The 57,671-nt window shown below is 42.7% G+C and carries 50 protein-coding genes and 4 tRNA genes (2 of these 54 running past the window's edge); 29 read left to right on the top strand and 25 right to left on the bottom strand.

What is annotated here, in order from left to right; translation table 11 throughout:
- Window positions 1-1,156: the 5' portion of a glycerol-3-phosphate 1-O-acyltransferase PlsB gene (gene plsB, locus PSYCG_RS00735; RefSeq protein ID WP_020442521.1), read on the bottom strand. The gene continues 1,637 nt to the left of window position 1, outside the view; 1,156 of the gene's 2,793 nt are visible here — the first part of the coding sequence; its start codon is at window positions 1,154-1,156; the stop codon falls past the left edge of the window.
- 247 nt (window positions 1,157-1,403) lie between these two features.
- On the opposite strand from plsB, the gene ybaK reads away from it, so the two are divergent.
- Together ybaK and PSYCG_RS00745 are read left to right on the top strand one after the other, a co-directional pair.
- Window positions 1,404-1,892: a Cys-tRNA(Pro) deacylase gene (gene ybaK / locus PSYCG_RS00740; protein WP_020442522.1), complete on the top strand. Its 489-nt coding sequence runs from the start codon at window positions 1,404-1,406 to the stop codon at window positions 1,890-1,892.
- A gap of 81 nt (window positions 1,893-1,973) precedes the next feature.
- Complete coding sequence (locus PSYCG_RS00745) at window positions 1,974-2,348, top strand: 5-carboxymethyl-2-hydroxymuconate Delta-isomerase (protein ID WP_020442523.1); 375 nt, start codon at window positions 1,974-1,976, stop codon at window positions 2,346-2,348.
- Window positions 2,349-2,452: 104 nt separating this feature from the next.
- Here the strand turns inward: PSYCG_RS00745 and PSYCG_RS00750 are convergent, their stop codons facing one another.
- The gene (locus PSYCG_RS00750) at window positions 2,453-4,273 is read right to left on the bottom strand and encodes an acyl-CoA dehydrogenase C-terminal domain-containing protein (RefSeq protein ID WP_020442524.1); all 1,821 of its coding nucleotides are present in this window, start codon (window positions 4,271-4,273) and stop codon (window positions 2,453-2,455) included.
- 407 nt (window positions 4,274-4,680) lie between these two features.
- On the opposite strand from PSYCG_RS00750, the gene PSYCG_RS00755 reads away from it, so the two are divergent.
- Complete coding sequence (locus PSYCG_RS00755) at window positions 4,681-5,808, top strand: FUSC family protein (protein WP_020442525.1); 1,128 nt, start codon at window positions 4,681-4,683, stop codon at window positions 5,806-5,808.
- Between the two features lie 62 nt (window positions 5,809-5,870).
- Here the strand turns inward: PSYCG_RS00755 and aroE are convergent, their stop codons facing one another.
- Window positions 5,871-6,737, bottom strand: a complete 867-nt coding sequence (gene aroE, locus PSYCG_RS00760; protein ID WP_020442526.1) for a shikimate dehydrogenase — start codon at window positions 6,735-6,737, stop codon at window positions 5,871-5,873.
- Between the two features lie 428 nt (window positions 6,738-7,165).
- Between aroE and PSYCG_RS00765 the strand changes: the two genes are divergently transcribed.
- Window positions 7,166-7,831, top strand: a complete 666-nt coding sequence (locus PSYCG_RS00765) for a hypothetical protein (RefSeq protein ID WP_041772191.1) — start codon at window positions 7,166-7,168, stop codon at window positions 7,829-7,831.
- Window positions 7,832-7,834: 3 nt separating this feature from the next.
- A complete protein-coding gene (locus PSYCG_RS00770; RefSeq protein ID WP_020442528.1) occupies window positions 7,835-8,827 on the top strand; it encodes an aminotransferase class IV in 993 nt (330 codons plus the stop codon).
- A gap of 58 nt (window positions 8,828-8,885) precedes the next feature.
- Here the strand turns inward: PSYCG_RS00770 and PSYCG_RS00775 are convergent, their stop codons facing one another.
- Window positions 8,886-9,650 carry a DpnI domain-containing protein gene (locus PSYCG_RS00775; RefSeq protein ID WP_020442529.1) on the bottom strand — a complete coding sequence of 255 codons (765 nt, stop codon included), beginning with the start codon at window positions 9,648-9,650 and terminating at the stop codon, window positions 8,886-8,888.
- A 188-nt stretch (window positions 9,651-9,838) separates the two neighbouring features.
- Between PSYCG_RS00775 and mltG the strand changes: the two genes are divergently transcribed.
- Both mltG and tmk read left to right on the top strand, forming a co-directional pair.
- Complete coding sequence (mltG, locus tag PSYCG_RS00780; protein WP_020442530.1) at window positions 9,839-11,122, top strand: endolytic transglycosylase MltG; 1,284 nt, start codon at window positions 9,839-9,841, stop codon at window positions 11,120-11,122.
- 110 nt (window positions 11,123-11,232) lie between these two features.
- The gene (tmk, locus tag PSYCG_RS00785) at window positions 11,233-11,910 is read left to right on the top strand and encodes a dTMP kinase (RefSeq protein WP_020442531.1); all 678 of its coding nucleotides are present in this window, start codon (window positions 11,233-11,235) and stop codon (window positions 11,908-11,910) included.
- Between the two features lie 137 nt (window positions 11,911-12,047).
- Here the strand turns inward: tmk and PSYCG_RS00790 are convergent, their stop codons facing one another.
- Window positions 12,048-14,342, bottom strand: coding sequence for a cation:proton antiporter (locus PSYCG_RS00790; RefSeq protein WP_020442532.1), 2,295 nt, complete (start codon window positions 14,340-14,342; stop codon window positions 12,048-12,050).
- Between the two features lie 812 nt (window positions 14,343-15,154).
- Here PSYCG_RS00790 and PSYCG_RS00795 point away from each other — a divergent pair.
- The 4 genes from PSYCG_RS00795 to purC all read left to right on the top strand — a co-directional run bounded on the left by PSYCG_RS00795 (window position 15,155) and on the right by purC (window position 19,247).
- Window positions 15,155-16,612, top strand: a complete 1,458-nt coding sequence (locus tag PSYCG_RS00795; RefSeq protein ID WP_020442533.1) for a Do family serine endopeptidase — start codon at window positions 15,155-15,157, stop codon at window positions 16,610-16,612.
- Between the two features lie 536 nt (window positions 16,613-17,148).
- A complete protein-coding gene (dapA, locus tag PSYCG_RS00800; protein ID WP_020442534.1) occupies window positions 17,149-18,054 on the top strand; it encodes a 4-hydroxy-tetrahydrodipicolinate synthase in 906 nt (301 codons plus the stop codon).
- A gap of 14 nt (window positions 18,055-18,068) precedes the next feature.
- Window positions 18,069-18,404 (top strand): hypothetical protein, encoded by a 336-nt coding sequence (locus tag PSYCG_RS00805; RefSeq protein WP_020442535.1) that lies wholly within the window; start codon window positions 18,069-18,071, stop codon window positions 18,402-18,404.
- A 129-nt stretch (window positions 18,405-18,533) separates the two neighbouring features.
- A complete protein-coding gene (gene purC / locus PSYCG_RS00810) occupies window positions 18,534-19,247 on the top strand; it encodes a phosphoribosylaminoimidazolesuccinocarboxamide synthase (RefSeq protein ID WP_011512534.1) in 714 nt (237 codons plus the stop codon).
- Window positions 19,248-19,316: 69 nt separating this feature from the next.
- On the opposite strand, the gene PSYCG_RS13385 is transcribed toward purC, so the two are convergent.
- Complete coding sequence (locus PSYCG_RS13385; RefSeq protein WP_020442536.1) at window positions 19,317-19,748, bottom strand: hypothetical protein; 432 nt, start codon at window positions 19,746-19,748, stop codon at window positions 19,317-19,319.
- A 209-nt stretch (window positions 19,749-19,957) separates the two neighbouring features.
- Here PSYCG_RS13385 and PSYCG_RS00820 point away from each other — a divergent pair, with 209 nt between their 5' ends.
- Together PSYCG_RS00820 and PSYCG_RS00825 are read left to right on the top strand one after the other, a co-directional pair.
- Window positions 19,958-20,596: a DNA-3-methyladenine glycosylase gene (locus PSYCG_RS00820; RefSeq protein WP_020442537.1), complete on the top strand. Its 639-nt coding sequence runs from the start codon at window positions 19,958-19,960 to the stop codon at window positions 20,594-20,596.
- Window positions 20,597-20,681: 85 nt separating this feature from the next.
- Window positions 20,682-20,993, top strand: coding sequence for an NIF3 1 (locus PSYCG_RS00825; protein WP_011512537.1), 312 nt, complete (start codon window positions 20,682-20,684; stop codon window positions 20,991-20,993).
- Window positions 20,994-21,025: 32 nt separating this feature from the next.
- Here the strand turns inward: PSYCG_RS00825 and PSYCG_RS00830 are convergent, their stop codons facing one another.
- From PSYCG_RS00830 to PSYCG_RS00840, 3 genes are all read right to left on the bottom strand, one after another.
- On the bottom strand, window positions 21,026-21,397 hold the full coding sequence (locus tag PSYCG_RS00830) for a hypothetical protein (RefSeq protein ID WP_011512538.1): 372 nt from the start codon (window positions 21,395-21,397) through the stop codon (window positions 21,026-21,028).
- A 203-nt stretch (window positions 21,398-21,600) separates the two neighbouring features.
- Complete coding sequence (locus tag PSYCG_RS00835) at window positions 21,601-22,224, bottom strand: hypothetical protein (protein ID WP_020442538.1); 624 nt, start codon at window positions 22,222-22,224, stop codon at window positions 21,601-21,603.
- 903 nt (window positions 22,225-23,127) lie between these two features.
- The gene (locus PSYCG_RS00840; RefSeq protein ID WP_011512540.1) at window positions 23,128-23,331 is read right to left on the bottom strand and encodes a CsbD family protein; all 204 of its coding nucleotides are present in this window, start codon (window positions 23,329-23,331) and stop codon (window positions 23,128-23,130) included.
- A 499-nt stretch (window positions 23,332-23,830) separates the two neighbouring features.
- Here PSYCG_RS00840 and PSYCG_RS00845 point away from each other — a divergent pair, with 499 nt between their 5' ends.
- Complete coding sequence (locus PSYCG_RS00845; RefSeq protein ID WP_227500749.1) at window positions 23,831-26,071, top strand: molybdopterin oxidoreductase family protein; 2,241 nt, start codon at window positions 23,831-23,833, stop codon at window positions 26,069-26,071.
- 96 nt (window positions 26,072-26,167) lie between these two features.
- On the opposite strand, the gene PSYCG_RS00850 is transcribed toward PSYCG_RS00845, so the two are convergent.
- Both PSYCG_RS00850 and PSYCG_RS00855 read right to left on the bottom strand, forming a co-directional pair.
- Entirely contained in the window at window positions 26,168-27,487 is a 1,320-nt protein-coding gene (locus tag PSYCG_RS00850; protein WP_020442540.1) for a D-amino acid dehydrogenase, read from the bottom strand.
- Between the two features lie 52 nt (window positions 27,488-27,539).
- Window positions 27,540-28,307 (bottom strand): YgfZ/GcvT domain-containing protein, encoded by a 768-nt coding sequence (locus PSYCG_RS00855; RefSeq protein WP_020442541.1) that lies wholly within the window; start codon window positions 28,305-28,307, stop codon window positions 27,540-27,542.
- Between the two features lie 295 nt (window positions 28,308-28,602).
- Here PSYCG_RS00855 and PSYCG_RS00860 point away from each other — a divergent pair, with 295 nt between their 5' ends.
- Window positions 28,603-28,956, top strand: coding sequence for a zinc ribbon domain-containing protein YjdM (locus tag PSYCG_RS00860; RefSeq protein ID WP_011512544.1), 354 nt, complete (start codon window positions 28,603-28,605; stop codon window positions 28,954-28,956).
- 98 nt (window positions 28,957-29,054) lie between these two features.
- Entirely contained in the window at window positions 29,055-30,356 is a 1,302-nt protein-coding gene (gene hemL / locus PSYCG_RS00865; RefSeq protein WP_020442542.1) for a glutamate-1-semialdehyde 2,1-aminomutase, read from the top strand.
- An 86-nt stretch (window positions 30,357-30,442) separates the two neighbouring features.
- Here hemL and PSYCG_RS00870 read toward each other — a convergent pair whose 3' ends face one another.
- Window positions 30,443-30,847 carry a DUF962 domain-containing protein gene (locus tag PSYCG_RS00870; RefSeq protein WP_020442543.1) on the bottom strand — a complete coding sequence of 135 codons (405 nt, stop codon included), beginning with the start codon at window positions 30,845-30,847 and terminating at the stop codon, window positions 30,443-30,445.
- Window positions 30,848-31,252: 405 nt separating this feature from the next.
- Here PSYCG_RS00870 and ppx point away from each other — a divergent pair, with 405 nt between their 5' ends.
- The 3 genes from ppx (at window position 31,253) to tilS (ending at window position 35,554) form a co-directional block, all read left to right on the top strand.
- A complete protein-coding gene (gene ppx, locus PSYCG_RS00875) occupies window positions 31,253-32,779 on the top strand; it encodes an exopolyphosphatase (RefSeq protein WP_020442544.1) in 1,527 nt (508 codons plus the stop codon).
- Window positions 32,780-33,007: 228 nt separating this feature from the next.
- Window positions 33,008-33,811: an acetyl-CoA carboxylase carboxyltransferase subunit alpha gene (locus PSYCG_RS00880; RefSeq protein WP_011512548.1), complete on the top strand. Its 804-nt coding sequence runs from the start codon at window positions 33,008-33,010 to the stop codon at window positions 33,809-33,811.
- A gap of 138 nt (window positions 33,812-33,949) precedes the next feature.
- A complete protein-coding gene (tilS, locus tag PSYCG_RS00885; RefSeq protein ID WP_020442545.1) occupies window positions 33,950-35,554 on the top strand; it encodes a tRNA lysidine(34) synthetase TilS in 1,605 nt (534 codons plus the stop codon).
- A 6-nt stretch (window positions 35,555-35,560) separates the two neighbouring features.
- Here tilS and PSYCG_RS00890 read toward each other — a convergent pair whose 3' ends face one another.
- Complete coding sequence (locus PSYCG_RS00890) at window positions 35,561-36,085, bottom strand: GNAT family N-acetyltransferase (RefSeq protein WP_020442546.1); 525 nt, start codon at window positions 36,083-36,085, stop codon at window positions 35,561-35,563.
- 227 nt (window positions 36,086-36,312) lie between these two features.
- On the opposite strand from PSYCG_RS00890, the gene proC reads away from it, so the two are divergent.
- Both proC and PSYCG_RS00900 read left to right on the top strand, forming a co-directional pair.
- On the top strand, window positions 36,313-37,146 hold the full coding sequence (proC, locus tag PSYCG_RS00895; protein WP_020442547.1) for a pyrroline-5-carboxylate reductase: 834 nt from the start codon (window positions 36,313-36,315) through the stop codon (window positions 37,144-37,146).
- Between the two features lie 121 nt (window positions 37,147-37,267).
- A complete protein-coding gene (locus tag PSYCG_RS00900; RefSeq protein WP_011512552.1) occupies window positions 37,268-37,837 on the top strand; it encodes a YggT family protein in 570 nt (189 codons plus the stop codon).
- A 123-nt stretch (window positions 37,838-37,960) separates the two neighbouring features.
- Here PSYCG_RS00900 and PSYCG_RS00905 read toward each other — a convergent pair whose 3' ends face one another.
- Entirely contained in the window at window positions 37,961-38,755 is a 795-nt protein-coding gene (locus tag PSYCG_RS00905) for a hydroxymethylpyrimidine/phosphomethylpyrimidine kinase (protein ID WP_020442548.1), read from the bottom strand.
- A gap of 247 nt (window positions 38,756-39,002) precedes the next feature.
- On the opposite strand from PSYCG_RS00905, the gene PSYCG_RS00910 reads away from it, so the two are divergent.
- The 3 genes from PSYCG_RS00910 (at window position 39,003) to PSYCG_RS00920 (ending at window position 40,179) form a co-directional block, all read left to right on the top strand.
- A tRNA-Ser gene (locus tag PSYCG_RS00910) sits at window positions 39,003-39,092 on the top strand.
- Between the two features lie 182 nt (window positions 39,093-39,274).
- Window positions 39,275-39,351: transfer RNA gene (locus tag PSYCG_RS00915), tRNA-Arg, on the top strand.
- A 174-nt stretch (window positions 39,352-39,525) separates the two neighbouring features.
- Complete coding sequence (locus tag PSYCG_RS00920) at window positions 39,526-40,179, top strand: RDD family protein (protein WP_020442550.1); 654 nt, start codon at window positions 39,526-39,528, stop codon at window positions 40,177-40,179.
- A 42-nt stretch (window positions 40,180-40,221) separates the two neighbouring features.
- Here the strand turns inward: PSYCG_RS00920 and PSYCG_RS00925 are convergent, their stop codons facing one another.
- The 10 genes from PSYCG_RS00925 to PSYCG_RS00970 form a co-directional block, all read right to left on the bottom strand.
- Window positions 40,222-41,202: a calcium/sodium antiporter gene (locus PSYCG_RS00925; protein WP_020442551.1), complete on the bottom strand. Its 981-nt coding sequence runs from the start codon at window positions 41,200-41,202 to the stop codon at window positions 40,222-40,224.
- Window positions 41,203-41,413: 211 nt separating this feature from the next.
- The gene (gene panD / locus PSYCG_RS00930; protein ID WP_011279481.1) at window positions 41,414-41,794 is read right to left on the bottom strand and encodes an aspartate 1-decarboxylase; all 381 of its coding nucleotides are present in this window, start codon (window positions 41,792-41,794) and stop codon (window positions 41,414-41,416) included.
- Between the two features lie 99 nt (window positions 41,795-41,893).
- The gene (gene pth / locus PSYCG_RS00935; protein ID WP_020442552.1) at window positions 41,894-42,475 is read right to left on the bottom strand and encodes an aminoacyl-tRNA hydrolase; all 582 of its coding nucleotides are present in this window, start codon (window positions 42,473-42,475) and stop codon (window positions 41,894-41,896) included.
- Between the two features lie 158 nt (window positions 42,476-42,633).
- A complete protein-coding gene (locus PSYCG_RS00940) occupies window positions 42,634-43,308 on the bottom strand; it encodes a 50S ribosomal protein L25/general stress protein Ctc (protein ID WP_020442553.1) in 675 nt (224 codons plus the stop codon).
- 432 nt (window positions 43,309-43,740) lie between these two features.
- Window positions 43,741-44,688 carry a ribose-phosphate pyrophosphokinase gene (locus tag PSYCG_RS00945; protein ID WP_011512558.1) on the bottom strand — a complete coding sequence of 316 codons (948 nt, stop codon included), beginning with the start codon at window positions 44,686-44,688 and terminating at the stop codon, window positions 43,741-43,743.
- 110 nt (window positions 44,689-44,798) lie between these two features.
- Window positions 44,799-44,874, bottom strand: a tRNA-Gln gene (locus tag PSYCG_RS00950).
- A gap of 242 nt (window positions 44,875-45,116) precedes the next feature.
- A tRNA-Gln gene (locus PSYCG_RS00955) sits at window positions 45,117-45,192 on the bottom strand.
- Window positions 45,193-45,359: 167 nt separating this feature from the next.
- Window positions 45,360-46,328: a 4-(cytidine 5'-diphospho)-2-C-methyl-D-erythritol kinase gene (ispE, locus tag PSYCG_RS00960; RefSeq protein ID WP_020442554.1), complete on the bottom strand. Its 969-nt coding sequence runs from the start codon at window positions 46,326-46,328 to the stop codon at window positions 45,360-45,362.
- A gap of 96 nt (window positions 46,329-46,424) precedes the next feature.
- Window positions 46,425-47,063 (bottom strand): lipoprotein insertase outer membrane protein LolB, encoded by a 639-nt coding sequence (gene lolB, locus PSYCG_RS00965; RefSeq protein ID WP_020442555.1) that lies wholly within the window; start codon window positions 47,061-47,063, stop codon window positions 46,425-46,427.
- A 184-nt stretch (window positions 47,064-47,247) separates the two neighbouring features.
- Window positions 47,248-49,167 (bottom strand): tetratricopeptide repeat protein, encoded by a 1,920-nt coding sequence (locus PSYCG_RS00970; protein ID WP_020442556.1) that lies wholly within the window; start codon window positions 49,165-49,167, stop codon window positions 47,248-47,250.
- A 725-nt stretch (window positions 49,168-49,892) separates the two neighbouring features.
- Between PSYCG_RS00970 and hemA the strand changes: the two genes are divergently transcribed.
- From hemA to PSYCG_RS00990, 4 genes are all read left to right on the top strand, one after another.
- Window positions 49,893-51,287: a glutamyl-tRNA reductase gene (gene hemA / locus PSYCG_RS00975; protein ID WP_020442557.1), complete on the top strand. Its 1,395-nt coding sequence runs from the start codon at window positions 49,893-49,895 to the stop codon at window positions 51,285-51,287.
- 546 nt (window positions 51,288-51,833) lie between these two features.
- The gene (locus PSYCG_RS00980; protein ID WP_020442558.1) at window positions 51,834-52,970 is read left to right on the top strand and encodes an aminotransferase class V-fold PLP-dependent enzyme; all 1,137 of its coding nucleotides are present in this window, start codon (window positions 51,834-51,836) and stop codon (window positions 52,968-52,970) included.
- Window positions 52,971-53,235: 265 nt separating this feature from the next.
- On the top strand, window positions 53,236-53,673 hold the full coding sequence (locus tag PSYCG_RS00985) for a YeeE/YedE family protein (RefSeq protein ID WP_011512564.1): 438 nt from the start codon (window positions 53,236-53,238) through the stop codon (window positions 53,671-53,673).
- 72 nt (window positions 53,674-53,745) lie between these two features.
- On the top strand, window positions 53,746-54,168 hold the full coding sequence (locus PSYCG_RS00990) for a DUF6691 family protein (RefSeq protein ID WP_020442559.1): 423 nt from the start codon (window positions 53,746-53,748) through the stop codon (window positions 54,166-54,168).
- A 139-nt stretch (window positions 54,169-54,307) separates the two neighbouring features.
- Here the strand turns inward: PSYCG_RS00990 and PSYCG_RS00995 are convergent, their stop codons facing one another.
- The gene (locus tag PSYCG_RS00995) at window positions 54,308-55,972 is read right to left on the bottom strand and encodes an AMP-binding protein (RefSeq protein WP_020442560.1); all 1,665 of its coding nucleotides are present in this window, start codon (window positions 55,970-55,972) and stop codon (window positions 54,308-54,310) included.
- A gap of 348 nt (window positions 55,973-56,320) precedes the next feature.
- Here PSYCG_RS00995 and PSYCG_RS01000 point away from each other — a divergent pair, with 348 nt between their 5' ends.
- On the top strand, window positions 56,321-57,671 hold the 5' portion of the coding sequence (locus PSYCG_RS01000; RefSeq protein WP_020442561.1) for an NADPH-dependent 2,4-dienoyl-CoA reductase. Its footprint extends 785 nt past the window's final position; 1,351 of the gene's 2,136 nt are visible here — the first part of the coding sequence; the start codon lies at window positions 56,321-56,323; its stop codon lies off the right edge, out of view.

Raw genomic sequence — 57,671 nt, forward strand, 5'->3', positions numbered from 1 at the left:
CTGCTGCCAGTTCACGTACACGCTCGAAGTGATGGACTTCTACACCATCATACAGTTGCGTCCATAACCACGTTAAAAATTTATAAAAACCGCGGATGATGGCATGTGAGTAATCATTGACCATCTCATTAGCGTAGCTCTTTGCAAGTAGTCGCGCTTCTCGAGGGCTAGTACCGGTCTCTGCTGCTTCTGCCTCTATTGCATGTTTAATGGCAGGTGAGTAAACCAGCTTATCTACTAAGTTACGTCTGTCTGATAAGTCAGGACCGAGCATACTGGCGCGTTGTTTGTCCAAATAAATATTAAGCTGCTGCTGCAATGAGCGTACAAGCTCACGATTGCCATCAGCCGCAGCTACCACAGTATAATTTGGCGCTACACCGATTGTATTTTCAGTGGCGCTATCTGTAGCATCACTGGCATTCGTATCAAGAGTAGTAGATTCAAAGATAACGGAATTTAAGTCAGTAGGCTCATCATCATCGCCCTGAAGGCTGTTATTAATAAGGGTACGCAAATCTTGCGGAGGATGGAACTGTATAAAAGTATCGCGTCCCATCACGCCGATATTAAATAACTGTTTGGTAATGCTAGGATCTTGCCAGTTATCAGCCGTTAGCAGTTTAAATAAAGAATCCTCTTTTTCAGGCGCGCGTCCCCAGAGGATAGATACTGGTACCAAGCGTACTTTTAATTCTGGATACTGCAAAACAGCAGAGACCAGACGTGATAGGCGCGGTGATAGTTGGTTTTCTTTAGCATGGGGGTGATGTAAAAATATAATGGCAGCATTTTCTTTGATATTATGAGCACTGTCATTTACCCCAACCAATGCTGGCGGTAATTTATGTTCTTGCGTTTGCAGGTCAATCAAAATACTGTTGGAGCGCGAATAATCTTGCAGCACATAAAATCTTAACGTCTGATCATCCTGATCAAACTCTGGCAATTCGCCCAAAAGCTTTGGTTTTACCGCCACATCTAGCATCTGTCCCGAGATTTTACGGTACAATTGATTAATGGGGGCATTAGTATAAGGCGTGGGTACAATAGGGCTGCCATCAATTTTTGGCGTGTCTGACGGTTCAGTGGCTGGCGTATTGCCGCTGACCACTGGTGCTTTAAAAATCCGTTTTTTTAAGAACTTCGGTATCATAATCGGTATCAAAATTAGTCAAATATATTGCCCTTATAATGCCATAAAAGCCATCAAAGCGATATATAGTGTCTGTAGATACTACCAATATTAATAAGCTCTGGTTACTGTGCAGTAAGATACGCGCTGCGTAAGCTATTCAATGATTTGAAAAGTAAAGTATTTAGGGTAAAAATAGTTTTGAACAAGATATACTATCTTGTATTTCTGCTTACTCATTAACGTCACTTAATTCAGTGAGAATATTATGACGCCAGCTATCAATCTCGCCAAACAACGTGGTCTTGATTATCGATTACACGAGTATACTCATGACAGTAACGCTGCCTCTTTTGGGTTAGAAGCGGCCGAAAAGCTGAGTGTTGACGTGACACAGGTTTTTAAAACCTTGGTCGTATTGACCGATACAGATGTGCTCGCTGTTGCTATCTTGCCAGTGGATAAAACCTTAAACTTTAAAAAAATGGCTAAGGCGCTATCTGTTAATAAAATGCTGGCCTGCAAAAAAGTCCAAATGGCAGATCCCAAACAGGTCGAGCGTAGTACCGGCTACGTATTAGGCGGTGTCAGTCCATTGGGACAAAAAAAACGATTGCCAACTGTTATAGATGAGTCAGCGCAAACACATTCGACTATCTACATCAGTGGTGGTCGCCGTGGTCTAGAGATTGAACTGCCGCCAGCACAATTAGCGACGACACTTACGGCTCGCTTTGCCTCTATTACCGATGATTGAAAACAGCTGATTGTCAGATACATTAGCTTTGCGAAGCTATTCACTTTTCGTTTTTTACCCGTATTGTATAAGGATATAATCATGCCGCATTTAACCATTCAAGTGACACCCAATGTCAGTATTGCTCACGAAGAATCATTCCTCAAAGCGTTGAATAAAATCTTGTGGGACAGTGGACACTTTGGTAAAGCAACAGATATTAAAGCACGCATCATTCCTGTCGAAACGTTTTTAGTGGGCGTTGAAGATGATGAGCAAGTTAATGGCTTTATTTATGCACATCTAAAAATCATGAGCGGTCGTGATATAAGTATCCGTAATCAGCTTGCTGAGCAATTGATGACTACTATAGAGCAAACTCTGAGCGCTGAGCAATCAGGACGCGCATCGTTACAAGTATGCGTAGAGGTTGAAGAGATTAGCGCGGTGTATCATAAGAAAATGTTAAATGCGTAACTGAATTTATTAGTTACTTGCTAATACAGTATAAAAAAAGCGCCTAGTTATTCAACTAAGCGCTTTTTTATTTATAACAGTCTTAGGCTAGCTTTTAATCAATCCTAGTCTAAGAAAGCAAAGTTATCAATGTCCATTGCTGTCATGCTGCTGCTTGGTGCAACCATGCCTTCGGCGTGACCTGAAGTACGTGGTAACAGCTTATCAAAATAGAATTCTGCCGTTTGGATTTTGGCTTTGTAGAACTCTGGTGATTCTGTACCGCCATTTTCAAGCTTGTCATAAGCAACCGCTGCCATACGTGCCCAGTGGTAGCCCATCATCACATAACCTGAGTACATTAAGAAATCATCAGATGCTGCTGAGATGATTTCACGGTCTTTACGTGCCATCAGCATCAAGCGTACAGTCAGAGTGTTCCACTCAGCACACAGCTTGGTCAATGCCCAAACAAACTTGCGCATGTCTTTGTCTAAGGCATACTCGCCACACCATTTCATGATGCTTGAAGTGTAATCGCGAATGATTTTACCTTTAGACTGCAAGATCACTTTACGACCTAGTAGATCTAATGCTTGGATACCAGTCGTACCTTCGTACATAGTCGCGATACGAGCATCACGAGCGATAAGCTCCATACCCCATTCTTTGATATAACCGTGACCGCCATATACTTGCTGACCGTGTTTGGCTGCTTCAATACCAAGCTCAGTTAAGAAGCCTTTTAGGATTGGCGTATAGAAGCCAAGTTTATCATCCCATTTTTCAAACTCTTCATCATCGCCATTGATGATGCCTTGAACCATTTTATCTGCATAGCGTGCTGAATGATAAATCATCGAGCGACCGCCTTCAGCAAAGGCTTTTTGGGTAAGTAACATACGACGTACGTCAGCATGATGAATGATTGCATCAGCAACTTTTTCAGGATCTTTTATACCTGATAAAGTGCGCATTGAGCGACGATCTTTGGCATATGGTAGGGCGTTTTGGAATGACAATTCAGTGTGCGCCAGACCTTGGATACCAGTACCGATACGGGCAGTGTTCATAAAGGTGAACATGGCTTTTAGACCTTTGTTCGGCTCACCAATCAAGTAACCAACCGCATCATCAAAGTTTAGGACACAAGTCGCTGATGAGCTGATGCCCATTTTGTGTTCAATAGAACCACAAGAGACGCCATTACGCTCGCCAATTTCGCCTTCAGTATTTGGCAAAAATTTCGGTACGATAAACAATGAAATACCGCGCGTGCCTTCTGGCGCATCCGGTAGGCGTGCTAAAACGATATGGATAATGTTTTCAGTTAAGTCATGCTCACCACTTGAGATGAAAATCTTAGTACCGCTAAGCTTATAGCTGCCGTCCTCTTGCGGAATAGCTTTTGATTTTACTTGACCCAAGTCTGTACCGCACTGTGGCTCAGTCAGACACATGGTGCCTGCCCAAGAGCCTTCGACCAATTTATGTAGATACGTCTCTTTTTGCTCATCCGTACCGTACTGCATAATGGTATTGATACAGCCGGTTGATAGACCAGGATACATTGCCCATGGCCAGTTAGCTGTACCGATCATCTCAGCTTTGATAAGGTTCAATGAAGTCGGTAAGTTCATACCACCGTACTCTTCAGGGTACGAAATACCTTGCCAGCCACCATCGACAAACTGCTGATATGCTTCTTTAAAGCCTTTAGGCGTTGTGACCACACCATTCTCAAAATGACAGCCTTCAGCATCCGCTGGCTGGTATAAAGGTGCTAAAACATTTTCGGCAAAATCTGCCATTCCTTGAAGAATCATATCAACGGTTTCAGGATCTGCATTTTCGCCATTATCCAAATCTTTATAATGCGTTTGGTAGTCAAATACATCATTAATTAAAAACTTGATATCACGTAAAGGTGCTTTGTAAGTTAACATAGTCGTTCTCTTTAGTTGTTCGCTATCATAGACGGTTGACTTAGTTTTTAAGCCAGAGTTTATGGAAACGATTTTAATTATTTGGAATAAAAACAGAGAATATCTTGAGTCAATGGGTGGATATGTTAAGGCTAGCTTGTCTATTTTGGAAACTGTTAAGTTATCCTTGATAAAAAACAGTCGTTACGCATTGATGCAGTATAAATCTTATATAGCGACAAATATATAACTAATAACTAATATTCATAGTTAATTAGTATAATTAAAACATTAAGTTATTATTGTGTCAATGAGCTTTTTAACCTCATATTTTGCTAAGCCATTATCTATAATAAGAATAACCGTATGTTCAAGGCGAACAGTAAGCCCATTATTCTAATGCATTTACGATATAAGGAAGGCCTTGTATGAGCGCACCAAAGTCCAAGGCAAAGCGGGTGTCTTGGCTGACACTATTATTGACTCGCCTGAAGTTTTTGATAGATGGTGAGCTTGCTCATTTGCTCACCGTCAATCAAAGCAAGAGACCATGGCATATGCCCATTATCGCTGCCATTACCATCAGTTTCCCCGTATTTGTGGGCGCTTACTTTGAGGCTTTGCCATCAGGTATCAAAGCGTCTTTGGGGGCAATGGTCATCTTGAATTTACCTTTAATAGGCAAGCTGCCTTATCGTTTAGTGACTTTAATGGCATGGGGCTTTGCCATGTCGTTATGCTTTGCATTCGGCTTGGCAGCACAGCAAGTGCCTATTCTTAGGCTGCCAGTGTTTATGCTGATAGCCTTTGGTGTGGTTATGTTTGGACGTTATTATCGCCAGCCGCCGCCAGCTGGCTTGTTTGTAATGATGGCTGGGGCGCTAGCATTATTTATACCACTGCCATTAGAGAAAATCATGTCAGCCACTGGGCTTGTGATGCTGGGCAGTGGCTTTGCCTTAATCATGGGGCTGCTGTATTCACTATTTTTATTAGCGACGCATCCTGATACGCCGACACCAACTTATAGCTATGAGCCTGATACTATTAGTGAAAGCATTATTGTCGCGGGTTTTGTCAGTTTAGCGCTCTTGATTCCCTTAATGCTAAATATGTCTAATCCGTACTGGGCAGCAGTTAGCTGTTTTCTGATCATTCAGGGTATCCACTTACGGACGATGTGGATTAAGCAACTACATCGTTTACTAGGGACATTGGTAGGCGCGGGTCTGGCGAGTTGGATGCTATCTTGGGGGCTGTCGATATGGGGTATCGCTACTTCAATATTGGTTATGATGCTTTGTATTGAATCCTTGGTAGATCGTCATTATGGACTAGCCGTTGTATTTATCACACCACTGACGATATTCATTGCAGAATATGGCAGTGGGTTGCCACTTACGTCAGCGGTCTATCAAGAGGTCACGCACACACGCTTGTTGGATACACTACTTGGCTGTATGGTTGGTCTTGGCGGCGGGGTTGTCATGCATTCAACGAATTTGCGTGTACCGCTGCGCCGTATAGAAAGATGGCTGCTAACACGATTTGGCTAGTATAAAAACGTAGATCGTTTTTGTCATTTAGATAGATGGTAGCTGCACTCGTGCACCGTTTATTATGTTGATACGTTTTCCAATGCGGTAGTCGCTTGCGCAACATCAATAGCGCATCCTGTCCAACGCTCAAAACTTAACGCCGCTTGCCCGATCAGCATGCCGTAACCATCTGATGTCTGAGCACCACGGATAGAAAAATGTTGTAAAAATGGCAGCTCACGTCCATACATCATATCGTAAGCATATTGGCAGTTTAGCGTATCGGCTAATGGCAAGGCTTCACCTGATAGTCCGATGGATGTGGCATTGACAATGATATCAAAGTCGCCACTTAAGTCAGCCGTCGCATAGGTCTGAATGCTATGTTGATTTATCTTTTCGCTTGCGGTGCTAAGTTCATCGACTAAAATTTCTGCCTTACTCACTGTACGATTGGCGATACTCAGCGTTTCAATACCAGCCTCTATCAGCGGCAATACCACGCCGCGCGCTGCACCGCCTGCGCCAATGATTGCCACGCGTGCACCATTCAATGGCCAGCCTAAGCGCTGCATATGATTGACCAATCCTTGACCATCAGTATTGTCACCAAATAACGCCTCTACGGGTGATACACCTTTTGCCAATAGTGCTTTATCTAACAATAAAGTATTGACCGCGCCAGCCACTTTGGCATGTTCAGATAAGCCGCCTCGTGCTGCACAGCATTCATATGCGACTTGTTTAAAAGGCACAGTTACATTAGCGCCCACGCCGCCACCGTGAAAAAACGCTTCTACCACTGCCGTAAAACTTGCCGCATCATCTGGACAATATTGTCGTTGATAACAGATATCAAGCCCTGCTTGCGTACCAAATAACGTATGGATTTCAGGAGACTTGCTGTGGGCAATCGGATTACCAATAACAATAAAGTGCTGGGTCATAAAGGCTCCACTGGCAGTACAGGGCATAAGTAAGGGAGATAGAGTAAGGGTATCAAAGCGTACTTATCATAAGGGATAACGCGCCGTTTGACAAACCTGAAGCTATGGATATAACTAGCTGAGTCGGGGTAAATTTTTATGACGTTAGTGTCTTAACAAATCTGTACTCTCTGCGAGTGTTATCCGTAAGGTAAAGGGTGGTCAAGCGCTAAGCAGTTGGGTAAACTAGAGAGCATGAAAAAGTAACCATATTATTTTTCCCTGTGCTTTTTTAATGTGATTTATAGAGTATTTAAATAGAAAAAGTGTATGTATAAAATTCAGTGATAGCAAGATTTCAATAACAGACACTATTCATTATCAGCGGCATACCTAGCTGCTTGTTAATACCATTTTCAGAACTATCTTAAAGTGTGAGTAAGTTGCCCATGTGGAATAACACCCTACAGACCCTTATGGTCAGTACGATAATGGCAGTTGGCGTGTCGTTAAGCGCCTGTGATAACAATAAAAGCAGCAAAGTATCAACAGAGGAAGTAAGTGCTGATAAGCAGACCGTCTCCGATACACCAAAACCAAAAGACCCTGCGCCACATGCTGATTTAGATGGTGCTACTGCGCAAGAGGGCACCCCAGTCAAATATGATGTCGCGTCATGGGGTCCTAAGAAAGTTGAGCCGCTTCGTGTCGATCAACTAGACGATATCAAATCAACACTTGGTAAAGTGGTAAGCACCGATGAAAATAGCTTGGATTATGCCAGTAATCCTGCGTCCAAATACCGCTTTATGAATACCGAAGCACCTTATTTAGATCTTATCGATTCTGAAAAATATCTCGAGCTTGGTTGGTATTTTGCCAATCCTACCGACTCGGATAAAGAAAAAGAGCTGAGTCAAGGTCATGCCAAAAAATCCTACCAACTTGCTCGTCAATTAATGGGTGATGAGGGCGGTAAGCTGGTGGCTGATATGCTAAACGGTCAAATTATCAAAAATAAAGTCATCGGTGGGCAAAAAGTAGAGCTGGCAAAATGTGAGTTCTATAGCTGTATGCTGGTCATCAATAAGTCTGCTAGCCAAAAAAATCAGTAAGCCATGCAGCCATCAAATAGCTGGGTCTGTTTATCTGCATTAGACAAGCAGACCACAGCCAGTACCGCTTCATTAGACAATCGCGGATTAGCATACGCCGATGGTTTTTTTACCACCATGGGCGTTATCAATGGGCAGATACTGTGGGCGGAGTATCATCATCAGCGTCTCATCTCTCATGCGACTGCCTTGCAGCTTGATTTAGACCACTGCTCTTTATTATCTATCTTGCAAATGCATGCCCAGCAGCTACACCAGGGGATGTTAAAGCTTATTATCACACGCGCCGCGCAAGACATCCGTGGTTATGGCTATACGCCAAGTGAGTGCGGTAGCACATGTGAGATTTGGCTAAAATCCTTAGCGATGAAGATTAGCACTACTGCGCAATTGCCGTTAGCTGATGGTATTTTTGTTCCGATGCAGCCTATGAGCACTGCTGTTTGTTTATCTTCGCAAATCGCTTGTCTGCCGCCGTCTCTTGCTGGACTAAAAAGTCTAAATCGTCTTGATAATGTGTTGGCGAGTGCGGAGTTGCAGGCTATCAAAGCTCGTTCATTAAACTCTAATGGATCGCAAGATATCGGTGAGGGCTTGCTACGTGATATGACAGGGTGCTGGGTTGAAGGCACGATGAGCAATATGTTTTATCAATTATCTGATTGCCGACTGGTAGAGTCGCCATCTTCAGAGATGATAAATACGGCTAATGATGATAAAGATAGTGCTGATAAAAACAAGGCTGTTAAAGGCAACGCAAATTATTTAACCCAAGGTCAATGGTATACGTCATCAATGGCACAATCGGGCGTCGCTGGCGTGATGCGGCAAGTACTTATCGATGAGTTATCGACTACCGAAAATCCCGTTATCATCAGGTCGTTACAAGATGAGGATTTACCCCATGTAAGCCAGCTGTTCTTTTGCAATGCGCTACGCGGTATTATGCCAATGACCAGTCTGACGTTACTGTCGGGTGAGGTAGTGGGTTTTTAAGCGATTTAATCATATTTAAAAAGGGCAGCTTAGAGCTGAGCGTTATAACGAAAAGCGTTTAATATAATTTTTGATAATGACCACGACCCAAAAACTCAATAATGCCTCTATCGCGTAGTACTTGTAATTGCTGACGGATTTTATCTTTAATGTGGTTGTTTTCAGGATATTTGAGTTTTAATAAGTCGGCAAACGCATAAACCTGATTGAGAGAGAAATTAGCCTCTAGCTTATCAATACATTGCAGTATATCTAGTGTCCAGCCGCGTGAGTCGATAGATTGTGTACGTAAAAATAAAGTTTTTTGAAATTGCTCAGTGACATTATCTCGTGGTATGAGCTGCTGGTCTTTGACTAAAAATACTTTTCCTGATTCGGGCACTTTACGCAAGTCAATATTACAGCCAACCCAGCCCGCACGTTTGGCAGTGACTGATAATGGCTTACGTTTTATGATCATATCGGGTTTAAAAAAATGCTTGGGAATGATTAAGAAGTTGTTGACGCTCAATGCTTGAGAATAGGTCAAAAAGAAAAAGCTGGGATTATTATCGCTATTGATACGTTCAATCATAGTGTCATAAGTACCATCATTAATAATGTTACTTAATTTAGCCTTCTTACTTTTTAATTCGTATTGCTCATCACAGTTTGCACAATAAAAGTCAGCGACAGGTTTGCCGTTCGTAAATGCAGCCAATGGTTCGGCATTACAATTAGGACAATAACTTTGCTTAGCGACCCAATCTTCGCTGAGCACACGAATTTTTTGAGGTTCAGATTCATATTTTTTGGCAAGACTTTGTTTAAAATTTAGGTTCATAGCCCGTTTTCTTATTAATAGCCCGTTTTCTTATTAAAGGAAAGATTTGAAGTGATAGATAAGCGATATGAGTATTAAGCCATATAAATGAGCTTAAACGCTAAGTTAATGGATAAGCTAAGCAAATCCCATTGAAAAATAAGCGGTTCAATGCTAAATTCTAGCAAACTTCTGCCTCGCGAGTGACCATGAGCACGCCAACCCCTGAAACGCCTCCTGAACGTCCTAATGATACGCTGTCGAATGACCAAAAAGGCACTGTTGATGAACGTGTCGACGGGGCACCTTTGAATTCAAAGCCAGTCGATGAGACAGGTGTAGAGGAAGTTCCGCCTACAGATGTCTCGCTCATCAGCGGCGATAATAAACCACGCCATTATAAAGCCGACAACCCGTCATTCTTTATGCAGCGCGGTTATCAAGTGTTGTTGGTACTTGGGTTAATTGCGGCATTTTTCTTAGTCATGGTTTATCAGACCTTATTTGGTCGGATTGAACAGCCGCAGCAAATGGTGACGATTGAAAAGGGTCAGACCTATTACGGGTTGCTACCGCAGTGGCAACAGGAAATTCCGCTATTTTCTGCCACGATTGCCAAGCTTTATATGAAAACGCAAGTCGATGGTCCATTGCACGCAGGTATTTACCAATTACCGGAAAACCCTACCGTTGCTGAAGCGCTACACGTGCTTGGGCAAGGGGTAAAAGCGGCGATGGTTAAAGTACAAATTATCGAGGGCAAAACCTCAAAAGATTTGTATCAGGCGCTACGTGATAACAAAGGCATCAAAAAAGAAGTGCTGACCGCTAACAGTACGAATGCTAGCATCGCAGAAGCGTTAGATTTGGTTGGCATATTGCCGGATGCAGTTGCCAATAGTAATGATCCTATCGTCAATCACAATCTTGAGGGCTGGTTTGCTCCTGATACTTATTATTATGGGGAAGGCACTACCGATAAGAAGGTATTGACCGACTTGTACAAACGCCAACAGCAAGCGCTGACCAAGGCATGGGAAAACCGTGCGCCAAACCTCCCTTATCAGACTCCTTATGAGGCACTGGTAATGGCGTCTATTATCGAAAAAGAAACCAGTGTGGCAGCAGAGCGTCCTTTGGTCTCAGCCGTCTTTAATAATCGCTTGAACAAAAGCATGCGTATGCAGACGGATCCTACCATTATCTATGGTATGGGCAGCCGCTATGAAGGCAATATTCGCCGTAAAGACATCGATGAAAAAACGGGTTATAACACCTATCAAATCGATGGTTTGCCGCCGACACCCATTGCACTGCCGTCAGCGGCTTCTATCGAAGCAACCTTACATCCTGCCGATAGCGCAGCGCTATATTTTGTGGCGACAGGCAATGGCGGGCATAAATTTACCAATAGCCTAGCTGAGCACAATCAAGCAGTTAAAGAGTATCTCGGTGTCATGCGTGAGAAGAAAGCTCAAACGCCGCCGCAGTAACACTATTTTATGTTATTATTTATATTGCTTTAAAAAACCATCATTTATTGAGCATTATCGTTATAAAATAAAAGTAATGATAACGCTCAACAATGACATAAGGTCATATCATGTCAGCATCCATACAATCGCCGTTTTCTCAAACCACCACTACGCCCACTCAAGGGCGTTTTATTAGTTTTGAGGGCACTGAAGGCGTTGGTAAAACCACGGCGATTGAGCAACTATGTGCGCGTCTGCAAGCGCATGGCATTGATTATCTGCGCACCCGCGAGCCGGGTGGTAGTCCGTTTGCTGAACGCTTGCGCGAGATATTGTTAGACCCGAATACCGCTATCAATGATGATACAGAGTTGCTACTCATGTTTGCTGCGCGCTGTGATCATATGCAGCAAGTCATTTTGCCAGCGCTGCAACGTGGTACATGGGTAATATGTGACCGCTTTACCGACTCGACGGTTGCTTATCAAGGCTTTGGACGTGCAGATGGCGATGCGATTGTCCGTGCCAAAATTGACATGCTTATCGAGCAGTTTGTGGTGCAATTACCCGAGCTTACACTGTGGCTAGATCTACCAGTATTAGAAGGCATGGCACGTGCTAATAAACGCAGTGCCGCTGACCGCTTTGAACAGCAAGCGACGGCATTTTTTACCAGAGTACATCAAGGTTTTAGTGTCCTTGCTAGCGAGCAGCCTGAACGTATCCAGCGTATTGATGCCTCAGGCAGCGCTAATGAGGTCAGCGCACGAATATGGCAGACGATCGAAGAGAAGTTGGATATTTAATACACATTTTCATAAAGAAATAAGCTTGTTCCAATAAAAAGCCCCAACTAACTAGTTGGGGCTTTGTTCATTGATAGGCATTTAATAAACACTATTTAAGCGTTGTTTGTTTAGGTTTTATCTATATGACCATTATATCAATCATTTTTACCTATATCTTTACTTAATATAACTTCAGCAGTATTACTCTTGGCTGCTTTATCTTGGCCTGAGTCCGGTAAACGGTTGGGGTCTAGAGAGCCGTTTTTATTTTTAGGCGCACTGCCATTACCGTTACCACTGTTTTTATTACTGCTGGCTGTTTTCGGTATTACTGGCGTATTGGGATTCGCAGGCAATACTTCGGGATTGACCTGACTAGTACTGGCAGATTCAGATGTTGCTATTTTTTTGTTAGCTGCTTCATCATTTAATGCTGTTGGCATGGTTGAAGATGGATTAGACGCTAAGCTAGCATCAGTTGACACATCATTAGGTAGATTTTGTTCAGCGTCTTTGTCGTTATCTATCAAAGATGCTTCCTCTACATCACTATCATCGTCCGCCAGCTCTATTTCTTGGCGTTTTTCAGGCGCTTTAGAGTCGGACTCAAAGCTTGCGTCAGCTGCAGCGCGCGCTTGCTGTTGTTGCGGCGTCACATCGACCGGTTTTGGCTGTACGTCATCATCGACGACCAATGAAACAAGCTTGCGATCACGCGGCACCGTACCATCGAATTTGTCAGTAATTACATGTAGCTTGCCTTCTTTATCGACCGTATAAAGCGGCACAAATTGCTTATTATCGGCTTTATATTGCTCAAAGCTATAGCTGTCGGTGATATTGGTGATTTTGATACGGGCTTTCTTAGACAGCATACTGGCAAGCTTGGTATAGGTCACATCTTTGCCAAATAGCCACTGCGAATGGAAGTTTCCTTGCTTGTCATCGCGCTCATTTTTGACTTTTTCATCGCTAAACTTTAAGCGGTACAGTTTGCGCTCACCGAACTCATGACGATAGTGAATCTCGGATAAAGTATTCAGCTCTTTATCCATACTCATAGCAAATAAACGTCCGATACCGATGAGATCCAAATGATGGTCAGCGTGGTCAGAGACAGGATTGCCAAAGTAAGTACGCAAGCCACTCATGCGCGCGCTAGCGATGTTGGTATAGTTATTATGAGCAACGATGACATCAAAGCCCTGATCCTTTAGCGAGGTAGCGACCAACAAGGCGACAGGGTTTGAGCCAACGACCAAGATACCGTTGGTTTCAGGCTCACGGACCCCCAAAAAGTTCCCTACCATTTTTGCGCCCAAACCCTGAATCATCACCGTACCAATAATGACCAAAAACACCAAAGGCACTAGTAGCTCAACCCCTTGAATATCATACTCTTGTAGACGAATGGCAAAGAGTGATGAGATAGCAGCAGCAACGATACCGCGCGGACCAATCCAGCTGATCATCAGCTTCTCTTTGGTTTTTAGGTTAGAGCCGATAGACGACACCCAAACCGATAAGGGGCGGGCGACAAACATCACAATCGCTAGTAGCACGAGACCTGCAAAGCCGACACTCAATAAGCTTTCCAGCTCAACACGCGCTGCAAGAATAATGAATAAGACCGACACCAATAAGATGGTGAGCGATTCATTGAACTCTAAAATCGTATCACGTGGGAATTTTGGCCAATTAGCCAGCGCAACCCCAAGTACAGTCACCGTCAATAAACCGGATTCATGTTCCAGATGGTTGGAGATTGAAAACAACACCAGTACAAAAGCAAGGGTAAAAACATTGCGTAAAAATTCAGGAATCATATGGCGACGCATCAAAAATGCTAATGCCCACGCGCCAGCTAGCCCCATTGCTACTGCCAATACCACAATCTTAGCAAACAGCAAAATACTACTGGCTTCACCACCTGAGATAATATATTCATAAACCAATACCACCGCAATCGCGCCGATAGGGTCGATAATGATACCTTCCCACTTTAAGATATTGGAGATGGTTTTATTGGGTCGTACACTGCGCAGTAACGGCATGATGACCGTTGGACCAGTCACGCAGACCAATGCGCCAAACAATAAGGCAATAATAGGGTCGATATCAAAGAGCAAGTACGTCGACAGCGACACGATAGCGATAGTGATTAGCACACCGACGGAAACCAGCATCTGTACTACAGAGCCGTGTTGTTTAATCTCTTCAAACTCTAAGGTCAGCGATCCTTCAAATAAGATAATCGCTACGCCTAGTGAGATAAAGGGAAACATCAGTTCGCCGAGTACTAAGTCAGGATCGAAAACCCCTAATACTGGACCAACTATAATACCAATCAGTAATAAAAACAAAATGGACGGTTGCTTTAAATACCAAGCCAACCATTGGGCGGCAATGCCAATCCCAACCACGCCAGATAACAATAGGGCGGTATCCATAAATTAATCCTTTTATAATATAGTCATGCTGTAGAGCGATTCGAGGCTATAGCATTTAGCATAGACGGTTTTTTAGTTCATGATTCACTCACATCATTATTAAAAGTCGCTATCAAAAATCGCTATCGACGGTTACCGCAAGAGTCACAGCAAGAGTCATGTATACTATATAGTAGCAAACACAGAATAATAGCAAAGATGAATACGCTTCTAGATAAAGTCGCGGAGCTTTAGAATATAAGATCTAATAGCCAGAAGTGCAAAAGAGAGAAGATACGGTAAAATAATAGCCAATTTAAACAATGAAGCATTAATAAGTTTCAGCGCTAACTTTTGTTTTTTTAAATGTGTTTTACTGGTTATCATAACATGATTTTATTTTATATAACTGAGTGCTCACTGTCACCCAAAGCGTTACAAGACTCTTAAAAAGACAGACAGCATAAGTCATTTTAGTTATGAACTAGCGACTGAGTGCTGCAACGATGTTGTTCATTAGCTATGGTTGGTCAGTGGTTCTAATAGCTAGCATGATAGCTCGATGAAGTCCTTAAGTGACGTCGCAAGAAATAATCGTATTCAGATGATTCTGAGTTTGCGGTGTATGGTTTAGCGTATAGTGCAATTAGCATATTCAAGTTAACTTACCGTATTGAGATAGATGACAAACTAAGCTGCAGTCAGCAAAAATACTCTATAAACTAAGATAAAAGTACTCTTTATTAATCATGAATTAAAATGCCAAGCCGTGCTATAAGTTAATAGCATAGCCACTCACAAAAATTATAAAAATCACTTGGATGAGGGATAAGATGCCAATCGACATATCTAAATCGAAAATCACCATAGCTACCATGCAGCGCTTGCTTCAACGCAACACCTTGGCAATCGCTGTCGCTACTACCATGGTTGTTGGTATTAATCTCAACACTATGCCAAGTGCGCAAGCTGCTGTCACCACAGCGGATTTTTCAGGATTGGTACAGCAAGTCACGCCAGCGGTGGCACGCGTCAATGTGACCAAAACTGTGAGTGAGGCTGAGCTTGCAAAAGCCCAAACGGCTGAGCTATTACGGAAATTCTTTGGTGATCGCCTACGTATCCCTGATCAAGCCGTGACGCCAGCGATTGAGCATGCATATGGCACGGGGTTTTTTGTGACCGATGATGGTTATATGCTGACCAATCACCATGTAGTGGCGGGCGCAGACAAAATTACAGTGACTCTCAATGACAGAACTGAGCTGGATGCGACCTTAGTTGGCAGCGATGAGCGCTCGGATGTGGCAGTATTAAAGGTCACAGGCAAAAAATTCCCAGCGCTACCGATTGGTGATTCTAATAGCCTAAAAGTCGGTGAACCAGTACTGGCCATTGGTTCGCCATTTGGTTTCGATTATTCAGCATCAGCAGGTATTGTCAGCGCCAAATCGCGCAACTTTTCGCGTGAAACCAGTGTGCCATTTATTCAAACCGATGTGGCATTGAATCCTGGTAACTCAGGCGGACCTTTATTTAACCAGCGCGGTGAAGTGATTGGCATTAACTCACGTATTTTTAGTGGCACCGGTGGTTATATGGGATTGTCGTTCTCCATCCCGATTGATGCGGCAATGGATGTTTATGAGCAGCTCAAAACCAATGGCAAGGTTGAGCGTGCTTATTTAGGTATTTATCCGCAAGATATCGATCGCAATCTCGCTGAAGCTTATAACCTAGCGCGTCCGCAAGGGGCGTTACTGACACGCGTGTCGCCTGATTCACCTGCCCAAAAAGCAGGACTAAAATCAGGGGATATTATTTTACGCTACAATGATGTCCAAATTATGGAAGCCTCTGATTTATTGAACCTGATCAATCGCGCGCGTCCCAATGATGGCTTTCGCATGCAAATCCAGCGTAATGGTAAGCAATCGCTTGTCACTGGCAAGCTGAGTGATGCCTCAAATGACATGCAATCACAAAGTCGTGGTCAGCAAAATAACGAGATAAGTCTGGGCTTAGCCTTACGTAATTTGACCCCAGAGGAACAAGCAGAGCTGGCGTCTGATAATAAAACTGGTGTCTTGGTCACAGCGATTGAACCAACTGGATTGGCAGCACGCTCAGGTATATTAGCAGGCGATATCATTACCAACCTACATCAAAAACCGATTAAAACCGTTAATGATGTTTCGAGTGCGGTGTCGGTATTGCCTAAAAAGGGAGTGGTGACGATCGAAGTTATGCGTCAAGGTATCCCCGGTATTATCGGATTACGGATAGAGTAGTTAAAGATATTGCTATTACTTGTGGCACAAAAGGACATAAGCGTTTGTTTGCTTGTATCGGCTAGCCAACGATGTGTTGACGATTGGTTAAAAGGCTTAAAAAGATTTTATCGACCCTTGGCAATTACGCTAAACTGACGGTTTGGTTTAAAACTAAACGTCCTCAATCTCACTGTCTATTAATGGCGCAATGAGATTGAAGCAACTGGGCAATTATTTTCAGAATGGCTTGCTTTGGCATTAATTGATTAATAGCGGTCAATCCAAAATATGCTACACTAGCAGGCGTTTTTATAGCGAGATAATCATCCTATTAATGTCAGATAAAATGGCGTCAAGGACGGTATAAGACATACAAACATTCAGTATTAACCTCGAGCAAGATCTTACCAATGATGTTTATGAGCATGCATATTATTTATAGTATCCATGCAGCTATTTGACAATGAATACTTCAAAATATGCATTGGTACTTGCAAACGACCTATCATGTGATAGCTTTAGTCAAAGCTAGGATACGAGAGTAAGGCACAGTTATGAGCACAGCATACGACGATATTAAAACCCGACTACAAGGCTCAATGGTAGCTTTGATAACGCCCATGCTTCGTGACGGCACGGTCGATTATAAACGTCTGGCAGACCTCATAGATTGGCAGATTGAACAAGGCACACATTGCCTTGTCGCTGTTGGTACGACTGGCGAATCTGCAACCTTGTCAATGCAAGAGCACAGCGATGTCATTCGCTATTTTGTACAGCATGTTAAAGGTCGTGTGCCGGTGATTGCAGGTACTGGTGCGAACAATACGGTGGAAGCCATTAAGCTGACCCAAGATGCCGCAGATGCTGGTGCAGATTGTGCATTATTGGTCGCCCCTTATTATAATAAGCCGCCACAAGAAGGCTTATATCAACATTACAAAGCCATTGCTGAAGCTGTTAATATCCCGCAAATGCTGTATAACGTCCCTGGACGCACCGTCGTTGATATCGCGCAAGAAACAGTCGAGCGTTTAGCGGATATCGATAATATCGTTGCTATCAAAGACGCGACAGGTTCTGTTGCTCGCGGTGAACAATTAATAAAAGCAGTTGGCAATCGTCTTGTTGTCTTGTCTGGTGATGATGGTAGTGCCCTTGAGCTGATGAAATTTGGTGGTAAAGGGAATATCTCTGTGACTGCCAACGTCGCACCAAAAGCAATGAGTGAAACCTTTACAGCAGCCTTGCGCGGTGATTTCGATACCGCCAATCAAGTACATGATATCGTTAAACATTTACATCGTGACTTGTTTATCGAATCAAGCCCTATTCCAGCCAAGTACGCTTTGCACAAAATGGGTATGATAGATCAAGGTATTCGCCTGCCGCTGGTATGGCTAGCCGAGCAACATCACGCGACGATTGATAGTGCTTTGGTTCGTGCAAACTTATTATAAAATGATGCGTGTAAATGCTAACTCAGAGAGATAATATGATGAAAGTATCATCAATGACTGCAAAAATATTCCCTGCTGTAATGACGGTCGTGTTGGGTAGTACGTTAGTATTAAGCGGCTGCCAAGCGACAAAAGAATTTATTGGTAAGCGTGACAATGGTAGCCTAGAGTATCAGCAAAGTAAAAAGTTGGCGCCGCTACAGCTGCCAGCTGCTCAAGAGACTGCACCCTTTGTACCGCTTTACCCAACCCCTAATGCAGGCGCCAATACGCTTACATTACAGAACGAGTCTGGTAAACAGTACCAGCTACCAAAACCGCAACGCGCTGTTGCGAGTCGTACTGAATAAAGTCTTTTTTAACCTTATCTATGCCGCTGATGCTTTTATCAATACCAATGTATCTTATTGGTTTTATAAGTTATCAGCGGTCGCTGCGCGTTTTTACCACATAAGCTTGAACGAACAGGAAACCTCCTAATGCAAAAGCAAGAACTGCTCTATAAAGGCAAAGCCAAATCTGTTTATGAAACAGAAGACAACGACCTACTGATTTTACATTTCCGTGATGACACCTCAGCGCTTGATGGTAAGCGTATTGAACAGCTTGCACGCAAAGGGGTGGTTAATAATCGCTTTAACGCGTTTATTATGCAAAAGCTTGCTGACGCTGGTATCGAGACGCATTTTGAAAAGCAATTGTCTGATGATGAAGTGTTGGTCAAGCGTTTGGATATGATTCCGGTTGAATGCGTTGTGCGTAACTTTGCTGCGGGCAGTTTGGTACGTCGTTTAGGGTTGGAAGAAGGTCAGGCTTTGACGCCACCGACTTACGAGCTATTCTATAAAGATGATGCGCTTGGCGATCCGATGGTTAATGAGTCAATCTCAATTTCTCTTGGCTGGGCAAATGACGCACAGCTTGTTAAAATGAAAGAGCTGAGTCATCAAGTAAATGAAGTTTTGACAGCGCTGTTTGATGCTGGTGATTTGATACTAGTAGATTTCAAACTAGAGTTTGGTGTATTTCATGACCGTATCGTCTTAGGTGATGAGTTCTCACCAGATGGCTGCCGCATTTGGGATAAAGCCACCAAGAAGAAGCTCGATAAAGACCGTTTCCGTCAGTCATTAGGTGATGTCATCGAAGCTTATGAAGAAGTGGCAAGCCGTATCGGTGTACCACTGAGCTAAATGTAGAAAATTAAAACCGTTAAAACATAAAAAACTGAGCCATGGCTCAGTTTTTTGCACTTAAATTTATTAGCTGTCTTTGCGAGCGTCTTTGATTTTCTTAGCAGCAAACTCCATGGCATCTGCCGCTTTATCTGCTAATGTACCGACCACTTCTTTTGCCTTTGTAGTAGCAGTATCAGCTAAAGAAGAGTCTTTATCGCCCTTACTTTTAGCATTTTTATCTGAAGACTTACTATCTTTACTATCGTCTTTATCTGATGCTTTGTTGTCTTTGTTGTCTTTGTTGTCTTTGTTGTCTTTGTTGTCTTTGTTGTCTTTGTTGTCTTTGTTGTCTTTGTTGTCTGAGCTATTATTTGAATTCTTACTGTCAGAACCTTTATCAGTATTCTGATCTTTAGTGTCATTGGCAGTGTTGTTGTCTTTTACATCATTTTTTTTGTCTTCTGCTTTATCACTACCATTTTGCTGCTTATTGCCTTGGCTATTAGAGTTACTCATTGTTCTATCCTTTTAATTTAATTATGTTTTTTAGTGTGGTATATCTGGGATCAAGATTACTACCATATTGAGTTAACTGTCTGTATAACATCAGTTGCAATAAGTAATGGTGGTCGCTATCAGACAGCCTTTGATGGCTTTTTATGTTAAATTTATGCTGCTGTGATAATAGAGTGTAAATACAAACCCTTATAAAAAGGTTATGACTGATGTTAGCGTCTCAAGTTGTATCGAGTGTTGTGAAGCCATCTTGGTTTGCCCGTCCCACTTGCGTGGTGGCTGCCGACTTAATTGGCAAGGTGTTGTGTCGAGAGCTGACAGACAGCGATGGTCAACAAAAAATCTTGCGTATGCGTATCTCAGAGACAGAAGCCTATATTGGCGAGGGGGATGCTGCGTGTCATGCGCATGCAGGCACACGTACGCCGCGTACAGAGATTATGTACCATATAGGCGGTGTTTTTTATGTATACCTGACTTATGGTATTCATCATATGCTCAATTTGGTCAGTGGACCAACAGAGTCGCCAGAAGCTGTTTTAATACGTGCTGGATTTTTAATAGAGGGTAGCGCTCGCTTAATGAATGAGCAATTATTAGACGTTAATAGACAACTTAATCATATCAAACAGCTGGCAGGTCCTGGCAAGCTGACCAAGGGCTTACAGATAGATAGAACGTTATACGGTAAGCCAATCACGCCTGCGTCAAAAGTTTGGGTGGAGGATGATGGTTGTCAGCCACTAGTATCATTACGCCCCCGTATTGGCATTGATTATGCTGGCGACGCAAAAGAGTGGTTGCTGCGTTATATATGGACTGATCACCCTTCTTTGTCAAAAAATTAGAAAATTTTTTATAGTTTTAACTTAATTTTCAAGTATTTGATGAGGCGATTAATTTAATAAGGTTGCTATTTAATGGGGCTAGAACATGTATAAACTCACCTTTTTTGTACCAGACTCAGTATTAGAGCAGGTAAAGTCAGCGCTATTTGCAGCAGGTGCTGGCAAAATTGGCGATTATGAGCAATGTTGTTGGCAAGTGCAGGGGATAGGGCAATTCATGCCACTGGTAGGTAGCACGCCACATATTGGTACACAGGACAGTTTAGAGAAAGTCAATGAATGGCGGGTAGAGATGGTGGTTGCGAAGGTTAATATTGGTGATGTCATTATCGCATTAAAGCAGGCGCATCCTTATGAAACACCTGCTTATGATGTGATTGAAGTCTTAGATTTTTGATCGCAGTTTTCAATGCTTCTTAAAACAGACTATTAGTCTTCTTTTATTTTTAAGACATTATAGCCGGGATAGCCAAGCTCGATTTTATAATCTTCACCACCGCGGTATGCTTTTACTTTTATTTTGTTGTCGCCTTTTTTGTATTTAACGTCTTCAACACGGTAACCCATGCTACGGACTTTATTTGCTGCTCTTTGCTCGATAGCAGGACGGTAAATATCTTTATCAACGTTATTGATAGTTTCCTTATGTTTCTTATAGACGCTACTGTCTTTATAAATATCTTCATAAAGGTCGCCATAAGGGTTATATCCAGGTGTCGTAACACAACCTGTGGTTATCGTTAATAGCACTGCTGCCATACTGCCCGCTGCTGTGGTTTTTAGTAAAGAATTAATGTTCATAAGATGATCTCAGTAATGATATGAAAATTGCGTATGAAACGATGATAAATAGATAGTATACGATAAACAAGAAAAAGAGATAAAAAATGGTCAAATAAACCAAGGGCTGGCTTATTTGACCGCGGACATCAAATACTAAATGATGCCAAAATTTGATAAATAATAGAACGAATAAATGTTATTCGGATGCTATGGCTTTAACATTAATCTTTTTTAATCTTGATTACATTCAAGTTTGGATAGCCAAGTGTAATCTCATACTCTTGTGAGCCACGTTTGGCTTCAATCTCAAACACGCCACGATTGTTCTTTTGTTCAAACTCGATATCTTTGACTCGATAACCCATACCCTCAACTTTATTGATAGCACGGCGTTTAATCGCTGGATAACGTGATTCGTTTTTGATGCTATCTTCATTTTTATAATGTTTATCTTTGTATTTGCCATTATCTTTATAGTCGTTTTTATCATCCCAGACATTAGACCAAGGTTTTTTGGTCGAGCTGATCAGCCTGAGATCTGGTGAGCTATATTTTAGTTCATACGCTTGATTATTTTTCTTAGCAAGAACCGTCAGCACACGGTTACCGCGGTAGCTCTCTGTTCTGATGTCCATCACGTTATAACCTTTACGGCGTAAATCCTGACGCAGCTGCTGAATGGCACGGTTGTTTTCAGCGTGGTTATAACCGCTATTGTCATTGTATATCGGATAATTGTCATAACCTGGACCGGCGACAGCGCAGCCAGCAGTAACGCCGACGAGTGAAAATGCAAGTGAGGCAGAAAGGACAGTTTTAAATGAGAAAGGTTTTAACGTTTTCATGATGGAATCTCCTAAGATATAAGTTGACTTAAAAAGTGCTTATATACAGTTGCAAAATTTTGTCAATATATAATGCAGAATAACGCTAACAATCATGAATAATACGCAAGATATGCTTATAAGCTATGGATGTTTGTTCTTAATTACCGTTATTCTTGAAATGTTTTCTTACATACACATAGTAAGACTTAAAGCTCATTAATACGTGTCGTTGGTGTTAAGAAGTTGTAAATTTTGCAAATAATTGCGTAAGCATTCGATACTTTGAGTGACTAAGGTGTTGCTTAGAACAGCGAATATCGCTAATACTTAAGTGGTCTGTATTAGTTTTTTCTAGCTTAAAAATAGATATTTATATTAAAAGCTATTAATATCAGAAGGTTAAGCCTATTAACCTTCTGGATTTAAACTGATGTAAGCATATGCTTACACGCAATGACGTTTACGCGACTTAACAGTAGCTCAATAATTTGACACTATACACACACGGCATAAGGGAATGTGACTCAAGGATTGAGTTGACCGTATTAAGGATAATATTTCAACGGCTAGCATCAGGATGATAATAGCAATTGGATTAAGGACACATAACCCGTGTTGCAGGCAGATAATGCCACTAGTAGTAAAAAGGGCAGGATGCCCAACTGTCACAATATGCTCAATATCTTGCAAGGATGCAGTGATTAGAGCTGTGGTGGGTAACAAGGATAGTTAACAATAAAACCGCATAACAATTAATTGCTATGCGGTTTTATCGTATCTGAGGTTTGAGTTTTGTCCCTGATAAGCATTTGCTGATACACTGAGCATAAAAAAACCGCATTAGTTTCTAATGCGGTTTTCGTTTAAATAATCTGCCTATAAACATTTTATCTTAACTCTTGTTACAAGCATCACTATTTACTAGTATTTATTTTCAGTACGCCATGCATCTACTTCACGCTCAGCGTCATCTTTACTATGACCATAACGCTCTTGTACTTTACCAACGAGCTTATCACGGCTACCTTCAACATGTAATAAATCGTCATCAGTAAGGTCAGCCCATTTCTGCTTTGCTGAGCCTTTTACTTGGTTCCACTCGCCTTTTAGAGTATGTTCATTCATTGCTATTTTCCTTGTTTTAGTTATTGCGTCTTTTACAGTAGCTGTTATTTAAAAGTTAAATCAACAGGTTGCATCACGCTTTAATATTCAAATTATTATTTATGATTCTTATTGCTAGTACAGTATTGCTGTTAAATAGCTTATTTCTTATATAGCGTATTTTAAAACACTTAACTACATTACAAATAGCCAATGGCTAACTTGTGCTACTAATATATGAATTTCAAAATGCTTTGTCTGTATGGACAATGTTGATACTGTTGCTCAATTATAAAAAAAATCATGACTATGTTATGAGCAGTCTAGTTATGTAATCATTAGGATATTTTGTCAGTGAGGTACGTAACTAAGGTGCATAACTACAGTGCACACATTTGGCTATGAGTTACAGCATCAGCGAGATATAGTAGAGAATAGACTGTCAGTAATCACAGTCTTAAAAAGGAATTCAGTATCGATTTATTGAGAATGACAATATAAAACAGGGAGCGTGACCGTGGTGACTGAACAAATCAAATCCAAAGAGCAGACGCATTTTAGAACCTGTACTCTGTGTGAGGCAATGTGTGGTATCGAGATAAAGCACGATGGCAAAAAGGTTTTATCGATTAAAGGGGATAAGAGCGATCCATTTTCTAAAGGGTATATTTGCCCAAAAGCGACTGCCTTGCAAGATTTGCATGAGGATCCTGACCGCCTGCGTCATCCTGTTGAAAGAACGGCTAAAGGCTGGAAAGAAATTAGCTGGACTGAAGCGTTAGATAAAGTCGCAGCTGGTATTGGTGCAGTGCAAAAACAACATGGCAAAAATGCTTTTGGTGTTTATTTGGGCAATCCCAACGTACACAATCTGGGTGGCATGCTGACGATTAAGTATCTGCTAAACAGCCTCAAAACGCGCAGTCGCTTCTCTGCCACTTCGGTCGATCAACTACCGCACCATATCGTTAGCATGCATTTATTTGGGCATATGCTGCGTATTCCTGTGCCTGATGTCAATCGTACTCAGTATATGCTCATCATCGGTGGCAATCCGCTAGCGTCTAATGGCAGTATCATGACAGCACCAAACATGCGCCAAAAACTAAAAGACATTAAAGCACGTGGTGGCAAAGTCATCGTCATCGATCCAAGACGTACTGAAACCGCTGATATCGCAAGCGAGCATCACTTTATTCGTCCAGCGACTGACGTGTTGCTACTACTAGCGATGCTCAATGAGATTTATTTGCAAGGCTATGCTGATAAAGCAAGTATCAATAATAGAGCAGCAGCACTCGCGCCAGAAATAGAGCGACTGGCAGATTTTGCCAAAGACTATAGTGCAGAGTCAGTTACTGCTATTACGGGCATAGCCGCCATCGACATCAAGCGACTGGTCACAGAATTTTGTGAAGCAAAAAGCTCGGTTTGCTATGGTCGGATGGGTATATCAGTGCAGGAATTTGGTTTATTAAGCCAGTATTTGTCTATGGTTATTAATATCGTGACGGGGCGCTTAGATGAAGTAGGCGGTTTGATGTTCCCGAATGCTGCAGTCGATGTGGTGAATAATTCTGGTCCGGGGTATTTGGGTAAGCGTCATAGTCGTGTCAGCAAGCTGCCTGACTTTAATGGTGAATATCCCGTGGTTGCCATGAGTGATGAGATATTGATCGAAGGTGAGGGGCAATTAAAAGGCTTTATGACTGTGGCAGGTAATCCTGTCTTGAGTACACCCAATGGCGAAAAATTAGATCAAGCCTTTGAACAGTTAGATTTTATGGTCGCCATTGATTATTTTGTCAATGAAACCAGTCGCCATGCTAATATTATTTTGCCACCAGTCTCACCGCTAGAGCGCGACCATTACGACGTTACCTTTAATAATTTTGCCGTACATAACGTGGCTAAATATTCAAAAGCGTTGTTTCGTAAAGATAAGGACGCCAAGCATGACTGGCAAATCTATCTAGAGCTGGCAAAGCGCTTGGATAAAAAAGCGTCTTTAGCAACCAAAGCCGAACGGCTATTGATAAGGCGGATAGGACCGAAATTCGTACTCGATCAGGGATTACGGCGTGGACCTTATGCTGGCATGACACTGAACAAGCTCAAGAAAAATGCTCATGGTCTTGATCTAGGACCGCTCAAAACCATGCTGCCGCAAGCATTAAAGCATAAAGATAAGCAGATTCATCTGAATGTCGATTTTTATCAAGCAGATCTTGCCCGCGTGCAAGCGATGATGCAAAATTATGATGACAGCGAGATTTTATTGATAGGTCGTCGTCATGTCCGCAGTAATAATTCGTGGCTGCATAACAGCTACCGCTTGGTCAAAGGTAAGCCGCGCTGTACGCTCATGCTGCATCCAGATACTGCTGCGCAATATGGTATTGAGGATGGTCAAGACGTGAAAGTCACCTCGCGCGTCGGTAGCGTGATTGTTGCAGCAGAAATCACTGATGAGTTGATGGCGGGGGTAGTGAGTATTCCGCATGGCTTTGGTCACGGCCGTAAAGGCGTTAAGCAAAAAATCGCCCAAGCGCATGCAGGTGTCAGTGTGAATGATCTGACAGATGATACGTTGATTGATGAGTTAAGCGGTAATGCCGCTGTAAATGGCGTCCCTGTGCAATTGGAAGCTATACATGCAGGAACTATATCCCCAGAAACTGCTGGATTCTCAGAAACTGCTGAGTCAAACAGTTCGAACTCTTCGTCAAATTCAAAAGCCGAGTCGGGTAGCGCTGCATAAATACAATCAGTCCTATAGTTAAGATTGGACTCGAAAGCGCTTATTTATAATGATAAGCGCTTTTTATTTACCTTATTAATTTGTCTTAGACTAAATCTAGATACCGATAAAATCAAAATCAACCTCAGGTATCTCGCCTTGTATTAGTAAGCTAATCGCTTTAGCCGAACCACATGCATGCGTCCAGCCAAGCGTGCCATGACCAGTATTGAGCCATAAATTATCAAAAGTGGCGTCAATATTTCGACTACCATGTCGGACTTTACCCATATGCGCGCGCCCTATTAACGGTACATTTGATGGTGTCATTGGTCGTAACCCTGTCCAATATTGTACAGAGTTGGCAATGATGCCTTTGGGAAACAATTGCTGCACGCGGCGAGTAATGGCTTCACAGCGTACGGTATTCAAATCTAAGTTGTAGCCATTAAATTCTGCTGTCCCTGCCACTCGCAATTTATCACTAAGACGCGATGTGACCAGCTTAAACTCATCATCAATGAGACTGACAAAGGGTGCTAGATGGGGTGCTCGTGGGTTGATTTGATAAGTGGCTGAGTAGCCTTTGGCAGGGAAAATAGGCAGATGCATACGAAGAGGTTTCATTAAAGCGACGCTATGGCTACCAAGCGCCAATACATGGCTATCTGCACTAAAGGTTTGCGCATTTTCGCCTTTGGGTCGAATGGTAATGCTATGTACGTGCGGACGCGCAGAGTCAGCATCCACATTAATCGCTAAAATCTCAGTGTCGTATAAAAACTTAACGCCAGCCTCAGCGCAGCGTTCAGCTAAACGCTGAGTAAATAGATGGGCATTGCCTGACTCATCATGGCTGGTATACGTCGCGCCTTTGAGCTTATGGGCAATGGGGTAGAGTGCTGGCTCGAGACTAACGGCATTATTGATGTCAATCACATAACGCTCGCAGCCAAGCGCCTGCATACGCTCTGTAGGCGCTATCGCAGCATCAAATTCCGCTTGATTGGTATAAAAATGCATGATACCGCGCGTTTGCTGTTCATAATCAATACCAATATCAGCACGCAGCTGCTGCAAAGCATCTCGTGAGTACAATCCCAAACGTACCATTTGCACCAAATTGGCATCAGCACGATCTGCGCGGCACTCTTGCAAAAACTGCATCGCCCATTTAATTTGCGCCTTATCCGCACGCAACCGATAAAGCAGCGGTGCATCCTCGCGAAACAACCATTTGAGTGCTTTTATCGGTGCAGTAGGATTTGCCCAAGGGGTCGCATGCGAGACTGATATCTGTCCGCCATTGGCAAATGAGGTTTGCATACCTGCCGCTGACTCACGCTCAATCACGGTCACATCATAGCCTGCTTGGCGGAGATACCATGCGGTGGTCACGCCCACCACGCCTGCTCCGAGTACCGCAATATGGGTCATAGATTACTCTGCTGCGATTGATGAAATTAGATGAGAGCGTTGTTATCTGGTATTACTTGGGGCGAGCAACATCCGCTTGTAGCGCCAATGGTAAGTCCAATATGGTCAGATTACTTTCAGCCAACTGTTCTGGACGAGCCACGACCAATGCCTCAAAGCCTTCACTAGTAGTAATCGCATTGACGACTTGTACTTTATCCAGTTTTTCACCAGCGGCAGGAGTTGTACCTGAGCCTTTTACACTTGTTCCTTTTACATAGTGCAAAAACGCTTTCGGCGCTGATTTAAAGTAAATACGGGCGATGACTTCTTGACCCAAATAACAGCCTTTATCGTAGTCCATGCCGCCGCGCTGATGCAGACGCAACTCTTGTGGTTGGAATTCGCCTTGCGTTGCCGCTACTATCCAATAGTTACCAGTTGCGATACTAGACTGCATCCAAGCTTGAATATTCTTAGATGTATTGTGGTCGTCCTGATGGCTAAAAGTCGGCACTTCATCAATAACACAAGGATAAATAGGTGTCGGGGCACTAGTATCAAACTTTGAAAAGGCACCGAATTTTTTTAAATGTCCTTGGAAAGCCTCAGCGCAATCTGCACTGATGACCATGTCAAAATGCTTTTCCGCTTGTTTTTTAATCCAAATACCGAATTCTATGCGACCTTTTAAATTCCCAATGGCTGCGGCTTGATAGCTAAGACCGAGCTTAGTGACATCACAAGTTAATTGTCCTTGCAAAAATTTTTCGGCATCCTCGCCTTGGATAGATAATTGGGAAAACTGTGGCAATGCCGCCGTATTGATAGATTGAGTCATTGTTATTATCCTTCTGAAAAGAGGTTTTTTATAAAGCACTAAATGTTAAGAATAAGTATCAAAAAATGATAGCTCAGATTTTTATGCCAAGATAAACAATTATAAAATCAGATGAGGCTAAGAAGAGTACCACAAAAAACACCCTCATAAAAAACGTCATCGTTAAGATAGCTATCAAGCGTTAAATTGGGCATAGCCAGCGGTTTTCAAGCGTACAAATTGGTTAAAGAGTGCGAGTTACGGTACAATGTGAGCTCTGGAATAAACCTAATATATGATGGCTGCCGAGGGAATTATGAGCTTACCAAATTGTCCGAAATGTGATGCTGAATATACGTATGAAGATGGCGCGCTGCTGGTATGCCCGATGTGTGCTCATGAATGGACAGTGGCAGAAACCGATGTAGCACAATCTGAAGATCAAGACGCGGTCATTCGCGATGCCGTTGGTAATGAGCTGCAAGACGGCGATGCCGTGACCGTGATTAAAGATTTGAAAGTCAAAGGCTCTTCAACCGTTATCAAAGTAGGAACAAAAGCAAAAAGTATTCGTCTATTGCCAGATGCGACCGATGGTCATGATATTGATTGTAAGCTTGATGGCTATGGTCCGATGAAACTTAAATCATCGGTAGTTAAAAAAGCTTAAGCCACACACTTATTGTGAAAAAAATAATACAAATTACTGAATAGACAATCCCTAATTATAAAATCACTAAATAAAAAACGATTAAGTAGAGAATAACTATGAGCACTAAAAATGAACAACTATTCGCGCAAGCACGTAAGCATATCCCTGGCGGTGTAAATTCGCCTGTCCGAGCTTTTGCTGGTGTCGGTGGCACGCCAATCTTTATGCACCGTGCCAATGGTAGCAAAATCTATGATACCGAAGACAATGCTTATATTGATTATGTTGGCTCTTGGGGTCCAATGATTTTGGGTCATGCCCATCCAAAAGTTATTGATGCGGTCAAAAAAGCGGCTGATGATGGTTTGAGCTTTGGTACGCCAACGCCATTTGAGACCACCGTTGCCGATAAAATTTGCGAAATCGTCCCGAGTGTTGAGATGATTCGTATGACCAGCTCAGGCACGGAAGCGACGATGAGTGCGATTCGTTTGGCACGTGGTTATACTCAGCGTGACAAAATCGTCAAGTTTGAAGGCTGCTACCATGGTCATTCAGACAGCCTACTAGTAAAAGCAGGCTCAGGCATGCTGGATATTGGTGAGCCAACATCAAAAGGTGTACCAGCAGATTTTGCCAAGCATACTATTACGATTCCATATAACAATCCGCAAGCGATTAAAGACTGTTTTGAGAAATGGGGTGAAGAGATTGCCTGCGTTATCTTAGAGCCTATCGCTGGTAACATGAACATGGTGATTCCAAGCCAAGAGTTCCATGATACGTTGCGCGAGCAGTGTACTGTAAATGGCGCAGTATTGATTTTTGATGAAGTGATGACGGGCTTTCGTGTTGGACTTGGCGGTGCGCAAGCGCACTTCGGTATCGACCCTGATTTGACTTGCTTTGGTAAAATCATCGGTGCAGGATTGCCAGTTGGTGCTTTTGGTGGCAAAAAAGAAGTCATGTCTTGCATCGCGCCACTTGGCGGTGTCTATCAAGCGGGCACGTTATCAGGCAACCCACTAGCGATGCGTGCTGGTATTGCGATGTTTGAAGACTTAACGGCAGACGGTTTCTATGACGAGCTATCAGCGAAAGTAGATCATTTGGTTGATGGCTTCCAAGCGGCTGCTGACAAGCATGGCATCAATATGCGCACCAATAAATTGGGCGGTATGTTTGGAATGTTCTTTGTCAAAGACAGTGCGACGACTGTACCTCAAAACTTTGATGAAGTGACTGAGTGTGATATGGAGTTATTTAATACCTTCTTCCACGGTATGCTTGATCGTGGTATTTATCTGGCACCGTCTGCTTATGAAGCAGGCTTTATGTCTATCAAGCATAGTAACGAAGATATTGAGGCGACTATTAAAGCCGCTGATGAAATATTTGCAGAAATGGCAAAAGCGTAACACAGCAGTTTTAGGCGTCTGAAAAAACCAGCATAGTGACAAGATTACTGTGCTGGTTTTTTTATGAATAATAAAGGCAGTTGTATTTATCGCACTTTATCAAACTTACGGTCTCTCAGACTCAAATTACCTCGCAGCACATCCGCATACATACGAAAATCACTAGCAAAGCTTTTTAAAGGAAATTTAAAAGAGGCGGGTTTATTCTTTTCAAAGAAAAAATGTCCGACCCAAGCGCAAGCGTATCCTGCGGCAATACCTTTAAGTAAGGGTTTTGCTGAGCGATTCTTAACAGATTTTGCCAGTCCAATTAACCCAAAGCTACTGCCTGCAAAATGCAATCTACGGCAAGCCATATTTTGATGCTCATCAAGATAAAAGTCATAAAATGACGGTTTGTCTGAGCTATCCATTTTTATTAGATTGTTCCGGCTGTCTTTTTCGGCAGTAATTTCTTTAGTTTGTGACGTTTGCGTAGGGGTGTTATTCATCGATTTGGCTTCCTTGTAGGTTATGTCTCATCTATCCGTAATGAGTCTTGTCAGTAGAATGAAATAGCTTGATACCATAAAGCTCATAGGTAAGTACTTGTTCTCTATTATAATATAGACAATAGTGGTGGTAGCAAGCCAATATTGAACAAATAATGGCTAAGGGCAGAAGATATTTTTTGCTTCACAAAGTACCTATCCTGTTTTTAGCCGCTGTTTAGCGGTTGTCTTCGCTTACTTGCCAGCGTTTGGCATAAATGTTTTAATGGCAAAACTTGCCATCATTTATGTGACTATTATCTTTTTTATATATGGTAGTCCTTACTTTAATCCAACGTACTTTCTATTTTAAAAGCCTAAACCCTTTTAATTATCTTTTGATCTGACATGGTAACGACCTTCCTTATGCCCAAAGACAACCTAAAAAATCCACCACTCGCAGAAGATGAACTGATGGCAGCCATTGATATTGGCTCCAATAGTTTTCATTTAGCCATTGCTCGCCTCGATCATGGTGAAGTGCGAAAAGTGGTGTCTATGTCTGAAAAAGTTCAGTTAGCTGCAGGACTGGATGAGCATAATATTTTGGGTGCAGCAGCGGAGCAGCGTGGTTTAGACTGTCTCAGCCGCTTTGTGGCGCGTCTAGATTCGGTGCCTCCTGAGCGTATTCGTATTGTTGCGACCAACGCCTTACGCCAAGCCAAAAATGCCAATCATTTTATCAGCCGTGCCAATAAAATCTTACCCAAGCCTATTGAGATTATCGCGGGACGAGAAGAAGCGCGTTTGATTTATTTAGGAGTCTCGCATACCAATGCCAGTAGTGACAAGCGTCTGGTTATCGATATTGGTGGCGGCTCAACAGAGTTTATTATTGGCCAAGAGTTTGATCCATTATTGACCGAGAGCTTACAGATGGGCTGTGTTGCCTTTACGCAGAAGTATTTTGCTGATGGGCAAATTACCAAAGAGGCCTTTAACAACGCCATATCGGCTGCGCGCAAAGAAGTACTGGCGATCAATGGGCGCTACCAAAAAGTAGGCTGGAGCAGCGCCATTGGATCGAGTGGTACGATTAAAGCGGTACGTAACGTCCTTGTTTCAAAAGGTTGGGCAGACGAGCAGGAGCGTATCACTTATAAAGGTGTTAAAAAGTTAGAAAGATTATTGCTTAAAATTGGCAACGTTGATGACATTGATTTAGAAGGCGTCAAAGAGCACCGTAAAGCCGTATTTCCAGCAGGCGTTGCGGTATTACGAGCAGTCATGAAGGTGTTGGGCGTAGATGCTATTACTTACTCAGATGGCGCGCTACGCGAAGGTGTCATGTACGATATGCTTGGACGATTTGCCAGTGAAGACGTACGTGACCGCAGTGTATTGGCACTGATTAAGCGCTATTCAGGCGATAAAAAGCAGGCTAAGCAAGTAGTCAAAACCAGTCGCCACCTTTTTGGGCAAGTGCAAACTAAACTTGGACTCAGTACGGAAGATGGCGATCTACTCAGGCGAGCTGCATTTTTACATGAGATAGGGCTGGCGATTGCTCATAGTAGCTATCACAAACACAGTGCGTATTTGATGGAACATTCTGATATTCCAGGGTTTTCACAAGTCGATCAAAAACGTATGGCACAGCTGATGTTAAATCATCGCCGTAAGCTCAAAGCAGATATGTTAGAGCAGACGTGTACTATCGGCGGTGATCAGCTCGTTTATCTGTGCTTGCTGCTACGTTTGGCAGTACTGGCACATCACAGTCGCAGTGATTATGAATTACCAACATTAGAATTAAAAGTAGATGATGACAATCATTGGCAAATCATGGTTGGTGATAGTAGCGAGCACTATGCTTTCTTATTATCTGATTTGCAGACTGAAATAGAACAATTCGCTAAATGGGGCGTCAAACTAAGCGTCATTGAGGTTTAATTTTTTATCAGCTAAAACTGTTAGTAGATTACTTGATTAATGCGGTTAGAAATAACATAACAAAAGCGGTGTTGTCGGTAATGTTATGGCATATAAGATGTGCTATTATGGTTTTTATTGAGTTTACAACTGTACTTTCATTATCCTAAAGCCGATAACGATGTTATTATTAAATATAACCATATTGAATATATTTCTATTAAGTATAACTAAGAAAGGGAAGCGTCTATGAGTACCGTCTGGGATAGCGTTCAGCTTGCACGGCATGCCAAACGTCCATTGTTTATGGACTATGTAAATCAGCTATTTACCGAATTTGATGAGTTGCACGGCGACCGCGCTTTTGCTGATGACAAGGCAATCCTTGGCGGACTTGCACGCCTAAACGGTATGCCAGTGATGGTTGTTGGTCAACACCGTGGTCGCAGCACACGTGAGCGCATTGAGCATAACTTTGGTATGGCAAACCCTGAGGGCTATCGAAAAATCATTCGTTTGGTCAAAATGGCTGAGCGCTTTAATATTCCGGTTATGACCTTTGTCGATACCCAAGGAGCTTATCCGGGTATTGGCGCGGAAGAGCGTGGACAAGCACAAGCCATTGCTGAAAGCATTGCTGTGTTTTCTAGTTTAAAAGTGCCTATCATCGTCACCATTATTGGTGAAGGCGGCTCAGGTGGCGCATTGGCGATTGGCGTTGGTGATAAAGTAAATATGCTACAAAATAGTATTTATTCAGTCATCTCTCCTGAAGGCTGCGCTTCTATTCTATGGAAAACTGCCGAAAAAGCGCAAGATGCCAGTGAAGCCTTAAAGTTAAATGCTATCAATTTGTATCAAATGGGCTTGATTGATGCGGTCATCGACGAAGGTGAAGGTGCTCATATTCAGCCACAGCCAGTAATGACGGCATTAAAAGCTCTATTGGTTGAGCAATTGGATGAGCTGAAAGATTTAGATACCCATACGCGTTGTGAGCTACGTTATGAGAAATTCAAATCGTTTAACTCAGAAGTCATGTTGCCTTGCTAGTATGTTCCATCGCTAAATAGTTGACAATCAGCTTTTAGCACTAGAGGCTTACGCTTAATGTTAAAATAAAAACGTGTCATGTTATGGCGCGTTTTTTTGTGTCAATTAATTCATATACTAACTAATGAGATAAGGTCAATGATGAGCAGCAGTGCAATCCTACCATATCCTATTGAGCCAATAGCTGAACTGCCGATTGACGATAATTTGGCAGAGGCATTATTGACCAGTATGTCTGAGTATGGCGAGCAGTTACAGGGTCGGCGAATTTGGCTGGCCTGTAGTGGTGGGCGTGATTCATTGGCACTGGCAACGCTATGTGTGCAACTCTATCAGCAAGGTCGACTGCCATTTTTACCGCAACTATTGCATGTCAACCATGGCTTGCAAGCGGATAGCGCTATTTGGGCTGCGCACGTTGCTAACTGGGCAAAGGCTCAAAAGATACCATGCACTATTTTGCAAGCACACGTAAATGGACGTGATGAGCAAGCCGCACGGCAAGCACGTTATGATGTGATGCGTGCGCAACTCAATCAAGATGATGTATTACTATTAGCCCATCATGCTGATGACCAAGCTGAAACTGTGTTGATGCGGTTGATTCAAGGCGCAGGAGTAAATGGTCTGTCGGGTATGCATCCGTGGCGTGTACAAACGCAGGACGCGCATCGCATCATATTATGGCGACCTTGGCTCATTATACAGCGCGCCGATATCAGCGCCTATGCGCAGCGTTTAAAGCTGCCTTATATTGATGATCCCACCAATAACGGCGGTGATAATATGCGTAGCGGACTGCGCCGTGACATCATGCCAGTATTGGCAAAATACAATCCCAACGTTATTGATAACATAGCTCGTAGCGCGATTTTACTCAGTGATGCGCAATTAACCGTTAAGGCACAAGCGGCAGAGGATTTAAAGCAGACAGAGGTAATATCATTACAGCTACCATCTGCCCAGCGTGTGCTAAATATAGATAAGCTGCAAAAGTTACCGCTTTATCGCCAGCGCCAATTATTACATCATTGGCTTGGTCAAGATGAGCCATTACCACCCGCTAAGCAGCTTGTCGATAACGTATTGAGCCTAAGCCAACGTGATGACCATGACCATCAAACGGAATTGTTTTGGCAAGGACGCGAACAGTCATATACTATTCGCCGTTATCGTCAGCAGCTTTATCGTCTAAGTAGCGACTGGCTCAAATGGTTAGAGTTGCCGCTTGCCGAACAGACGCAGAGCTTGTTGATTAATACTGAGTCTAATCTTATTGGGGCAGATGTTCATGCAACTGGAAGACAACCCGTTCCAATTAATTTACGCAATGATGATAAATTCACTTGGCAATTACAGATTCTGCCAAATGAAGTAATGCGACTATTAGAAAGCGATAAAGATAAGGTTGCGATCACTTTTGCGCCATTACATCGCAGCACGCGTATCCAAACCGCATTGGCGTCGCGTCCACAATCGGGCAAAAAGCTCTATCAAACCTTAGGTATTCCATCATGGATGCGTGAGAGTTTGGTAGTCGTTAGCGTGACTTTGATAAATAAAGAAAGTAGTGAAACCGAGCTTTTAGAGAACGATTGCCCGATAGAACAACCTATTTTATTATTATCACCTCTTGAAAACTGGGTGTTGGATGGTGCTAAGCGGTTAACTAATACTGTAAATAATTCTTATAGTATAGAAAGTGCTATTAGCAGCTGTTTAACCGTACCTAGCTCGTTTTGATGTTTGTTACTCAAAGCCTTGAGTAGGGTAGATCTTCATTTTTTTGATCATTTTGATATCTACTATTTGTGTATCTTTATAATCTTCTTCACTTTTTTCACCATTACAGACAAAGCCGAATTTCTTATAGAAATGAATGGCAGGCGCGTTATTCTCTAATACCCATAAATAAAAATTTGCATTGATATTAAAACTCAATATGGCTTGTAATGACCTTTTCATCAATTCGGTGCCTATACCTCGCCCATGATATTCTGATAAAACATAGAGAGTTGTAATTTCATAGCTATTATTTTTAGTAAAATACCCAATAAATCCTAAACTCTTATGATTAGCATCATAGGCTATCCAAATAATGACATCAGGATGATTAATCAATTCCTGCCACATTTTTGTTTTTTCACTAAGGTTGTTTTTATTGTTGATATAAGACTTAGGTAGCAGATTCAAGTAGGCGTCATGCCAACTTTTGCAATGGATATGAGCAATATCCGCAAAATCTTTTGAATGAGCTTTACGAATGCAAAACATGTTTTTCCCCTGTACCACTCTACCTAAACGACTTTTTAATCTAACAGGTAAGCTGTGTGATATTCGATGTTAATTTAGTATCTCAATTAAACGGTAGTACTAGTAGTACTATTAGTTAGCGTTTGAATTTCCCGAACAGCGCCAGTAGCAGTATGGTAAACTGAGTGTCATTTTACCTATCATTATGTTAGTTTGAATACCTTTGGTTTTTTGAATAGGAGACATGTATGTCAGTATTAGATAATAAGAAAATCAGCTTTATCGGTGGCGGAAATATGGCGCAGGCTTTGATTAGCGGGCTTGTTAGCTGCGGTGTCAAACCGAGTCTGATTACCGTTGCTGATCCGAGTAGCGAGGCGCGTGAGCAATTGGCTGCTAAAGGATTGAACACGGTTGATCCAACTGCTGATGCAAAAGCTGCCGTTATCGATGCTGACATTGTGGTGCTGGCGGTCAAACCGCAAGTGATGAAAGCGGTAGTCAGTAGCTTTTCGGATATCTTAGACAAGCAGCTGGTGATTTCAGTGGCAGCAGGTTTGTCGACTGAGCTTTTATCTGACATGTTGGGTGGGTATGACAATATCGTCCGCGCGATGCCAAATACACCTGCAATGATTCAAATGGGCGCAACGGGTCTGTACGGTACTGATGATATTTCTGCTGAACAGAAGCAATTGGCAACGGCGGTCATGGAAGCATCAGGATTGGTCATGTGGGTCGATAATGAAGAACACATGCATGCGGTAACTGCTGTATCAGGGTCAGCGCCAGCGTATATGTTTTACTTTATTGAAGCTATGGTTGATGGGGCAGTGGCTCTAGGATTGGATAAAGAGCAGGCCTCCGCGCTTGCTATGCAAACCATGTTGGGCGCGGCAAAAATGGCAATGGGTAGCGAAGATGCGCCAAGCGAGCTACGTCGTAAAGTGACCTCACCAAACGGCACAACCCAAGCTGCGATTGAATCGATGCAAGCCAATGATATTGGTCGTCAAATTGGTGAAGCCATGCAAGCGTGCTACGATCGCAGCCAAGCTTTGAGTGAAGAGATGAGCAAATAATCATCTTTATAATAGAGGTAGTATTTTATAAAATGCGGCCTCTGACTGGTTATAATAAATGCCTGATAATGACATTCGTCATCCTCAAACCTGTTAATAATGTCACATTGAGTAGCGCTTCATGAACAATATGTTATTGCAAATTTTTGATTTGGTCACCACCTTCGCCATGATGTTGGTGTTTATTCGTTTTATGCTGCAGTTTGCAGGGATGGATGCCAGCAATCCTATGATTGCGCCTGCCTATAAAGCGACCCATATCGTCGATGTCTTTGGACGTATTTTTCCAACCGTTGCACAAGGTCGTATTAGTATCGCTGCCATCGTGCTGATGTTTTTGATTCGCCTGATTGATATCGCAGGAAAAGCAGCATTAACACATAAGGGTATTGCGCCAGTCCCATTGTTTTTTACCGGTACTATCAGCTTGGTTTTAGACTTTTTACGCATGTGCCGCTACTTGGTGATAGGTTCTATCATCGTTAGCTGGATTGTGGTTTTTACACAGTCTCAGCATCCGCTTATCGGTATTATTGTTAATTTAGCAGAACCTATTTTGGCACCGTTTCGCCGTATTACGCCAAACTTAGGCATGATTGACTTATCACCGATGATTGCCTTTTTTGCCTTTTACCTACTCGAAATCTTTATCGGTGGTTTAGCATCAAGCTTTATGCCGATGTTGGGTTAAGCCATTTAAGTTAAAAAGATTTTTGGGATAATAAAATTTCAAATAAAAAAGGCGCTCTATACAAGATAGAGTGCCTTTTTTATGTTCGTTATTTAGATAAAATCATACGATAAATACTAAGGGCTAAAAGCGTACAAAGCGGTTGGGTATCAATTGCGCTTTAGCATCCTCAGAGTGCGGTGCATCAGCGGCACGCAGCGTTTTGGTAATCCAGCTATCCGCCGCCTTTACCGCCTCAATAAGCGCATCACCCATCGCTAAGCGCCCAGCGATAAAGCTCGCTAGTGAACAGCCAGAGCCGTGAAATTCACCTTTTAGGCGTGGTAAGACACTTTTATGTACCATCTCGCCTTTTATGTATAAATACTGCTCAATATCACCGCTATCGAAGTCGTGTGAGGTTTTGACCAGTACTGCATGAGTGCCTTGTGCACATAACTTCTGAGCACCTATATGTAAGTCTTGTTCAGCACTCAAGGCGCGCAGCTCATGAGTGTTAGGGGTAATCAAGGTGGCATAGGGTAGCAGCTGTTTAAAGGCGCTGACTAGCGTCTGCTCATCGCCTAAGCTACCACCACTGTTGGCAACCAATACTGGGTCCAATACAAAAGGAGTACCCTTAATAATGATCTCGTCAGCAAATAACTGGGTGAGCATAGTGATATTATCAGTCGTACCAAGCATACCAGACTTAATGACATTAACAGATAAGTCATTAAGTACAGCGCTAGCTTGATCTTTAACTAAATTTGCCGCGCACGCATCAAAGCCGAAGACCTGTTGCGAGTTTTGTATGGTAATAGCCGTACAAGCGATAGCAGCATGAGCGCCTGCTTGACCGATGGCTTCTATATCTGCTTGTAATCCAGCACCACCTGAGGGGTCTAAGCCTGAAAAGCACAATACGACTGGTCGCATAACACATCCTTTGATATCTTTTATAATAAGTGGTAAATACTATAGCCATCTACTGCCAAAAAAGCCATAAAGACCGATAAATCGATAATTATGCAAAAAGCATGATTAAAAGGACAGACAATGCTTGCAATTCGTTTTGGCTTTGCTATAATACTCGCCCACGGCATAAGACGTATTGTTAGCATCAGTACTATGTTTAAAGAGGTGTTTTTATTAAAAATACTTTGATAAGTGTCTTAAATCGTTAGGTGAAGTGGGTGAGTGGCTGAAACCAGTTCCCTGCTAAGGAACCATACGTGTAAGCGTATCGAGGGTTCGAATCCCTCCTTCACCGCCATTTATTCGTTATTATTAGAGTAATAACGCAAAAACAGCGTTAATTATCTTCTGTTTTGTTAAAACAAAAATTAATTTGATTTTAACAAAAAAGATGTTGACACAAGCGAAATTGTCTATATAATGAGCAACCTAATTTACTGTAATTGTTATTAACAAAGCAGTAAATGATGTGTAAAGTACGCGCTTGTAGCTCAGTTGGATAGAGCACTTGGCTACGAACTAAGGGGTCGGGAGTTCGAATCTCTCCAAGCGCACCATTTTACATCATCGCCTATTTACTAAATCAATCGCCTGTCTTATGACAATTTGGCGGTTTTTTTACGTCTGCGATTTCTTCATATCCAATCGACTATCCTGAGTATAGTGTACGATAAGTGCCTGAATTACGGTACAATAGCGCTATTATTCATTGCTTGCTATGAGCTGGTACCATGTCAAAGAGTTTATCTAAACGCCCGTCTAAATCCGCTGCTAAAGCCAAAAAATCTGCACCTCATACCTCTGAGGTTGAAGAGCTAGCGATTGCTAAACCCAGCACCCGCATGGCAGCGATTCTTTATGATGGTATGCTGATTTTAGCATTATTATTTTTGGTAGGGACGGTCCTGACGGTGATTGGCACCTTGTTGACGATGGAGACGGGTAGCGAGTCGTCACAAGCTCAATCACTGCCAACATGGTATCAAAACGTTATTATGACACCCTCTTTTATCCTGACGTTGGTAGGGTTTTATGGGTTGTTCTGGCGTCGCGGTGGGCAGACATTAGGTATGCAGACTTGGCGGCTTAAAACCGTTAATAACAGCGGTCATCTGCTCACGTGGGGGCAATCCTTTAAGCGTGTTCTAGCAGCCAGTATCATGCCACTTATATTTGGCCTCATTGGTAGTGTCATCGGTGGCTCGCGTGCTATTTTATTGACCAGTGTCTTTCTGGGCTTTGTTTTTAATTATGCTTTTTGCCTATTCAACTCACGTGGTCTCGCAGTGCAAGATATACTATCGAATACCATTACCTTAAAAATGCCAAAAACAGAGAATGAAGGACTATGGCGAGTGATTAGAAACCGCAAGCGAGGAAAATAAACCGCATTATCATTGCCATAGTCTGTCAACATATTTTAAACCTTACATGTTGGCTGTTTGCATCAACCATAAAGTATAGCCGACAAAGAATAAGACCAAAGTCGAGCCAGAAGCGCGACCGAATGGACGCTTACTCATAAAGGCAAAAACCGCCATAGCTACCAGTAAGAGCGTGACCAGACTCATCGCCAATATATCACGTGATAAGATAATTGGGCTGACTGTGATTGGCGCTATAAGCGCTGCGAGACCAACGACGCCCAAGGTGTTAAATATATTAGAGCCGATAATATTACCCAGTGCCATGTCGTGCTCACCTTTACGTGCGGCTGATAAGCTTGCGACCAATTCAGGCAGCGAGGTTCCAATAGCAACAATAGTCAGACCGATAATCAGCTCGCTCAATCCCCAAAACGTTGCCAGCTCAACGGCCCCCCAGACGATGGCTTGCGAGCTTGCTACAAGCATTGATAAGCCAATGACTAAACTGCCTAAACCGCGCATCAAGCTAGGATGGTTGTCCTCTGTACCGCTCAAATTTTCTGTAGTAGCCTCTTCATCATTTGATTTGCTTTCACGTAAACTAAGAATGATCTGAATTCCCAACACAATAACCAATGATGCCAATAGTACCAGACCATCAGTTAGGCTTAATAGCCCGTCACGAAGCTGCCACGCTGCCAATGCAGTGATGACTACCAGTATTGGCAGATCGCGCTTGATGACACCTTTATGAATGATAATAGGGCTAATGAGTACCGTTGCACCCAAGACCAAAGCAATATTGATGATATTAGAGCCATACGCATTACCTAATGCGAGTTCAGGGCTGCCTTCCAATGCTGCCAATGCAGACACGACCATCTCAGGGGCAGATGTGCCTACTCCTAATATGATAACGCCAATTAAGAAGCTGGGCGCATTAAACTTTTTTGCTAATGCTGTTGCAGCATCAATGAAGACATCGGCACTCCAAACAAGAATCGCAAGACCAATCAATATTGCAATAACTGCCAACCACATTTAGACAACTCCTTCGTTAGAGATAAAAAACAGATATTGGATTTTTGAGCAAGCTTATGTCATATAAAAATGGCATAAAAAAAAGCTGAATCACAATCTGGATTCAGCTTCGATATAAGTACAAGTATTTTAATGGGCTTTTGACAGAAATGGCAACCGTGTGACCATGTATTTACTCATGGTTTATGTAACAAGTTCTTAAATGATTTTCTTAGGCCACTTGTACTGGAATAATATTTGCGGTGTCTTTAACCGTATTATCTTCATTGCAATAGACCAGTCTTGGCTGGTACGTTGACGCTTCAACTTCATCAAAATGTGCATAGGCACAGATGATAACGATATCGCCTAGGTCTGCCATATGAGCTGCTGCACCGTTTAAGGAGATAATACCAGAGCCCGCTTCAGCGCGAATGGCATAGGTGCGAAAACGTTTGCCATTGGTGACATTATAGATGTCGATAGATTCGTTTTCACGCAGACCGGCAAGGTCTAACAAATCACCGTCGATACCGCATGAGCCTTCATAGTGAAGTTCGGCATGAGTAACACGGGCACGATGTAATTTGCACTTGAGCATATTAAGTAGCATAGATTGCTTCCTTAGTGTAACGGATATAAATGAGTCAAATCAAAACGTTAATGGGGATTAACTTGCTAAAATAAAAGGCCATTATAATTGAAACACCATTCATTCAGGTAATTTAAAACCATTAATTTGCGAACGTGCTTTTTCGACATCACCGCCTAATAGTAAAGGCAGGGCGTCAAAAGCAGCAGATAATGCATTATCAATAGCAATCTGCTCATCTGGCGCAGCTTTTGAAAGCACATGACCACTGACTTTAGACTTGTGACCCGGATGACCAATACCCACACGCAGACGATGGAAGTCGTTACCAATATGGGGGGTTATGTCACGCAGACCATTATGACCACCATGACCACCGTCAGTTTTGAGTTTGATGCTACCAGCAGGAATATCAAGCTCATCATGGGCGATTAACAGCTCGTCATTATCAATGCCATAAAATTTAACCATGGGCACGACCGACTGACCTGATTTATTCATAAAAGTCAGCGGCATCAATAGACGTACGTCATGCCCATGAATCTGCCCGCGTCCTGTCACTCCATGGAATTTTTTGTCGGGGGCGAAAGTGATATTAAACTGCTGAGCCAAATGAAGGACGAACCAAAATCCTGCATTATGGCGCGTAAACATATATTCCTGACCCGGATTACCAAGACCGACTATAAGCTTTATGGCCATAAAAACATCCTGCTTGACTATAATAAATGAGTGGTCAGGTCTGATTTCTCAAACCTTACTTACAAAAACAGCAGGAGATATTCATCACCTGCTATTTTTTGACTGAACGAACCTTACATTATATAGACAATAATAAGTCGCTATATAAAGCCGGTTTATTACTCGCCGTCTTTGCTTTCGTCAGTACCTTGCTCAGTCGCAGGTACGTCAGCGGCATCAACTTCAGAAGCTTCGTCAACTTCTTCAACCGTTGGTGGCTGCATGTTCACGATCGTACGGTCATGACCATCTTCTAATTCAAGCTCAGCAATAACCACGCCTTCAGGAAGAGTGATGTCTGATAGACGGAACAAATCGCCAATTTCCATACCAGATACATCTATTTCTAGATATTCAGGTAACTGTGATGGTATGCAAACGATTTCGATGTCAGTTACTAGTGTTGATAGAACACCACCAGCTTTAGTACCAGGCGCTTCTTCACGACCAGAGAAATGAACAGGAACATTCATGTTGATTTTCTGACCTTTCACAACGCGCTGGAAATCAGCATGCATTGGGAAACCTTTAGCAGGATGGCGTTGCAAGTCTTTAATAACTACTTGATGTTCTTCGCCATCTACATTCAAAGTCAAGATGTGTGAGAAAAACGCTTCAAATTCTAGTGATTTTACTAGCTCATTGATTTTGATAGAGATAGCGGTTGGCTGCTCACCACCACCATAGATGATAGCAGGAACTAGGTTCTGCTTACGTAGGCGGCGGCTCGCACCTTTACCTTGAAGCTCAGCAGAACGATCAACTGCGTTTAATGCAAAATGATTAATAGTCATGGATGTAATCCTATAAAAAAATGATGAAGTGTCTGGTCATAAAAAAGTGGATTTGCGACCAATCCACTAATACGTGATGATAGCTAGTATTTGTCGTGCGTGATAAACGCCGATAATCAAATCTAGCCATGTGCTTAACCTAATGATTGCCATGATAAACATTATAAAGAAAATCATTATTTTAAACGTGATCAGCACTTTTAATAATACCGACTGTTTTAAATCATAAAAAACGGTCAGCACAGGCGCGCATTATACGTGATTAGCTAATAATAAGAAAGACCTACATAAAATAGCTGGGCAAAACCCTTATGCAAGATCCTTATGAAAAACACCTATACGAACAACAGCGCAAAACTGTTAATTAAAATCATTAAACAAAAAAAGCGCCAAGTAATGAAACTTGGCGCTTTTTTCAATCTATGATAACTATTAAGCGTCAAACATCGCGCTGATAGATTCTTCGTTATTAATACGGCGTAAGCTTTCAGCCAACATTGGCGCGATGCTCACTTGACGAATCTTGCTGCAAGCTTTGGCTGCATCAGACAATGGAATGGTATCAGTAACGACAATCTCATCCAATTCTGATTCACTGATGTTCTTAAGCGCATTACCAGATAGGACAGGGTGGGTGATATAAGCCACTACGCGGCGTGCACCGTTTGCCTTGAGTGCTTCGGCAGCTTTACATAGCGTGCCAGCCGTATCGACCATATCATCAACGATGACACAATCACGGTCACGGACGTCACCAATAATGTGCATCACTTGCGACTCATTGGCACGGGCACGACGTTTATCAATAATCGCCATGTCAGTATCGCCCAACTGCTTAGCCATCGCACGTGCACGAACCACGCCGCCAACGTCAGGAGAGACAACCATGATGTTGTCATAATCTTGTTTTTGTAGATCGTTAAGCAATACAGGCGTGCCGTATATATTATCGACTGGGATGTCAAAGAAACCTTGAATCTGATCTGAGTGCAAATCAACGGTCATCACACGATCGATACTAACGATGTTCAACATGTCAGCAACGACTTTAGCAGAGATAGGCACACGAGCTGAACGAGGGCGACGGTCTTGACGGGCATAACCAAAATAAGGCATGACTGCTGTAATACGACCAGCACTAGAGCGACGCAAAGCGTCTGCCATCATCATGATTTCCATCAAATTGTCGTTGGTCGGTGCACAAGTAGGCTGCATGATAAACACGTCTTTACCGCGCACGTGTTCTTTGATTTCTACGGCAATTTCGCCATCAGAAAAACGCGTGATGTCAGCTTTACCAAGAGGTATATGGAGATGATCGGCTACGGTTTTTGCTAATTCTGGGTGGGCATTGCCCGTAAAAATCGCCAAATAAGGCATGACAGAAGTCCTATTGATTGACTCAAGCAGCGACCGCTAAGCAGTGTCAAACTGCTCAAATTCAGAAAAGAGTGGTGAAAAAGATTGATGACTACTATTACAGTAAAAAATGGCAGGGGTAGCTGGACTCGAACCAACGGATGTCAGGATCAAAACCTGATGCCTTACCAACTTGGCTATACCCCTGTAATGTCTAGGCTGTGTACGTCGATATCTAAAAGCAACTTTTTAACAGTCATTATTAGAATAGCGTCACGACCTGTTTGTTATCTCATAAACAGAAAAATCGTCTAAAACATAACTTTTCCCTAACGGTGTTCATTGCGAACTATACCGAAACTGGGATAACATTGTCAATGTCAATAAGATAAGCGGCTGTCTATAAACTGCTTATAATAAGTACACATCTAATGCTTTGAGCTTAAAAATGGCAGGGGTAGCTGGACTCGAACCAACGGATGTCAGGATCAAAACCTGATGCCTTACCAACTTGGCTATACCCCTATTGAGGCGACCTATTATAATTAAATTTTCAGATTTTGCAAGTCATTTTCGCCTTTTTATAGCTTTTATTAAAAAATAGGTCAAAAATAAAAAGGGTATTGGATCCATAAAACTTTTTACGCTGTATTTATAGTCCTCTTATTTTCACACTATAGCTCAAATCTAACTCATAAATTACGAACTAAATAGGCAGGACAGGGCGCCTCTTCAATCCACTTTGCCAAACGCGCTTTATCAGATATCACACCTGCATCCAAAGGCAAAAATACTGCGCTACCGGAACCGGTCATACGAGCTGTCCCTGACGCTTCTTTTTCTAACATTTGTAAATATCGTAAGGCTTCATCGACGGCAGGAGCAAGACTGGTGACCACTGGCGTAAAGACATTTTGATAAGGCGTGTTTAAATGTTGCACATAGTCATTGGACTGGTTTTGAATGGTCTTAATTGATAGCAGGGCGATATCTCGCTGTAGCTTGGGGTGCGCAAAAAGCTCGGCAGTATTAACGTGAGCATTAGGGGTCAATACTAAATACTGTTGCTCGGGCAAATCAATCGCTGTCAGCTCTTCGCCAATGCCCATCGCAATAGCATCTTGTCCAAAGATAAATATCGGTACATCCGCGCCAATGCTTGCGCCAATTTTTATAAGCGTATCTTGATCAAAATTAATCTGCCATATTCTATTTAAGACTAATAATGTCGTCGCGGCATTGGACGAGCCACCACCTAAGCCTGCGCCCATCGGTAAGTGCTTATCTAACCTCACTGACACTTTCGGTAGATTCTTAGGTAGCGAATTTGAGTCTATGGCAGATGCCAGTAAGGCATTAGCCGCTTTAAAGATCAAATTGTCCTCTATGCTGCTGGTTATGGTGTCGGCACCACTTAGCGTGAGTAGCTGACCACACATGCTACTATTATCTACAGCGCTATTGTCTGCTACGCTATCAATAGTAATTATTAATTCATCTGCTACTGAAAAATGCAAATAATCGCCCCAATCGAGCAGGCGAAACACCGTTTGCAAATTGTGATAACCATCAGCGCGCTTACCGGTAATATGCAAAAATAAATTAATCTTTGCTGGTGATAAGCGCGTGATGACAGATGAATTAGTAGCGTTCTTAATCATAAATGATGGTCACAATTCTCAGGTGCAATTTTAAAACGCAAACAGCCATTTATAAAAATGGCTGTTTGCAATAGCGATCAAATCTAATTGGTGCTATTACTTTTGATGATCAATTGTCATAACAACTTTATTACCTTGCGATTGAACTGCACTGATCTTATTTGGTAATTTATCATTGCCTTTGTAGCTAAAGCTGGCACGCCATTCGCCATTTACAGAGCTAATTAGACGGTTTTGAGCATCAAGCTGCGGTGCGCTGTCTGAAGGCGCTGGGCGTCCAGAAATCCAGTAAGGCATCTGAGAGATAGGTGCTTGCCAACCGGTGGCTTTTTTAAGCAGGGTTTCAGGGTCCGCCGCATTCAAAGTACCGGTTTTTTCGCTCACCAAAGTCGCAGATTGACCATTGTATTCGATATTGGTTTTACCAATGCCTAACGCACCAATGAGTTCAATGGCAAAGCGATCATTCTGTTGACCCCATGCATAAAATGCACTGCCGCCTTGCGCCCCTGTTGTATCACTCGCAGCCGTTGTAACACCAATCTTACCTGTAATATTAAAGCTCTCAAGTTTCTTTGGTTGTTCAGTATTTTGACCTTGAATGGTTGTACTAGGCTGGTTGGTCGCGTTGGCGGTCTTCATAGACTGACAGCCAGAGGTAATTACCATTGCTGCTGTCATAGCGGCAAATAGGGCCAATTTATTAGGTTTATAAAAAGATCGCAGGGTAGACATGATGTTTCCTCAAAAATGGACAAATTTGCAAAATTTTTGTTTCGAGAGCAGGTTAGCTTAAGTGTTATTTGTTACTCAGTTATGCGTGGCTGTTAGCTTCTTATACATGACTTGTAATAATAGGATGTCGTATTCGAGGACTTAGAAGCACTATGGCATTGCTTATTAATTATATCGTTTGTTATTAATACAATTGTATACGGTCATTGATATTGTGTTGCCCAAATGAGAAGCGCTGCTGCAAGTCGGCAAGTAAAGCGTCAACTTTTTCACTGTCGCCTAAGCCTTGATAAGCGCGTAATAGCAATGTCCCTGAGCGTAAAGTAGGGAGCACATCGTAAGGCGTTTGCAGATAGTCGATCACTTGCTGATAATTCTCGTTTGCTAGTGCATTACTTGCCAGTACATTGAGGGCTTGCAGATGCAGCTCATTGTCATAGCGAGGGTCATCGTAGCGTATTTGTATGATCGCCGTCGCCAATGCCAATCCTTGCTCAGAACCACGCTCATTGGCCAGCAATAACTGGGCGTAACTCAGCTGATAAGCAGGATTGCTGGGGTCAAGCGCTTGCAAGTGATTGAGCAAGGTACGCTTGACAATATAGTCCTCTTTATCATCAAGGAGCTGGGCGCGTGCAAAAAGCAGCATCTCATTATCAGGGTATTTACGAGCAGCCTTAGTTAATAGGCGTAAGGCTTCTGCAGGTTCATTCTGTTGCCATAAGATATCGGCTTGTAGCACAAAGCTATCAGGAGCGAAGACGCTAAAGTCTTTACGCAGCTTGTCTAACGTTGCGATAGCGGCATCAACATTATTATTGAGTAAGTCTAATGCGACCACTTTTCGTCGAGCTTCCAATACCAAGTCCTCTTGCATGACAGCATTGAGATAGTATTTGGCTTGCTCAAAGTTTTGCTGACGCTCGGCACTGATGCCCAGATAATAATAAGATTGATCTAAATAAGCGGGATTTTTGGCAAGCGTATTAAGCAATTGATCGGCACTAGTGTATTTTTCAATATCTAAGCTAACCAGCGCCGCCAACAAGGTAATCTCAGCATCATCGGCAAAGCGCTGATGAGCGTCTAACAATAGCTGCCACGCTTGCTCATTCTGTTTTAAATCAAGCAAATAGCGAATCTCATACAAGTATAGATTCTTACTGTCAGCATTACGCAAGCGTGCTTGGCTAAGATACTCAATGACTGCTTCTGGCGTTTCGATTTTGCGCAAGATATCTGCTTTTAAGGTAATAAAAGGCACATAATCCGGCTGGCGCTCAACTGCTCGATTGATATGAACGATGGCAATCTCAGGTTCATTAAACTGATAAAGCAAGCCAGCTTTTAAGACTGACAGCGAGGCGTTTTGTTCACTGGCGATGGGTTGCAGAGCGGCGAGTAACTCTCGCTTATCATCATCGCTGTTTGGGTAAATGCCAATCAGAATTTCGCTAAGATCGGCGCGAGGATCATAGCTTAAGATGCGATTTAGAGTTTCGCCTGCCAACTCATAATCGTGCGCCCGCAGTGCCAAATGAGCAACATAAAACCAAGCCGGCACATGGTCTGGGTTTTCATCTTGCCATGCTTTGGCAAATTGTAAAGATTCTTCGACCCTGTCATTACGTAATGATAAGCTCAGCGCGCGCTCAAATACGGCTGTGGCGTCTTGTTTAAATGATTGCTGCTTATAGATAATCAGCGCACGCTCGGTATCATCACGATTTGCAGAAAATTCTGCATCTAATAAGGCATACAAGCTTGGTTCATTGCTTATTTTATTGAGGTCAGATGACGGACTACCTTCGGTTATCGAGGCATCAGTTATCAAATTTTTATTAGCCATGCTTTTAGTCACTGGTGTGTGACTGTTAATAACTTGACTAGAGGCATTAATGGTTCTGGTAACGGTGGCACTACTAATGTTAGTAGGAGAGACTTTGGGCAAAGCTATGTTTGGTAAGACAATGGCATGGTCAGCATGGGCAGGGAATCCTAGGCACAAACAAACCGCCAACGAAAACGCTAGCTTATAACGTTGGCATAGCCGATCAATGAGAGCATGCAACAAAGCGCTAAGGCTAGATTGAGCATTATGCATAGATTGTCGTCTAAATGAAGACCCAAAAAAGACCATAGCGTGCAGTATTTACCTATTCTGACCTTGTTTCTATGCCTAGTAAAAGGATTTGCAGCATAGAAGGCTGGGTTTATTAGAATCGTTTTAAAAACAGATATCTGTGACGAATAATGATGTCAAACATTATAAGAGTAGCATGAAGGGATACACAATAGCAGCCGTGTTACTTAGGTGTCAGTAATAGGGCAAATTTATTCTATTGACAGTCCTAAATGAAAGAAATACAAATGTTATCAATAACTACTGGGGTTAATTTTTCTTGCTTGCTGTGATTACGCTGTGCCTGCGCAGACAGAGGCTGCGAATAATCAACCCCAGTAGTTCTGTATTCTTTTAAAAGTGGTGGATCAACTATAGTAGCACCCGAATTTAAGGGTAACATTGTTAGCTTTAAGTAAACCTATATGCAAGTGTTTGAATGTTAAGCCAGTAATCGCAGTTGATTTGTAAGCCATGCGCCCAGATACAGACAAAATGCTGGCTTATAGAGGTGAGTGTTAAATAAAGCTATCAATAATGATATAATAAACGCTTTTTATTATTTTACTTTTAAAGTTACTTATTAAAGGCTGTTTTTCAAAGATTTCTTGTCAAAAGCTGTCTTTGAAAAATAGGATTTTAATTTTTTAAAAACCGCTAAAGGTGTTTGGTTGGCGAGTGAATATCATATTTATGGTCTGTCAATAATGAGATTAGTGGTCATTGGGGTCAATCACAAAACTGCACCAGTCGCTCTACGAGAGCGCTTGGCGCTTGTCGGTGACGAGGTCAATATCGCACTTGCGCAGCTACAAGGCTTTAGCGACGGTAGCGTGATAGTCTCCACCTGCAACCGTACAGAGATTTATGCATTGGTCCCAGAAAGCATATTATCACCAAACACATTATTGCCAAATTCAGCCTCAGCAGTTGTAGAGACTTCAGTTATAGAGTCTAGTATGACGGCTAACAATAGCGCCAACCTTTCGTCGACTATCATCAGCGCTCACATCCTAAAAATTAAAACTTGGCTTGCAGGTTTTAAGCAATTATCACTGGATGAGATTGACCCTTATTTGTATGTCCATCGAGATACGCATGCCTTAACCCATTGGCTACGAGTGGCTGCAGGTCTTGACTCTATGATACTCGGTGAGCCGCAGATACTGGGGCAAATCAAGCGCGCTGTGCATATGGCGCAAGATCAAAAAGCGCTTAGCAATCAGCTAGGTTGGATTGTCGATCAGGTATTTGCAGCGGCAAAACGAGTACGTAATGAGACCCAAGTTGGCGCACAAGCCGTATCACTTAGCTATGCTGCTGCCAAACTGGTGACGCAAATCTTTGATGATTTGCCAAGTCGTACTTTGCTGGTGGTAGCCGCTGGCGAGATGAACCGCTTGGTAGCGACGCATATCGCAGGTCTTGGAGTCGGTCGCGTTATTATTTGCAACCGTAATCCTGAACGCGCAGAAGCGTTAGCGGCTGAGCTGCGCAATCCCAATCGCCGGATCGAAGTCAGAACGCTGCAAGAGCTGCCACAAGTATTGGCAGAAGCCGATATTGTGAGCAGCTGTAGCGGTAGCATGGACATATTGATTGATAAAACCATGACGCTGCGAGCACTAAAGAGCCGTCGCTATCAGCCCATGCTGATGATTGACTTGGCGGTGCCGCGTGATATTGATTCGACTGTCAGCCGGATAGATGACGTTTATCTATATTCTGTTGATGATTTGCAGCATGTGATAGCCGGTAATATCGAACAACGCCGGCAAGCAGCAGTAGACGCTGAGCTGTTGGTCAGTCAATTGGTGGTTGAGATGGATCGCCGCTTTCAAGTACGCCAAGTAGGCAAGGATATTCAGCAATATCGCGCGCGTACTCATGAGCAGGTAAACAAACTATTGCAAGCCTCTATCGCAGAGCTGCAAAGCGATAATGCTAACCCTGAAGATATTATGATTGAGCTAACGCGGCGCTTAACGCAAAACTTGACCCATGCGCCCTCCAAGCTCATGCGTAAGGCGGCACGCGAAGGTGATAATGAATTACTCGATTTTGTGGTATCAGGTCTACAAGACGCCCATCGGAATCACTGATAGTTGCCTTTTATCATCAAAAATAAGAAATTGTATCAGTATGGTTTTAACGCAAACATAGCATTGTCAACCTGCATTATCAGTGCTAATATCGAGCTGTTATGACGATATTAAGTGATGATGCTTGATTGATGAATAGGGACTGTTTTTAGGATACTCGAGCGGTATTCGTTACAACACCAGCGTCTTTATATTATTTAACTTTTATCTATCCAATCAATCACTACTGTTATCAGCTTACTACCGCGTAGCAACGATAATGGTTTGCGTATCTTATGCGCTTTCACTCAATATCTGATGACATCAACGACGTAAAAGATACCACCGTCAACGGCAATAGCGCTAGGATAAAGTGCTACATCGTCCACCCTGCGTCATATTCTCAATTATTACTCGATATTCGTACTTAGTGAATGCTATCTATAAACGTATCTGGCTATCATATTACGTTGATTAAAATAATAGCTGACCTAAATTGACTAAGACAGTATCTAGATTTTGTTATCACTCATACTTAAAAAATATTACAACAGACAGGAGCGTCACATGACTGCATTACGTCAAGATATTGATCCAAACGGCTTATTAGAATATTCAGTGGTTTATACCGACCGCGCCCTTAATCATATGTCAAAAGCCTTCCAAGAGGTGATGAATGATTTGCTCAGCAACCTAAAAACAGTCTATAACGCTGAAGCCGCGGTTATTATTCCAGGTTCTGGTACCTACGGCATGGAAGCAGTCGCCCGTCAACTGACCATTGATGAAGATTGTCTCATTATCCGTAATGGTTGGTTTAGCTACCGCTGGACGCAAATTTTAGAAAAAGGCAAATTTGCCAAATCATCTACGGTACTAACGGCTGAGCGTACAGAAGATACGGAAGCGCCAAAACCATTTGCGCCAGTGGATATCGAAACGGCCGTTGCCAAAATTAAAGCAGACAAATCTGCTGTCGTTTATGCGCCGCACGTTGAAACGTCGTCGGGCATTATCTTGTCAGAAGACTACATCAAAGCATTAAGCGCGGCCGTACATAGTGTTGGCGGTTTATTGGTTATTGACTGTATCGCTTCAGGTTGTGTATGGTTAGATATGAAAAAATTGGGCATTGATGTGCTCATCAGTGCGCCGCAAAAAGGATGGAGTAGTACACCATGTGCAGGTCTGGTTATGCTCAGTGACGCTGCTATCAAAAAAGTAGAAACCACGGAGTCTAACTGCTTTAGCCTTGATTTAAAGCAATGGTTAACCATCATGCGTGCGTACGAAAACGGCGGTCACGCTTATCATGCGACTATGCCAACCGATAGCTTGCGTCAATTCCGCGATACTATCTTGGAAGCAAAAGAGATTGGCTTTGATAAATTGTGTGATGCACAATGGGAGCTTGGCAACCGCGTCCGTAAGGTACTGGCAGATAAAGGTATTGAAAGCGTTGCTGCCAAAGGTTTTGAAGCTCCAGGTGTTGTCGTATCTTATACTGACCGTGATGACATCCATAAAGGCAGTGCTTTTGCTGAAGCTGGATTGCAAATCGCTGCTGGCGTACCGTTAAAAGTGGGTGAGCCTGAGAACTTTAAAACGTTCCGTTTAGGTCTATTTGGTTTGGATAAATTGACCGATATCGACGGCGCGGTAGAGCGTTTTGAAAAAGCGCTTGATGAAGTCTTAGCAAAATGATTTGAGAGGCTGACTCGTTTATTAACGACTATATTTATTAAGCCAGTCAGCCATCAAATGAGGAGATACTGAGCAATGCGTGACGCAATGTTCAGTATTTTTTTACTTTTTCATTATGTTTTATAATATAATGTATTTATATAAAGTAATATGTAGTAAGATATAAATAATAAAAAATCGTTTATAGCAGTAGTACGATATCGTTGTTAAACTCAATTGAAGATATAAAACCATTTTTAATAAAAAATCAGCTTAGGTAATCATTATGGGTATACAAATAGACTGGCAAGCTTTTACGCCAATTTCCTTGGTAGGCGGGCTGATGCTAGGCGTTGCAACGGTTATCTTGCTATTGGGCATTGGTCGTATTGCGGGTATTAGTGGTATTTTCTCAAGTCTTCTTAAACCCAAGCGCGTCGAGATGTGGCAGGTATTATTTATTGCAGGTCTGATCCTCTCGCCATTATTATATAGTTTATTTAGACCGTTACCTGATATCGAAATCAGTACCTCGATACCGTTATTAATTGGTGCAGGGCTATTGGTTGGTTTTGGGACGCGTTTAGGTTCAGGCTGTACCAGCGGACATGGTATTTGTGGTAATGCGCGACTGTCGCCACGGTCGATGGCGGCGACAGTGACCTTTATGTTATTTGGTATTGTGACGGTTTATATTGGTCGACATCTCTTGGGCTTAATTTAAATAACACATTGCTAAGACAACGTTGAATATGATTCATAAAAGCTTATATCCACGAATGAAGTGCGAGACATAATGATGCTAAAAAATATAATTGGGTTACTGGCAGGTCTGCTATTTGGTATTGGGTTATTAATCTCAGGTATGACTGATCCTGTTAAAGTACAAGGCTTTTTAGACGTATTTGGTGCATGGGATATTTCCCTTGCATTGGTGATGGGTGGCGGTTTAATAGTTGCGATAGTTGGTGTCCAATTGGCTAAGCGTCAACAGACCAGCTGGATTGGCACTTCAATAGATATGCCAAGCAAAACAGTGATCAATAAAAAACTGTTAACCGGCGCGATGCTATTCGGTATCGGCTGGGGCTTGGTAGGTATTTGCCCAGGTCCTGGTATTGTGCTGCTCGGCACAGGACAATGGCAGGCTTATGTTTTTATCCCAGCGATGATAATCGGTATGCTGGTCTACCAATGGCTGGAGCCAAGGCTTAATTAGTTTTTTGATTAATAATAAGCTTGGTTTTTTTAGCACAATAAAAAGGTCAGCCTACATTCATTAGGCTGACCTTTTTTATCAATGATGATTCATTAATATTAACGATACTTCCGTATTATTAAGGCTTAATGATAAACACTTACTTAGCACTAGCCGTTACTTTTGGCGTTTCATGTGCTAAGGATTTGGCCGCTTGACGCAGCTCAAACTTCTGCACTTTACCAGTGCTTGTCTTTGGGATTTCAGCAAAGACAATATATTTTGGTACTTTAAAACCAGCAAGGTGCTGTTTGCAATGTTCCATCACATGATCGCGCTGTAAAGTGCTGCCTTCATGAATCTCGATAAAGGCGACAGGTACTTCGCCCCATTTATCATGCGGCGCGGCGACGACCGCACAGCTTTGAATTTCTAGCATTTTATATAGGACGTTCTCGACTTCGATACTAGAGATGTTTTCACCGCCTGATATGATGATGTCTTTGAGCCTATCCATAATTTTGATATAGCCGTCAGGATATTTGACCCCTAAATCACCGGTGCGGAACCAGCCATCAGTCAAGGCTTCTTCGGTGGCTTTACGACTTTTTAGATAACCTTTCATTACCATATTACCGCGCAGTGCCAGCTCGCCCATCTCTTCGCCATCAGCAGCAACTGGCTCAGTAGTCCCTTGTTTAAACAGCTCAAAGCCACTCATCAAATGTGACGTTACGCCCTGACGTGATTTCTTTTGCGCACGAGCAGCGACATCCAGCTCATCCCATTCTTGCTGCTCAGCGCAGACGGTGACCGGACCATAGACTTCAGTGAGACCATAAACATGCGAGATATGAAAGCCCATTGCTTCCATGGCGGCGAGCATGGTTTCAGACGGCGGCGCACCAGCGACCCAGCCTTTGACTTCATGATTAATGGCGTCTTTATATTCAGATTTGCCGCCTGCAATCATATTGTGCACCACGGGTGCTGAGCAATAATGACTGACTTTATACTTAGCAATCAGCTGCAAAATCAAATCAGCGTCAATCTTGCGCAAGCAGACATTGACGCCCGCACGTTCGGCAATCGTCCAGGGAAAGCACCAACCATTACAGTGAAATAATGGTAGCGTCCATAGATACATCGGGTACTTGGGCATATCCCAATCTAAAATATTGGAGACAGCGTTGAGTGTCGCGCCGCGATGATGATAGACCACGCCTTTTGGCTTGCCAGTGGTGCCAGAGGTATAGTTGAGCGCGATAGCATCCCATTCATCGAGTGGCTTTTCCCAATTATCCAAACTGTCTGAGCTGGTGATTAATGCTTCGTAGCTCATTTGCCCAAAACGTTCAATATCGAGCGCCGCATCGGTCGCATGAATCACGATGAGATTAGGAAATGCTTCTTCGATCATTTCAGCATGTTCAGCAAACTCGCTGTCTAGAATCAATACTTTGGCTTCTGAGTGTTGCAGACAAAAGGTAAGGGCGTTGATGTCGAGGCGGGTGTTCAGTGTACAAAGTACGCCACCTGACATCGGTACACCAAAAGCGCACTCGATCATCGCTGGGGTGTTTGGCATCATGACTGCAACTGTGTCGTTTTTATCAATGCCTAATTTGCGCAGACCATCCGCCAATTGACGACAACGGTCATAAGTCTGTTGCCACGTTTGCATGAGGTTATTATGTTCTAAGTCGTCATAGATGATAGCGGTTCTGTCAGGATAGACCTGAGCACTACGGATGATAAAATCAATAGGGGTAAGCGGTTGATGGTTGGCAGCATTTTTGCCGAGACCGGTATGAAAGTCTGTCATGCAGATAGTCCTTTATCGTATGTTTTTATAGTCGATGACGCAGTAATGGTGCTTTGCTGTCGCCAATCGACTGTATCAGGGTCTAATTATTATAGACAGTCGCAGGCAAAGTTTGGACAGGTTTTGTGGAGTTTATTTAACTATCTGCAAAAAACCTCACTAATTAATAGGATCGTTCAGCGCCGCTATTAATTAGTGTTCACTCATCAGTCGCTTGTCTGCATAGCTGATGATAATGGCGGTGTGGTACGATACCGTAACGCTAAATCCTATAGCACGAGCAATATAAGCACTCTTACAAAGCATTCCTAAAAAATATTCTCATAAACCATTCATAAGGAAAATGATATGTCCGCCAGCCGTACTGCCACTTCTATTGAGACCACCAGCACTAATGCACACTACCCGCATTTATTTGAGCCATTAGATTTGGGCTTTACCACGCTTAAAAACCGCATGGTGATGGGTTCGATGCATACGGGGCTTGAAGACCGTTTTTATAACTACGGTAAACTGGCAGCATATTTTGCCGAACGTGCCAAAGGCGGCGTAGCGATGATGATTACGGGCGGTATTTCGCCCAATCGTGAAGGGTGGTTACTGCCTGCTGGTGGCACCATGAATACGCGTGCTGACGTTATTAACCATCAACGCGTGACCCGTGCTGCGCATAAGTATGACAGCAAAATAATCATGCAAATCTTGCACAGTGGTCGGTACGGCTATCATCCATTTGCAGTCTCATCAAGTCCGATTAAATCGCCAATCTCACCATTTAAACCGCGTAAGATGAGTATTAAAAACATCGAACAAACGGTAAAAGATTATGCCCGTTCGGCTAAACTTGCCAAGCAAGCTGGTTATGACGGTGTGGAGATCATGGGCTCAGAAGGCTATTTGCTGAATCAGTTTTTATCCCGTCATGTGAATAAGCGTACTGATGAATATGGCGGCGACATTCAAAATCGTATGAAGTTTGCGGTCGACGTGGTCAAAGCGGTACGTGAAGCTGCCGGTGAAGACTTTATTATCTTATTTCGCTTATCAGTGATTGATTTGGTCAAAGACGGTAACGTCATGGACGAAGTCATCACTGTTGCCAAAGCGTTAGAAGAGGCGGGCGTGACCATCATGAATACGGGCATCGGCTGGCATGAAGCTCGCATTCCGACGATTGTCACTAGTGTACCGCGTGCGGCCTTTGTTGATTTTACCGCTGAAATTAAAAAACACATCAGCATCCCAATGATGGCAGCCAACCGTATCAATATGCCAGAAACGGCAGAAGAAATCGTCGCCAGTGGTCAGGCAGATATGATTCAGATGGCGCGTCCATTTTTAGCCGATGCCCATTGGGTGAATAAAGCCAAAAATGGTCAGGCAGATCGTATTAATACCTGTATTGCCTGTAACCAAGCCTGTCTTGACCATACTTTTGAGAATAAACGCTCGACCTGTTTGGTCAATCCACAAGCGTGTTACGAGACTGAATTGGTTTATAAGAAAACCAAAAAACCTAAAAAAGTTGCCGTCATCGGTGGCGGTGTTGCTGGTATGTCAGCCGCTCACGTCGCCGCGCTACGTGGTCATAAGGTCACGCTATTTGAAGCAAAAGACATCTTGGGCGGTCAGTTTAACTACGCCAAAGTTATCCCTGGTAAAGAAGAGTTCTTTGAGACCATTCGCTACTATATCAATG

It is taken from the genome of Psychrobacter sp. G, from assembly GCF_000418305.1.
Taxonomy (GTDB): domain Bacteria; phylum Pseudomonadota; class Gammaproteobacteria; order Pseudomonadales; family Moraxellaceae; genus Psychrobacter; species Psychrobacter cryohalolentis.

Excerpts from the sequence above, each read along its gene's own strand:
- PSYCG_RS00795 (WP_020442533.1), top strand. The coding sequence starts at position 15,155 with ATGCCAATCGACATATCTAAATCGAAAATCACCATAGCTACCATGCAG.
- tilS (WP_020442545.1), top strand. The coding sequence starts at position 33,950 with ATGATGAGCAGCAGTGCAATCCTACCATATCCTATTGAGCCAATAGCT.
- PSYCG_RS13385 (WP_020442536.1), bottom strand. The coding sequence starts at position 19,748 with ATGAGTAACTCTAATAGCCAAGGCAATAAGCAGCAAAATGGTAGTGAT.
- purC (WP_011512534.1), top strand. The coding sequence starts at position 18,534 with ATGCAAAAGCAAGAACTGCTCTATAAAGGCAAAGCCAAATCTGTTTAT.
- PSYCG_RS00900 (WP_011512552.1), top strand. The coding sequence starts at position 37,268 with ATGAACAATATGTTATTGCAAATTTTTGATTTGGTCACCACCTTCGCC.
- PSYCG_RS00765 (WP_041772191.1), top strand. The coding sequence starts at position 7,166 with ATGTGGAATAACACCCTACAGACCCTTATGGTCAGTACGATAATGGCA.
- aroE (WP_020442526.1), bottom strand. The coding sequence starts at position 6,737 with ATGACCCAGCACTTTATTGTTATTGGTAATCCGATTGCCCACAGCAAG.
- PSYCG_RS00990 (WP_020442559.1), top strand. The coding sequence starts at position 53,746 with ATGATGCTAAAAAATATAATTGGGTTACTGGCAGGTCTGCTATTTGGT.
- PSYCG_RS00870 (WP_020442543.1), bottom strand. The coding sequence starts at position 30,847 with ATGAATAACACCCCTACGCAAACGTCACAAACTAAAGAAATTACTGCC.
- PSYCG_RS00775 (WP_020442529.1), bottom strand. The coding sequence starts at position 9,650 with ATGAACCTAAATTTTAAACAAAGTCTTGCCAAAAAATATGAATCTGAA.
- PSYCG_RS00820 (WP_020442537.1), top strand. The coding sequence starts at position 19,958 with ATGTTAGCGTCTCAAGTTGTATCGAGTGTTGTGAAGCCATCTTGGTTT.
- PSYCG_RS00980 (WP_020442558.1), top strand. The coding sequence starts at position 51,834 with ATGACTGCATTACGTCAAGATATTGATCCAAACGGCTTATTAGAATAT.
- PSYCG_RS00850 (WP_020442540.1), bottom strand. The coding sequence starts at position 27,487 with ATGACCCATATTGCGGTACTCGGAGCAGGCGTGGTGGGCGTGACCACC.
- panD (WP_011279481.1), bottom strand. The coding sequence starts at position 41,794 with ATGCTACTTAATATGCTCAAGTGCAAATTACATCGTGCCCGTGTTACT.
- PSYCG_RS00940 (WP_020442553.1), bottom strand. The coding sequence starts at position 43,308 with ATGACTATTAATCATTTTGCATTAAACGCAGTTGATCGTTCTGCTGAG.
- PSYCG_RS00860 (WP_011512544.1), top strand. The coding sequence starts at position 28,603 with ATGAGCTTACCAAATTGTCCGAAATGTGATGCTGAATATACGTATGAA.
- ispE (WP_020442554.1), bottom strand. The coding sequence starts at position 46,328 with ATGATTAAGAACGCTACTAATTCATCTGTCATCACGCGCTTATCACCA.
- hemL (WP_020442542.1), top strand. The coding sequence starts at position 29,055 with ATGAGCACTAAAAATGAACAACTATTCGCGCAAGCACGTAAGCATATC.
- PSYCG_RS00920 (WP_020442550.1), top strand. The coding sequence starts at position 39,526 with ATGTCAAAGAGTTTATCTAAACGCCCGTCTAAATCCGCTGCTAAAGCC.
- PSYCG_RS00755 (WP_020442525.1), top strand. The coding sequence starts at position 4,681 with ATGAGCGCACCAAAGTCCAAGGCAAAGCGGGTGTCTTGGCTGACACTA.
- PSYCG_RS00835 (WP_020442538.1), bottom strand. The coding sequence starts at position 22,224 with ATGAAAACGTTAAAACCTTTCTCATTTAAAACTGTCCTTTCTGCCTCA.
- mltG (WP_020442530.1), top strand. The coding sequence starts at position 9,839 with ATGAGCACGCCAACCCCTGAAACGCCTCCTGAACGTCCTAATGATACG.
- PSYCG_RS00970 (WP_020442556.1), bottom strand. The coding sequence starts at position 49,167 with ATGCATAATGCTCAATCTAGCCTTAGCGCTTTGTTGCATGCTCTCATT.
- dapA (WP_020442534.1), top strand. The coding sequence starts at position 17,149 with ATGAGCACAGCATACGACGATATTAAAACCCGACTACAAGGCTCAATG.
- proC (WP_020442547.1), top strand. The coding sequence starts at position 36,313 with ATGTCAGTATTAGATAATAAGAAAATCAGCTTTATCGGTGGCGGAAAT.
- PSYCG_RS00985 (WP_011512564.1), top strand. The coding sequence starts at position 53,236 with ATGGGTATACAAATAGACTGGCAAGCTTTTACGCCAATTTCCTTGGTA.
- PSYCG_RS00770 (WP_020442528.1), top strand. The coding sequence starts at position 7,835 with ATGCAGCCATCAAATAGCTGGGTCTGTTTATCTGCATTAGACAAGCAG.
- PSYCG_RS00830 (WP_011512538.1), bottom strand. The coding sequence starts at position 21,397 with ATGAACATTAATTCTTTACTAAAAACCACAGCAGCGGGCAGTATGGCA.
- PSYCG_RS00995 (WP_020442560.1), bottom strand. The coding sequence starts at position 55,972 with ATGACAGACTTTCATACCGGTCTCGGCAAAAATGCTGCCAACCATCAA.
- PSYCG_RS00905 (WP_020442548.1), bottom strand. The coding sequence starts at position 38,755 with ATGCGACCAGTCGTATTGTGCTTTTCAGGCTTAGACCCCTCAGGTGGT.
- PSYCG_RS00750 (WP_020442524.1), bottom strand. The coding sequence starts at position 4,273 with ATGTTAACTTACAAAGCACCTTTACGTGATATCAAGTTTTTAATTAAT.
- pth (WP_020442552.1), bottom strand. The coding sequence starts at position 42,475 with ATGGCCATAAAGCTTATAGTCGGTCTTGGTAATCCGGGTCAGGAATAT.
- ppx (WP_020442544.1), top strand. The coding sequence starts at position 31,253 with ATGCCCAAAGACAACCTAAAAAATCCACCACTCGCAGAAGATGAACTG.
- PSYCG_RS00825 (WP_011512537.1), top strand. The coding sequence starts at position 20,682 with ATGTATAAACTCACCTTTTTTGTACCAGACTCAGTATTAGAGCAGGTA.
- PSYCG_RS00790 (WP_020442532.1), bottom strand. The coding sequence starts at position 14,342 with ATGGATACCGCCCTATTGTTATCTGGCGTGGTTGGGATTGGCATTGCC.
- PSYCG_RS00945 (WP_011512558.1), bottom strand. The coding sequence starts at position 44,688 with ATGCCTTATTTGGCGATTTTTACGGGCAATGCCCACCCAGAATTAGCA.
- lolB (WP_020442555.1), bottom strand. The coding sequence starts at position 47,063 with ATGTCTACCCTGCGATCTTTTTATAAACCTAATAAATTGGCCCTATTT.
- PSYCG_RS00805 (WP_020442535.1), top strand. The coding sequence starts at position 18,069 with ATGCTAACTCAGAGAGATAATATGATGAAAGTATCATCAATGACTGCA.
- PSYCG_RS00840 (WP_011512540.1), bottom strand. The coding sequence starts at position 23,331 with ATGAATGAACATACTCTAAAAGGCGAGTGGAACCAAGTAAAAGGCTCA.
- hemA (WP_020442557.1), top strand. The coding sequence starts at position 49,893 with ATGAGATTAGTGGTCATTGGGGTCAATCACAAAACTGCACCAGTCGCT.
- PSYCG_RS00745 (WP_020442523.1), top strand. The coding sequence starts at position 1,974 with ATGCCGCATTTAACCATTCAAGTGACACCCAATGTCAGTATTGCTCAC.
- PSYCG_RS00855 (WP_020442541.1), bottom strand. The coding sequence starts at position 28,307 with ATGACTCAATCTATCAATACGGCGGCATTGCCACAGTTTTCCCAATTA.
- PSYCG_RS00880 (WP_011512548.1), top strand. The coding sequence starts at position 33,008 with ATGAGTACCGTCTGGGATAGCGTTCAGCTTGCACGGCATGCCAAACGT.
- PSYCG_RS00890 (WP_020442546.1), bottom strand. The coding sequence starts at position 36,085 with ATGTTTTGCATTCGTAAAGCTCATTCAAAAGATTTTGCGGATATTGCT.
- ybaK (WP_020442522.1), top strand. The coding sequence starts at position 1,404 with ATGACGCCAGCTATCAATCTCGCCAAACAACGTGGTCTTGATTATCGA.
- PSYCG_RS00925 (WP_020442551.1), bottom strand. The coding sequence starts at position 41,202 with ATGTGGTTGGCAGTTATTGCAATATTGATTGGTCTTGCGATTCTTGTT.
- tmk (WP_020442531.1), top strand. The coding sequence starts at position 11,233 with ATGTCAGCATCCATACAATCGCCGTTTTCTCAAACCACCACTACGCCC.